Below are 57671 nucleotides of genomic sequence, written 5' to 3'. Positions count from 1 at the left end.
CGCAGCAAATACCCGGTTTGCAAAAATAGAAACCGCTCTTGGCATGCATCATGCGGTATCGAAAAAGAAAAACCTGATATTGCTGACCGGCTCTTTTGCCCTCAGCATTATTCTTTTTTTAAGTTTTACCGTTTTTGCAGATTTGGTGAGCCTGATTATGCCCCAGAAATCTAATGATGCAGATATTGAGATTGCGAGCAGTGACGGCTCGAATTCAATAAGCAGCGTACTGCTGGATGAACTTGCAGGCATGGAGGAAGTAACCAATGTGTTTGGGCGCAGGAGCTGTTTTGATGTCCCGGCGCAGTTTGAGGAAGAGAGCCTTTCGTCTGGCGTGGTGGATGTTATTTCTTATGATGAATTTGATCTGGACTGTCTGACAAAGGATAAGGAGCTTAAAAAAGGCAGTGATATTTCAAAGGTATACGGGAACAGCCGTTATGTTCTGGCAATCTGTGACGCAGATGTTCCGGTAGGGATAGGTGATAAGATACGGGTTGGCAGTGAAGAGGTTGAGATTGCGGGAATGCTGAAAATGAATCCGTTCAGCAGTGACGGGACGTCTGGTGGAAAGGTTACAATCATTACTTCAAAAGAAACATTTACACGGCTGATGGGTATTGCGGAATATGCTCTGCTCATGGTGCAGATGGAAGAGGATGTAGAGAATGGAGATGTGGAAGCAATCCGTAATGCAGCGGACAATGAAATAGACGGTGAATATGCGTTTAGAAACAGGATCGGCCAGAAAACAGGCAACACGTATGCGGCATTTATGATTTTTGCTTATGGATTCCTGGCGATTATCGCATTGGTGACAGTATTGAATATTGTGAACAGTATTTCCATGAGTGTATCTGCCAGAATCAGGCAGTACGGAACAATGCGCGCGGTCGGCATGGACGAATGGCAGGTAACAAAAATGATAGCGGCAGAGGCATTTACTTATGCTTTCTATGGATGTGTGGCCGGATGTATTCTCGGACTGCTCCTTAGTAAAGGGCTGTACGGTATCCTGATTATACCGCATTTTCCATATGCTGTGTGGAGCATTCCAATCGTTCCGCTTTTGGTCATCGTGCTGTTGGTTTTTGCAGCGGCCGTGGCTGCAATCTACTTTCCGGCGAAACGCATTCGGAGTATGGTGGTGACAGAGACGATAAATGAATTGTAATAAATGGGCAAAAAAAACAGGAAGTCTTTTTTGAATTTTCTGTTTTTTGTGCCGTTCTGCATGTAAGGCTATTATTCAGTTTTTAGCTGGCTGCAGTTTTATAAACCAGAATGGTCAATTTCTGACATTATCGGATAAAATGATACAATTAGAATATTTGGAGGCACAACGCTAAGACAGATTCAATCTGTCTAAAAATAGTGTATTATGTTATTGTGACGGAGAGGAATAGCTTCAGGGGACTTTTCAGGATATTGGGGAGTTTTTTCGCTAGTGTATGTCTGATATTATGGAAGAAATTAGCGCTTGAATTGTAACGACAAAAGCGTTACAATATAAAAACAAGGAGGTGTAATTATGGAAAAAACAGCAACATTGAACTTAAGAGTAAATCCAACTGTTAAAGAACGGGCAGAAAAAGTATTGTCTCAGTTAGGTGTTCCCATGTCAACAGCAATTGATATATATTTGAATCAAATTTCTCTTACAGGTGGAATTCCTTTTTCTGTTTCTTTACCAAAAGCACCAGTACCGATTCATGCAGATGCCATGACAACGGAAGAAATCCATCAAAAATTGGAAAAAGGTTACAATGATATAGCAGCAGGTAGAGTGCAAAATGCAGCGGAAGCGTTCGCAAAATTTAGGGAGACTCATTGATATGAAACAATATACGGTTGAGATTACAAATGAAGCATTGGCTGATATGGATCAATTATACAATCACATTGCTTATGTCCTTCAGGCACCGGAAAATGCAATGGATCAGTATAACCGGATTGCAGACGCTATTTTGACATTGGATACTATGGCTGAGAGAATCTGTATTATGGAATCAGAACCGGAACGAAGCAAAGAGATGAGAAGATTGTTGATAGACAATTATTCTGTCTTTTTTATAATCCAGGGAGATAAAGTGATTGTAACAGATGTATTATATAGTGCATCAGATATTGAAAACCGATTAAAAGGTTAAATGATAAAATCAAAAAAGGAAATATGAAACATGAGGCAGGATATGTTCCCGTAAAAAGGAAGGTGTCCTGCCTTTTTGTATTTCTTTTCAGTTTTACAAATATGAATCTACAGCAGAGTAAATTGATTTTTCTCAAAGGTCAGAAGCCCTTCATTCCGCATCCTGCACAGCTCATTGGACATAGCACTGCGGTCTACGGAAAGAAAATCCGCAAGCTGCTGTCGGTTGAAGGGAATGGTAATGGAACTACTGTTCTGCTTTTTTGCCTCTTCGGACAGATAAGAAATCAATTTTTCCCGCGTGGTACGCTTTGATATATGTCCAAGCTTCTGTACGAGTTTCCTGTTCTTATCAGATATTGCAAAAAAAAGATTCTGCAGTACGATTGAATGGAAACGGCAGGCTGATGAACAGACGTTCAGCATTTTCCGTACATCAAAGAATATGACGGTGCTGTTGTCCACAGCAATAATATCATTCAGAATCGGTCCGCTTCCGGGGGAGACATAGGCTTCTCCGAACATTTCACCGACATGGATGACGTTGACAATGCTCCGGTTTCCCCAATAGTCATCCCGCTGGATGTGCAGCTTCCCTTTTACCAAAACCGTAATATGGGTCAGGTGTTCCCCCTGCCTGAAAATATATTCCTCTTTTTTATAAATACGGGATTTTGCCTGGAAACATCCGAGTATTGTATTGACTTCGTCTGCCCTTACACCAGCAAACAGCTGTGTCTCTTTGAGCACAGGCACATATTTTTCCATATAAAATCCTCTTTCTGTTGTAAATACAACCGAATTGTTTTGTTTATTGTATTATGATAGCTACAGAAAAGCAAGGAGGAGTTCATATGATCAGAAAAATTATTAAAATTGATAAAGAGAAATGTAACGGATGCGGTGCCTGTGCGGCAGCCTGCCATGAAGGTGCGATTGAAATGATAGATGGGAAGGCAGAGCTTACCCGTGAGGATTACTGTGACGGTTTGGGGGATTGTCTGCCAACATGCCCGGCTGATGCGATTTCATTTGAGGAACGGGAGGCGCCTGCCTATGATGAGGCGGCCGTATTCGCTGCAAAAAAGGCTGGCTGTCCCGGATCAAACGCAAGGACGATTACAAGAAATGCAGCGGATTCGGATGTTTCTGTTACCGCTATCCCTGTCAGCAGCCAGCTAAAGCAATGGCCTGTACAGATAAAACTCGCACCTGTAAAGGCGCCTTATTTTGAGAATGCCAATCTGCTAATTGCCGCGGACTGTACGGCATATGCCTATGGGAATTTCCATAGCGAGTTTATCAGGAACCATATTACGCTGATTGGGTGCCCCAAGCTTGATGAAGGGGATTACACGGACAAACTGACGGAAATGATTGCAGGAAATGATATCAAGAGTGTGACGGTTGTAAGGATGGAAGTTCCATGCTGCTGCGGAATTGAACATGCGGTAAAAGAGGCTCTTAAAAGGAGTGGCAGATTTATACCATGGAGAGTTGTAACCATTTCTACGGATGGGAAAATTCTTGATAATTAATTGTTTTTCATGAAAGAAATATCTATAAAAGTATCTTACAGGAATTGGTCTGACGAACCTAATCGTTCGCAGACCAATTCCTGACTGGAAAAATCTTAATGAGTGTTAAGATAGTGTATTGAGATAAAGCTGTAAATTCTCCGCTAATTTGCCTATATGCACCCCGTCTACGAAAGAATGATGAACTTGGACAGAAAAGGGAAGCATGATTTTTCCATTCCTTTTTTCATATCTGCCCCAGTCAAATAATGGTGTTGCGTTATTTTTATTTCCGGAATCTGTGTGGGAAATATGGGTATATGCGACCCATGGAAAAGCGGAGAACTGGAACACATCATTCCCTAGCGGCGCTGTAAAGTAATCTTTTTGCGCCTGTTCTGTTTCAGACGCGAGAGTTACATATTCTTCCAGTGTATCTGTCATTTCCACATTCACAACCTTGAACAATTCCGTATCTTTATTCAGATAGGTAAATGCGGTGTGAATCTTATCAAATATCACCGGTTCTCCGTCAACAAAGCGACAGCGAAATTCTTTGATCTGATTTGAGCATTTGGAAACGGCAAATACGAATGAAAATGTAAAGGAGTACCCACGCTTTTTGATTACATCCAGAAAATGTGTGACATCTAAATCAAAAGTGACACAGTATTGCGGTTGGGCATAGTTTCTGAAGATTTGATAATGCAATGTCCTTTCCCAATTAGCTAAATCAATTTTCTTCATCGTATTCTCCATCTTATTTCCTCCTTTATTTCCCAGCATATATTCTGATTCTGCGGAACGTTTCAAAATAAGTTCCGTCCGGCGTTTGTGTTCTTTCTAACATTTCTTCGATTACCCTCTGGCGGAAAGCTGCCTTTAATTCCTGGGGAACCTGTTTAAGAAACGGTACAAGGCAGGGCTGGTCAATCCAACGGATCATATCAGAAGCGCTGGGGAAATATCTGTCTCTATTTAGTTCTCTAATTGTACAGGAAGAAAATCCGACCGCTGAAAGAAAATCTGTATACTGTGCTTTGGACGGCATAAACCACGGCCATTCATAGTCTTTAAAATATTTTGCATACGGATGTTCCGCTATGATACTTTGAATCACGCTGACAAAATTAGCACAATTACCGGCACCTCCAAAATCCCACAGTATTTTTCCGTTTGTTTTTAACGCTTTATGTGCATTCTTCAAAAGCCGTCTATGGTCTTTCACCCAATGTAAGGCTGCATTAGAAAAAATAAGGTCAAATTCCTTCTCGAAATTCATCTTGTTTATGTCCATATGCGCGAAATTCAGATTATTTCTGTGAATCATTCCGGCAGTTTCAATCATGTGAAGAGAAGCGTCTATTCCCAGCACCTTTCCCCGTGGCACAAATAATGCTAATTGTTCTGTCAGAATCCCGTCCCCGCATCCAAGGTCCAGTATCGTTTCATTTCCGTTGAACGAAAACTCTGAAATCAGGTCATTCCCCCATTCTTTTTGGTGTTTTGAAGCAGTTTTGTATTTCTCTCCGTCAAATTCGAATGTATCCATGCAAAATCCCCTACTCTGATATGTTTTATTGAATTATACTTCTTTATATAATATAGTTCAAATATATGATTTTTATAAAATATATAAATTGTAGTTATGGAGTGCACAAAGAAATAATAAAAAAGGAAGACGCTTGCTCATAAGAGGAAACATCTTCTCCTTTCTATAGGATTGTATGATAGCGGGCAATGTTCTTCCAGTTATTCGGGAAACCCATTTGCTCCAGCAATTCGGTTTCAGTAATGTAAATGAACTTTTTATTTAATTTCCCTATTTCCAAAACAAGTTTTCTTTTGAAGTTAGAAAAATCTTCTTTTGTTAATAAGTAGCGGAAAGCAATGACAACAGCAAACAAATCCTGTTTTCCATAGGCATCCTGGTTTCTCTTTTTGGGGATTCTCCGTGGGCACAGGCGTTTTGATGCCGCCATAGTAAAATCTCCTGTAATGTAAAAGAGGGAGATACCCGTCGGCTCTCCCCCGCCTGTGGGCTTCACAAGTTTCCACAGAACGATCACTGAGTTTAATATAGCAGAACGTTGAATTATACATCTCTATATAATATAGTTTAAATATATGGTTTATAAAAGATATATAAATTATAATTATGGAGGAGTTATGAACACATTTGATAATCTCACAAAATACAAGATATTTCTTTCTGTTGCTGAAAAGAAAAGTATATCCAAAGCGGCCGCTTCGCTGTATATTTCCCAGCCGGCAGTAAGCATCACCATAAAGAAACTGGAAGAGAATCTTAACACCACGCTTTTTATCAGAAAATCAAAGGGAGTGGAGCTGACAGAGAAAGGAAGACTGCTGTATGACAGTGCGAAAAAAGCGCTTCAGATGCTTTCGGATACGGAAAAAAGTCTTAAGTCTCCCTTTTATGCAGGACATTTGCGCATAGCCACCAGCAATGTGTTGTGTAAACATTTTCTCAGGTCTTATCTGAAAGAATATTTGAGCTTATATTCTGATACAGATCTGGCAATCACATGTACGTCCTCGGCAGAAGCATTTGTTATGATTGAAAAGTGCAGCATTGATCTGGCGTTGGTAGTGAAGCCGCCAAATCCCGAAAGGTTCATGTATCATTCCCTGGGGATGATTGAGTATATTTTTGTCTGCACGCCGGCTTATAGGGAGAAATGGGACTGCCAGAATGATGAAATATGCGAATATCATGCTCCTTGATAAAGATAATATATCCAGGAAGCATATTAACACTTACTATGCAAAAAATAATATCATTCCCCTGCATATTCTTGAGGTAAATAAAATGGATATGCTGATTGAATTTGCCAAAATGGGGATTGGAATTTCCTGTGTTGTGAAACAGTTTGTAGGGCAGGAGTTAGAAACGGGCTGCCTGATGGAAATCACCTTGTCCAATCCTGTTCCGCCTCGTGAAATCGGTTTTTTATATCAGGATATACAGCCGTTCAATGACAATATTCTGAAATTTATCCATGCAAAACCTGTCGCTAACGGTGTTTCTATATCTTGAAGGAAAAGGAAACATTTACATTTTTCTCTTGACTTTAAAATCCTACATATGTAATATTAATTTTGAGACAATAGCTTAATAAATTTTTTGACTTTAAATCCTACATGCGTAGTATTTCTTTTGAAGCCTATAGATACGCGGGATTTAGAACAGATGAATGGAGGCAGATATGAGGTTTGAAGGAAAAGACAGGTACAAGCAGAAGATGGGAAGAAACTGGTTCGTTCTTCTTCTTATCGTGCTTTTGAGTATATCCGGATGTGCTGATACATCCCAGACGGAATCTGGAGATGATGAACAGGGGAACGGGGCGGCAAAGTCCGGGAAGGAGGCCCAGGAGAAAGCAGACCCAGTGATCGAGATTGGATATGAGCTTTTTAGAGATGCTGAGGAAGCAGGACGTATGGAGGATTTGGAAATGTTCCGCAGTATTGTAAACCAATTTGGTAATCATGGTTATGCGGCCGTTGACGGAAGGAACCAGATTGACATGGCAGAACCGGAGCAGGTCATCAGCTTCTGCGGGAAAGTAGACGCGAAAGAGGAAGGAGAGCTGACCATTCTTAAAATCAATGACCTGGAGGGAGTCTTGGACGGGATTGTGAAATATGACCTGAAGACAAAAGACGGAGAGGTAGAAGCAACCACCAGTTATTACAAGTATAAGGATCAGGACATGGAAAAGGTGTCTACAGCCGGTTTTCATGCGGACCGGTGGGAATACACGGAGGACGGATATCTGATGTTTTCCGGCAGTTATTTTTCCGAACAGTTATATGTGCTCACTATGAGTGAAGCCAGCGAGTATGCTGCGCTTAGGGTGCTGCCTTTAGACGAAACATGCAGGGAGCTGAACCGGCAGTATATCCTTCCTGCCGGTTATGAGAGGAATAACCTGTTTCTGGTGGATTGGAATGAGAATGATTTTGGGACGTTGGATTTCTATGATCTGTATGACCTGTTTTACCCCAGGGTAAACGGCGGGCAGATCCCATATGGTATGGACGATAACTTAGGGGTCGGCGCGGTATACAGGATACCGGAGGATGAATTTGAGAACGTCATTCAAAGATATATCAACATAGACAGCGGTACATTGCAGTCAAAAACGGTTTTTTATCCGGAGGATGGGACGTATGAATATAAGCCGAGAGGCTTTTATGAAGTGGAATATCCGGAGTATCCATATCCGGAAGTAGTTCAGTATACGGAAAACAGTGACGGAACCATAACGCTGACAGTAAATGTGGTATTTCCTTATGCAGGCATTTCCAAAGTATATGCCCACGAGGTGGTGGTCCGCCCTTTGGAAGGCGGAGGGGTGCAGTATGTATCTAACCGGGTTATACCGTCAGAGGAGAATCAGGAGGGAACCTGGCATAAGCCGCGTCTGACTCCGGAACAGTGGGAAGAGATGTATGGAGGCATGGAATGATGGAAAATGTGAAATGGCTGATTCAAAAAAAGGGCGTTTTCATCATAGAATTGCTGGTTATTGTTATCGCCTGTGTCATAGTTTTAAAAGGACCAAAGCAGAATAATTCAGGAGAGGAAAACATAGAGGAAATCAGGGCGCAAAAGGCAGAAGTTCCTGTTAATCATATGGAAGGAATAGATGCTGACGAGATAGACGGGGACGAAATAGATATCGGCAATATTACTGCAAAATCTTCTGATTCCCAGGCGCCAGTTACCCAGGAGAGGAAAGTCTGCCTTTTTACAGAGGAAGAAAAGAAGAAGATTCAGGAGACGGCTTTGACGGCAGCAGAGCAGGTAAAAGGTATCTATCAGAATATAGAGGTCGCTGACGGCCCTGCTTTTTCATCGAATATTGCAGAGTTTACAGGCGAGCAGTGTAAGGAAGTGGTCTCACTTCTTGGACAGGCGGGGTTTGTAAGCATTACGGAGGACTGCAATATGGTAAATCCGGAAAGGCTCCACGCATTTTACGCCGATTATCTGAATCAAAAAGAGTCCATGTTCACAATCTTCCAGGTGAATCCGGACGGCCTGATCGGTGCATTTACTTTCCTGTACAGGATGGATGAACTGCAGACCTATTATGTAGGGATAGGCTGGCAGCAGGGCGGCATACCTGAGATAAGGAATACTTTGGAAAACAGCATAGCAGAAATAAAATTAACGGAAAAAGGATATTTTATTTATTCATATGAAATCCTGATTCCACATTCAAGCCTGCGCCAGTGCTTTAGAACAAGTCCCATATCAGATAAGTGCAGGGAATTAACCAAAAAGTATTTATCCGGCCTAAGCTATGTTAATTATAATATGCTTGTGACGAACTGGGACAGCAGCAATGTGGAGGATATTCTGATGCCTCGTATGTTTGAAGATATTTATCGTATTTACACAGGTGAGATTTTCAGAACGAAGGACAGGACTGTCCCTGCAGAAGTGTATGAACAGGTCATGACCGCATGTTTTCCGGTATCTGTAGAACAGGTACGAAAGGTATGCGGCTATGATGCAGGCAGTGGCAGTTACCCCTATGAAATGATATATGCAAGTCCATACCCGCCTTTTGGAGAAGTGGTTGATTATACGGAAAACGGGGATGGAACGATAACGCTGTTTGTCGATGGTGTATGGCCGGATTATAATTCGGATTATGCGTTTACTAATATGATTGTTGTACAGCCGTTTGAAGACGGGACTTTTCGATATCTTTCTAACGTGATAGAGCAGAAGGAGCTGGAAATTCCGGTAATAGAGTGAAAGGAAGATAATATGCCGTTGCAGAAGAAATGTATTTTGGTTATGGTGTTTGTGCTTGCTGCTATTTTGTGTGCTTGCGCAGAGATTCCGGACAGGAAGGAATCTTCTTTAGAAAAAGAAACACAGAAAAGGAAAGAAGATGCAAAACAATGGGAAAAAGGCTACAATCTTCCGGTCGATGATAAGGAAAGGGAAGAGGCAGAGGAGGATTGTATCAGGATGGCGGAGGCGGTTTCTGATGTGTACACTTTATCAGACGGATTCTCTGATGAGACCATTCAGATGATGCAGGAGAAAGCCGGGGAAACAGGGGAAGCGGTCCATTCAACTCTGTTGTATTCCAATATGGAAAATTATGAGAAAATGGATGGCTTCCTGGAAGAATGCATAAAAGGAAACAGTGGATTTGCGGTAGTTTATGAGATACAGTCTGATGGAGGGATAGGAAGAAGAAAATATACGTTTGACGGGAATGATATGTATGTCCTAAGTGCAAGGGCAGCGTGGCGGGAAGACAACCATCCAAGGGTGGAGTATATTTCTTATACCAAAATAAAGGACTGGAGTTACACAGACAAGGGCTGGTTCTGTTATGAAATGTGCGTTCCCGAACCGCCGGAAGTAACGGAGATCGTGGATGGAAGCTGTCTGCTCCGGATAAAACCAATGACTGAGGAACAAAAAGAGCTGTCTGAAAAATGCGTCCGAGATATCGGGTATAAAGGGAATAATCTGCTGTGTTCTGATTGGGACGCAGAACATATGGAGAAATTGGATTATAATGGACTGTATGAATATCTGTATAATATGAAATACCAGGAGACCTTTTTGCCCGCAGATGATCAGGATGGGATCCCGCAGGATGAGTTTGAGAGTCTGCTCATGGAGTATCTGCCAGTGACAGCAGAACAGATACGGGAATATGCCGCATTTGATAAAGAAAGCCGGAGATACACGTGGGAACGGCTAGGATGTGGAAATTATGATCCGAATTTCTTCGGGACATCGCTTCCGGAGGTGACGGATATCAAAGAAAATGAAGACGGAACGGTTACGCTGACCGTCGATGCAGTGTGTGACATGGTTATATGTGATGACAGGCTCATAACCCATGAACTGACCGTAAGATTTGCAGAAGACGGCAGTTTCCGCTATCTGGGCAATCGGATTCTTGGTGACGGGATCAGGGAAATCCCAGAATACTGGTATCGGGTTGGGGGGCAGATAAAAGGTTTGGATATTTATAGGATATTGACTTTAGATATTTATTCTGCTATGATGAAAGCATGTACTTGCATGAAAGGATATTATTGATGATAAAACTGCAGAGAGGGGGAGGAGAAAATGGATGAGACAAGCCAGAAGATCATCGATGCGGCGATGGCATTAGTCCGAGATAAGGGATATGTCGCAACAACCACAAAAGAAATTGCAAGGGTAGCCGGTGTAAATGAGTGTACCTTGTTCCGCAAATTTGAGAGCAAAAAGGATATTGTTTTACAAGGGACAAACCAAGCGGGCTGGCGGGCGGATGTGACACCGGAGATTTTTGAAAATGTTGAGTGGGATTTGCAGGCAGACCTGAAAATGTTCATGGGGGCATATATTGACAGGATGACGCCGGATTTCGTGAATCTGTCAATCGGTCTGAGGGCGCCGCAGCTCTATGAGGAAACCAAAGAGCTTATCATGAAGGTTCCCCAGGCATTTTTGAGGACATTTACTGATTATCTGAATAAAATGTGCGCGATGGGCAAAATACCGGAGAAAGATTTTGAGGCTCTGGCATTGACCGTATTTTCGGCAACATTCGGCTATACATTTCTGAATGCATCGTTCGGAAAAGAGCTTACAGAGATTGAAAAAGACAGGTACATTAATGAAAGCGTGCAGATGTTTGTAAAAGGAATCGATCCGTAAGATTTGGCGCTGTCAGAGGGCAGTGCCAAAAAAAGAAATATAATGCATGCAAGCACACGCATTGAAGAATGGAGGATGCTATGAAACAGATAACAGGTGCGGATTTATTTGTAAGGGCGCTAAAAGAAGAAGCAGTTGACACATTGTTTGCTTATCCGGGGGGACAGGCGATAGATCTGTTTAATGCACTGTATGGGGAAAAAGAAATAGATGTGATCCTGCCTCGCCATGAGCAGGGGCTGATCCATGCGGCAGACGGTTATGCACGTTCTACGGGTAAAGTTGGTGTCTGTCTTGTAACAAGCGGGCCAGGGGCTACGAATCTTGTCACAGGGATTGCTACGGCAAATTATGACAGCGTTCCGTTAGTATGTTTTACGGGCCAGGTGGCGACAAACCTTATTGGGAATGACGCCTTTCAGGAGGTAGACATTGTAGGTATTACAAGAAGTATCTGTAAATATGCCGTAACGGTACGAAACAGGGAAGATTTGGCGGAAACAATCAAAAAGGCTTTTTATATTGCAAAGACCGGAAAACCGGGGGTAGTGGTTGTTGATCTGCCAAAGGATGTCCAGCGGGCTTATGGCAGTGATTTCTATCCGGAGGAAATTGCGGTCAGAGGCTACAAACCAAATACCTCCGTACATATGGGACAGTTAAATAAGGCGCTGGACATCTTAAACCATGCGGCGAAGCCTGTGTTTCTGATTGGCGGCGGAGTTCATATTGCCCATGCAGAGAAAGAGATGACACAGCTTGCAGAGCTGACAGGTGTGCCTGTCATTACGACAATCATGGGAAAAGGCGCAATTCCGACAACGAACAGTTTCTATGTCGGCAATATAGGAATTCATGGGAGCTATGCCGCCAATGCAGCGATCAGTAATTGTGACGTCCTTTTTTCCATAGGGACACGGTTTAATGACCGCATTACGGGGAAAATAGAAGAATTTGCGGTAAATGCAAAGATTATCCACATTGACGTGGATGCGGCATCTATTTCCCGCAATATTGATGTGGATGTTCCGATTGTAGCTGACGCGAAAAAGGCCATAGACGCTTTGCTCAAAAAGGCAAAGCCCCTTCATATCTCAGAGTGGACGGATAAAATCAGCCGTTGGAAAAAGGAATATCCGATTGATATGGGGAAGGTTGGTCTGACGCCGCAGATGATCATTCAATCCATAAATGAAGGGTTTAAAGATGTTGTTGTCGTTACGGATGTAGGGCAAAATCAATTGTGGACAACACAGTTTCTTGATAGCGGTGAGAATAAACAAATGTTGACATCGGGCGGTCTAGGGACAATGGGGTATGGTTATCCTGCGGCAATCGGGGCAAAACTTGGCAATCCGCATAAGGATGTTATTGTCATATCCGGCGATGGCGGTATGCAGATGAATATCCAGGAAATGGCGACTGCGGTTGTTTATGAACTGCCAATCATTATCTGCATACTGAATAACGGATACTTGGGGAATGTACGGCAATGGCAGGAAATGTTTTATGAAAGGCGGTATTCGAGTACATGTATGCGTTATCGGAGAAGCTGTGAGATTGGCTGCAGCCAGCCTGGTTATGATTGTCCGAAATATACGCCAGATTTCATTGCACTGGCAGAAAGCTATGGTGCAAAAGGAATCCGCGTCACAAAGGCAGAAGATATAAAAACAGCTTTAGACAGTGCAAAGCAGAATACAAAAATGCCTACGGTGATTGAGTTTATCATAGACAGAGAAGCCAATGTCCTGCCGATTGTTCCGCCGGGAAACGCCCTGAATGACATGATTTTAGAAAGAGAGGAAAACAGGGAATGAAAAAGAGATGGATTTGTCTGTTTGTTGAAAATGAAATAGGTGTACTCGCCCGTATTTCGGGTTTGTTTTCCGGAAAATCTTATAATCTGGACAGTCTGACAGCCGGAGTTACTGAGGACAGCACCATATCACGGATGACAATCAGCCTGACAAGTGATGACCGGACTTTTGAGCAGATAAAGAAGCAGCTTAGCAGGAGTGTTGAGGTGATCAAAGTGGTAGATTATACAGATATACCTATCCACATGAAAGAAATTTTATTTGTTAAGGTGAAGCATTGTTCAGATGCGGACATAACGGAACTATTCCGGATTTCAAAAGTATTCGGGGCTGCAATAATTGACTATGACGGCGCTACCGTCCTTTTGGAATGTACCCAGACAGAAAACAGGAATGATGATTTAATCGCATTGCTGAAAAGAAAGTTTGTAAACAGGATTGAGATTGTAAGGGGTGGAAGTGTTGCGGCTGAAGCTGTCAGTGTCTCGGAAAGATAGAGAAACCGTACAGGAGTCAGCCGCTGCTATGAAGTGAAACAATAGTATCAAGGGAAAAGGGGCTCCTGAGAAAGGCAGTCCCTTTGTTCCTGCAGGCAACGAGCCAAGTGGGCATATTTGTTGTATGGACATTTGACTTTCTATCCAGAAGCTCCTTAATGCCATATATTTATCTTAGAAAGAATGTGCTGCGTTATTTCTGCCGCGCTGTTGCCGGAAGCATCGTCATTCGCGGCGATATTTGCTGCAAAGAACCACGTATTGTCAGGGGCTTCCACATATCCTACAAACCATCCGTTTACATCCTTGCCGTCGATACAACCGGTGCCGGTTTTTCCATAGAGGTTTCCGGCTTCGGAAGAGGACAGGAGGATAGAGTCCTTTACTGCATTAACATTTTGGATGCCAAAGCCGAGGTTGTTTTCATAAAGCTTTCGCAAAAGCTCCACCTGTTCGATGGGGGAAATCTTTAAAGAAGATTCCATCCAGTAGGAGGAGAGGCCGCCTTTGGTATTCTCATTGCCGTATCTGATTTCCCGGATATAGCGGTCAATGGCGGAGGTTCCAAGCTGTTTATCTATTTCCTGAAAGTACCAGTTCACGGAGGCGCTCATGGCGGACTGCAAAGTCTGGTCAGTGTTCCATTCCTGGAACGGATAAAGCTCTCGGTTCCATTCCATGGTGGAATTTTCCGGTGTAATGACGCCGGCCTCCAGCCCGATCAGGGCGTCATAGATTTTATAGGTAGAGTCAGGAGAGACCCGCAGAGCGGCGCGGTCCATATCATAGATATTCCACGTATCCTGTGCCATATCGTATAGGACGAAGCTTCCTTCGTATCCTTGAAAGCAGGAAGATAAATCTATGATGTTGGTATTTTTATGGGATGAATCCCATCCATAATAATCATCCTTTGCTGCATTTGCAGACAGCAGGGGAGCCATGCTTATGAGGAGAACTGTTACCATCAGGAATGCCGTCATGCCTGTAAGCCGTTTCTGTGCGGTGGGCGTCTCGTAGGCGGCGATATTGAGGATACGCCGCTTCATCTGTGACATGTTTCCGCTTAATCCGGCGGCAAAGGGAAAAGCAGGGCGGGACAGCTTTTCGGCAAAATGGATCAGCGTCATTCCGTAATCCTCGTAGGAATCTGGTTCAAGCATATTCAGTACGGACGTGTCGCAGGCGATTTCCCTGTCATTTCGCATTTCCTTAAGTGCAATCCAGACCATGGGATTGAACCAGTAGAGGATTCCCGTGAGGGTCATCAGATAGCCTGCAAGCGCGTCTTTGTGCCTGTAATGCTGCAGCTCGTGCAGCAGCATGTAGCGGATCTGGTGAAGCCCGTTCATTCCGGATGGACTTGAACCGCAGGACGCTTGGCAGAATTTGTCGGTATCTATCTTACTGTAATCGGAGATGATGTGGATGGGAAGATAGATATGCGGCCTTAGGAACCCTATGATAACCGGCGACTGCAAAAAATGCGGTACTGTATATGGGAATCTCTTTTCTGATATGGAGTTCTTTCAGGCAATGGCGGTATAGTCTGCGGATTGCCGGATTTTGGAGGGGGGAAGGGCAGATTGTCTGATGTTCTGCAGGCGGAGGGAGGATCTGGCTGTCAGAACAACCATGACAAGGATACCGGCGAGCCAGATTCCCAGTAAAATGGTTCCGGCAATGGATGGCGTCTGATTGCTTATGGAGAGAGTAAAATCATTCAGCCAGCCCGAATCTCCTGCAGGAGTCGTCACATCTCCTTGATTTACAATGTTTCCGGTATCGGGCAGGGCGGGGTTACAAAATGCCAAAAGCCGGGCAAGAAGCATTGGAAAACCTGTCAGGCGAAACGGCAGGAACGGAACGGTAAGCAGGCCGAGCAGCAGAAACCACAGGTGATACTGCATCCGGCCTGACAGGATATTTCTCAATAAATGCCTGGCGGCCAGAAGGATTCCAACCAGGGCACAGATGAATAGGTTACATATAAGAAAACGAATCATAAAATCAGCCATAGGTATTGTCTCCTTTTTGTTTCCTTAACCCGGACAAGCCGGAGCGCAAGATTTCGTTAGGAACAGTTCCTGACGAAAGTTACAAACTCATTTATCCTTTTTTACAGAAAGCAGGGTGCGAAGCTGTTCAAGCTCCGTATCGGACAGACCGTCATTTTCTATGTATGCGGACAGCATGGCAGTAATATCCCCGCCGTAAAAGCGTTTCAGAAACGAACGGCTTTCCTGGCCCACATACTCCCGTTCCAATACAAGCGGGGTGTAGACGAATATCCGGCCCTGTTTCTCATAAGAGAGGGCGCCTTTCGTCACCAGACGTTTGATCAGGGTTTGTATGGTTTTGGGGCTCCAGACGGTGGTTTTCAGTAACTTCTCAGTGATCTCATTGGTATTGATGGGCGCGTACTTCCATACGACCTTCATCACTTCATATTCAGCTTCGGAAATCTGCGGCAGAGCAGCCATGGTAAATCCCTCCAAATCTTACGTGTGTAATAAAGATATTATAGAGGGGATTCAGGGGATTGTCAATTGTAGAAGAACATAGAGCGGATCAATTAGGTTTATTGGATGGAGTGAGCATGTTTCAGCAGATCCGTTTTTATTTGTATGAAACAGATTTTGAAGGAGAATACTATAATTATGATAAGAAAAAGTTTAGATTTTATTCGGAATGGCTTTTATATAAATCATAATGAAGAAAATTTAAACTTGGCAAATAGAAGGCATGGTAGTATCTTTGGTTTAAGAGGTGGATGGAATAGTTTACATATAAATTAAAATGATGATAAAATGAACGAAGGTGGAAATATGAACCTATATTTCGAACTATTAAAAAACCGGTCTTCAACATGGAAGATGTAAATGTGTTTTACAATAATATAGATAGCGCACGTTCGGCGATCAAGCGATTGATGAAAGAGGGAATGGTGGCCAAGATTCGTAATAATATGTATACCTGCGTTAGCGGAGAAACTGGCGCACCGGTTGCGAATCGTTTTCAGATAGCCAGCCACATTACGCCAACATCATATGTGTCTCATCATCCAGCCATGTAGTATTATGGAATTACAGATCAAGTCTATTATGATGTGTATGTATCATCAAGGACTAGCTTCCGGAATTTTACATTTGATGGTTATACGTTTTGTTTCGTAGCGTCAAAAAATTCAGAGGGTATTGAGAAGCCTCCTTATAGCGGAGGTGTTGCAGTGACCAATTTGGAGCGAACCATTGTTGACAGCATTAAGGATATGGACAAGATTTCGGGCATTGAAGAAGTGGTGCAGAATGTGGAAAGTATGCACAGAATACAGGAGAAAAGACTGATCAAGTACCTGGAACTTTATCAAAATCAATTCTTGTATCAGAAGATGGGATATTTATTATGGCAGCACAAGGAACAAATGGGATTGACTGATTCATTTTTTGTAAAATGTAAGAAACAAATAGGCAAAAGCAAGCGTTATCTTACACGTGATCAGGATGGCGGCTGCTATGATGATACTTGGAAACTGGTTGTTCCGGATGATTTGCAAAATATGAAGAATGGGGTAATGATGGATGCCGATGTATAATAAAACAGAGATTGGACGTATTGCACAGTAGCATGGATTTGTGAGAGATACCTTTGAAAAGGTCTTGCACTTGAAGGATGTATTGAATTATCTGAATGAAGAAGAATATCTAAGAGACCATCTGCTTTTAAAAGGTGGAACAGCTATCAATCTGGCGGTGTTCAATCTACCACGTTTGTCTGTGGATATTGATATGGATTACACACCAAATGATACGAAAGAAGAAATTGTGGAAAGAATTAAGGAACATCCGATGGCAATTTGGAAATGCCAACAATAACATATTGAGTTTGAAGTGATGACTGGTAGACTGAATAATATAAAATCTGCAAAAACCGCCCTTTATTCAGCAAAAAGGGAATGATTTGTTATAGCCAGGCATTTATTTTCATATGTTCTACCTGACAGAAGAATTGTAAAGCATATTATCAGGAAGGGAGAACGATAGAGTATATGAAACGTACTTTACAGAAATGCAGCGTATGTTTTTTATCAGCGCTATCCTTGGCAGCCGTTGGGCACGTGGTTGGGGAGATGAAAGCAGCAGTGTATCCGGCCGGCAGCAGGGGAGTAAAAGTGCCGTTTGCCAGGATTGAATCTCAGGAACAACCGGGGGCGGCTGATGGGGAGCCGTATGCGTATACGGAACCGGAGTGTGTCCTGTCAATGGAAGAACAGAAAAAAATACAGAATGAAGCAGTATCGGCGGCAGAAATGTGTGCAGGTTATTATTATGCCGAAGAGTCAGTAAATAGCAGCAAGGACAGCGGTTATGCTTCGGTTATTGAATTGACAGAACAGCAGAGAAGAGATATTGTCAATGTGTTGGGCAACAATGGAATGGTAAGTGTTTCGGATGATATGAATATGCGTAACTATGAAGATGTAGAAAATTTTTATTCCCAATACCGCATAGGGCAGGAGGCACTGGTTACAATTTACGAACCTTTTATAGACGGGACATTTTCTTCCAGAACCTTTGTCTACCGGCAGGGAATACTGCAGACCTACTATATCGGGATTGGATGGCAAGACAATGGTATACCGGTTATACAGGCTGCCAGAACCAACGATATTGCAGAAATCCGGTTGACGGAAAAGGGATATTTGATTTATACAAATGCAGTAATCGTTGCACATGGCAATTTGAAGGAGTACTACAGGGTTAAGCCTCTACCGGAAACCTGCCGGGAGCTTACCCAAAAATATGTTTCTGGACTTAGTTATGTGAGTTATATGGTGATGATAACGGATTGGGACAGCGGAAATGTGGAAGAAATTTTAAGGCCATGCATGTTTGAGGATGTTTATCGGATCCATACAGGGGAGGTATTTGTACCAGACGGTGAGGGGATCCCGGCAGAGCTTTATGAATCTATTATGATGACTTATTTCCCGGTAACAGCAGAGCAATTAAGGGAGTACTGCAATTACGATGCAGCCACGGATACATATAAATATGAAATGAGTATCTCGCAGCCTTTGCCGCCGTTTCCCGAAGTGGTGGACTATAAAGAAAATGTGGATGGAACGCTTACACTGTTTGTGGACGGTGTATGGCCGGATTATGGTTCGGATTATGCCTTTACAAATCAGATTGTGGTAAGACCGTTAGAGAATGGGGCCTTTCGTTATTTATCCAATTCCATCCAAAAACAGGAATTAGATATTCCGGTAGTGGGGAAACGGTGAGAAAATAAGACGGGGCTGTAAGATTGTAGATAATATAAGTTATTCTTGACTTAAAATCTTACAAATGTAATACTATATATAGATTATACGACCAGAAAAGGTAAGGAACGTTATGAAGTATAGTAAACAGAGAAAAATAGAATGCCAAAGGAGTTTATTTGAAAGTATCTTTTTTGTTGCCGCAGGTAGCTTTGTTGTCTTATTACTTTATTTCGGTTGTGATAAGGCAATCTCCCCTGAAAAGGAATTTTCAGGGGAGCCGCAGGCAGAAGAAAGCAGGGAAAATGTGGATGGCAGCTCTTATGGGAAAGAAATAGAAGAGGCGGTGAGCATCCTGGAAAGCGAAGAACAGGAACAGCTTCAGGAAGCCGCAATATCAGCCGCCGAAGGATGTGCAGATTTATATAAGGACATCAAGGTGCTGGATACGACTTTTTATCAACTGGGGCAGAGGACAAAAGAACAAAGGCGGGAGACAGTCAGCCGGATGGGCGGGCTTGGATATGTTTCAGTGTCAAAAGGCATCAATATGGAAAATTATGAAGAGGTAGAAATGTTTTATTCCAGATATTCAGATGGAGAGGAGGCCCAGGTTACAATATGTGATATCTATGGGGACGGCCGGTTTGGATGCCGCACTTTTCTGTACCGTGCAGGGAAGCTGCAGGTTTACTATGTGGAAATTACATGGCAGGAAGGAGGCGTGCCCATACTGTCCCATACATCCGTATGGGATTTGGAAGAAATCAGGCTGACAGAAAAAGGGTACTTTATCTATACCAATAAAATAAAGATATCACATGGAAATTTGCGGGAGCACTACAGGATAAAACCATTAGCTGAGGACTGCAGGGCGCTGACAGAGAAGTATATATCCGGCTTAAGCTATATAGATTATAATCTGCTGACTGTTGACTGGAACGGCAGCAATGTGGAAGATATAATAATGGATACTATGTTTGGGGATATTTATCATATGCATACGGGAGAATATCTGAAAGTGCATGGAGGAAGAGTTGACGCAGAGATATTTGAAGAGATTATGACAATATATTTTCCTATAACTATAGAACAGCTTCACCATTGCTGCGGTTATGATGCGGATAGCGACACTTACGAATGTGATTTGTTTTCAGTCAGGCCATATGCGCCGTTCGGTGAAGTGGTGGACTACACAGAGAATGAAGACGGTACATTAACTCTCTTTGTGGATGGCGTATGGCCGGATTATGATTCGGATTATGATTCGGATTATGCGTTTACAAATCAAGTTGTCATACAGTCATATGAGGACGGTACATTCTGCTATTTGTCAAATGTCGTAGAACAGCAGGAAATGGAGATTCCGGTCATAAAGAAATGAATAATATACACAAAATACCGATACATGACATAATTTGATTACTTATAGAAAATAACTTATTTGGCGCATTTGAAAACATCTTTCCCTTTATCAACGGAAAAGATGTTTTTGAATAATACAGATAATTAGTCATTTAAAGGAAATATATACCCTAAAAATGTAAAAGAACTACTAAAAAGCTCTTCAATAATGTTTTCACTTGTGATATTTTTTTCGATGCTATTAAAATATTTCTTGTCCAAAAAATTAAAACCATATTTAGGAATACGATCACTCGTAATTATCAAATTATTTCCATAGTTCATTATATGTTGATGATAGTAATTCGCCCATTCATTATTTAAATTACTGCTTTCTCCATCAAATTCTATAAATGGTGTAAACTGATTTAATACAGTCAGATTTTCGTATTTATAAGCGCCTATGAAAATTTCTGAAAAATCAGTTTCAAATATTTGGCTATAAATTTTTCTGAAAATTGAGAGTATTGAAATAATACATGCAATATTTACTTTGCTTTTTCCAGCGTTATTAGTAAGTAGAATCCTTAGTTTTACACTTCCATCTCCTATGATTTCCATAAAATTATGAAGATTAGCTTCAACTATATTATTGGGATTTGTTACTTCTCCTACACTAAAAACGATGGAGTGACCTACCCGTGATATACTATGTTTATTATTTGGATCTTCTAAACTATGTGAAAGCTGTTTTAAATCTGCATTAATAAATTGCTCCCATACACTATCGTTATTTGTAGTTCTTAAGCTAAAACCAATATCCAGATAACCAAATAAATTAGGAAAAGAATTTATTGGTGATATTGCCAATTTTTTTTCTATTCGACTAAGTTCATGTTCTCTTTTATAATACATTTGACTTAGCCTAGTTGAATCATTGACTAGGAAGGAACCAGAAGACAGGCGTTCATATATTTTTCCGCTATTTGTTATATATGGTGGAGTAGGCCCTTCTTCAACTTTTATTACGAAAATTGTTCTTTCATCATCTGTTATAAATTTTTTGACATCAAAATTTGGTGCTGGAGACAAGGCATCATGAATCAATGTATGAATTCTTTGTTCAGTCCATTTTGTACATCCGTATATTTTTTTGTCATCCGATACACCTAAAAAAATATAGCCACCGTATGTGTTAGCTAAGGCAGATATTTCTTCTAACATCTTTTTTGTGTTTACTTGATCACTTTTGAACTCGAAATAAAAAGATTCCTCTTCAAAAGTACGGCTTTCCCACGTCCTGCAAACAGCGTTTCCCACAACCCCATAAGACAGCCAGTTACCCACATTCCCACAAATCCGAACTTTTGGATTTTACCACAGTGCCTACGTCGGCGAAATCCCGCGCATCATTTATAACATGAGTAATCTTAATCTTTTAATTTTTTTCAGACATACCATTGACATTAGATATACTGTGTGGTACGATATATAGCAAGGAGGTACAGTATATGAATATTGATGATTGGAAATCCCAAATCAAACGTGGGACACTTGATTTTTGTATTCTGTTAATGATAAGGCAGCGACCATCCTATGGATATGAAATTATCAGCACATTAGAAAAATATCCTATTTTAGCTGCAAAAGAGAATACAATTTATCCGCTACTCAGACGATTAATGAAAGAAGAATATGTTTCGTCCTCATGGCAAGAAAGTGCCGAGGGTTTGCCGCCGAGAAAATATTATTCCATTACAGACAAAGGACTTGAATATATTTCTACTATGTCTAAAGAATGGAATAATTTGTTAAATGCAATCAATGAAATTAAAGGAGAATAAGACTATGGAAAAAAATTTGAATGACTATCTTGATAAGGTTGAAAAGTATCTGAAACCCTTGCCGATATCCGAGCGAGTTGATATTGTTAAGGAAATCAAGAGTGAAATCCTTGAATTACAAAGCGATGGAAAAACCGCAGAACAAATCACTGGACGGCTGGGCAATCCCAAAGAATTGGCAAAAGCGTATCTGGGGGATTTGATTGCAAAAAGCGATTCTTTTAATTGGAATAGAGTCCTTGCGATTTGTGCCTATTATAGTCTCGCAAGTCTTTTCGGTTTGATTGTAATACCGGTTCTTGCAATTTGCAGCCCGGTGTTCATCATTTGTGCAATAGCCACTCCTATTATGGGCTTTGTCAAATTGATTGATGCATTACTGAATTTAGGTATTCCCTATGCTAACTATATCGGCATTTCCGGGATTGAAAATCCGGTAGCCGTCTTTATTATTAGTATTGTCATGGGAGTAATTCTGTATCATATTGGGCGTGGGTGTTGGAAACTTCTGGTCTATTATATCAAAGGTGTCAGCAAAGCCAAACAGCATTTGTCCATCTAAAATAAAAAAAGCCAAGGAGCCAGTTGGTATGAAAACGAAAAGTAAAGTTGAAGGTGATAAATTAGCAGCATTTGCAAGGTTAGAAGCATCCAGAAAATTATTTTCCGAATCAATAGAATGTGATGTGGAAAGGGATGAGGCTATGAATGCAAAATATGGCAGTGTTTTGATGCCAATGACTTGCAGATGTCAGTCAGACGACCGTTGAGGTGGTGCTTGGGGCAATAGTTAAAGACAGCAGGATTAAGTGCATGGGGCGGCAAGGAACACAAGATATATGCGAAACGGATAACAAAATAATGAGTTTATGTATGGCATCTGTCAGCAATGGCGGATGCTTTTCTAATCGATAGCAGAAGATTTTAAAGCTAATCCGGAAAATGCGGCAGCGGCTATTAAGGTGTCATAGGATGAAATATGCAAAAATTGCCCCTCATTTTGCAAAAACGGAAAGGACTGTTGTTTTGGGCAGATGTAAATGATAAAATAAAACATTAAGGTGGCAATCATGCAGGTAGAATTATTATCAGATAAATATAAGGCTCATATACTTACCAACAAGAACGTAGATGAAATATATGATCTGCTTAGCAAGAATATCTTATATTATGAATATTGTCCTCCCTTTGTTACACGGCAGACGATCCAGGAGGATATGAGAATATTGCCGCCTGGCAAGGTAATCGAAGATAAATATTATATCGGGTTCTGTCAGGATGGAAAGTTGATTGCAGTTATGGACTTAAACGATGGTTATCCCGAAAAGCTGATTGTATATATCGGTTTTTTTATGACGGATATTTCGGTACAGGGTCGTGGAATAGGAACGGAGATTATTGATTATTTGTGCAGATATCTTTCTGGTCTGGGATATGAGTCGGTTCGGCTGGCATGGGTCAAGGGGAACCCGCAGTCGGAACACTTTTGGCTGAAAAATGGTTTTACACCATTGATGGAAACGACGAGCAACGTTGCAGAGGAAGTCATCTTAGCTGAAAGAATCCTGTAAAATGGAGATTAAAAAAACAATGAGTCAATTTATAGAAGGGCTGAAACGGCATAGTTTAGAAGATATAAGAGTCTGTGCAAAGGCGGACTTACATAATCATTTTGTGCTTGGAGGAAGCCGCGAGTATATAAAACGATATAAAAATATAGAGATTATGCCGCTTGAGAGGCCGCTTTCATCCATGCAGGAAATGAATGGATGGAGTGATAAGTATATCGGTTCGAGATTTGATTCTTCGGATATGAGAAAGTTTCTGATTGAAGCGACTTTTCAGCAGGCAAAAAACGATGGTGTGACGGTTTTAGAGATTGGAGAGGATGTCTGGGGGCTTGGAGAGTTTTTTAGAAATGACATCCATGAGCTTATCAATGCTTTTTATGAAGCGAAAGCGAAGATCGCTCCTGACATGGAACTACGGCTGCAAATCGGGCTTTCCAGGCATTGTTCCATTGGCTATCTGGAGGACTGTCTTTCGCATTTTTGGGGGAACAGTGCTTTCTATTCGATTGATTTGTATGGAGATGAGATGGCGCAGCCTATTGAAACGTTTATACCCGTTTATCGCCGGGCTAAGAAAGAAGGCCTTCGGTTAAAAGCGCATGTTGGAGAATGGGGAAGTGCACAAGACATCCAAAAAGCAGTGGAATTGTTAGAGTTGGATGAAGTACAGCATGGTATTGCGGCGGCTTATGATAAAGGGATTATGAGGTTTTTAACGGATAATCACATCCGTCTTAATATTACACCTACAAGCAATATATTACTGGGCAGAGTGGAAAAGCTCAAAGAGCATCCGATCTCATTGCTCTATAGGAACGGGGTTGACGTTACGATTAATTCAGATGATGTCCTGATGTTTGATTCGGATGTTTCAAAAGAATACCTGCGCCTACATGAGTCGGGATGTTTGTCAGCGGAAGAGTTGGATGATATACGAGAAAATGGATTGAAAAGTATTGAGGAGATTATTACGTGAGTATAGCAGTCAATGAAAAATTGGTGACTTGGATTGAAGAAAAAGTAAAAAGTGAATATGCAGATGATATCAGTCTGGCATTGCTGTATGGTTCATTTGTAAATGGAACAGCAAACTCCAGATCGGATATAGATTGTTATTTTATTCCCCGGACAGAACGGGGGTATCGGCTGGCAGGAACTTTTATGATTGCGGGTGTAGGATATGACATCTTTCCGATGGACTGGGAACGTGTCCGAAATATTGCAAATTTGGAGGAGGGTCTTCTTCCGCTTGTCGGAGATGTAAAAGTTCTTTATTCTTCTTCGGAAGAGGATTTAGGGAGATTCCGAGGGCTGCAGGTTCAAATGAAAGATAATCTGGCTGATAAGCAGAAATCGCAGACGGCCGCACGAAAGAGGGCCGAATCCGCTTATAAATTATATCAGGATATGTGTAAGCCGAATCCGCTTGTGGAAATTCGGAAACTGGCTGGACATATCATTATGCAATTAGCAGATGCCGCGGCGATTTACAACAATGACTACTTTCACTGCGGCCTGAAAATGCAGTTCCAGGATTTGCTGAAGCTGCAGAAAGAAAAGGACATACCGATCCGGATCTGTGAGGAATATTTACATACGGTACAGGCAAAAACAGCGGAGGAATCTATCCGGCACAGCTATGGGATGCTTTGTACGGTGGGAGAGTATATAGGAGTGAGTTTTTCAGAGGATTTGTCAAAGGATCATGCAGAATCCGGGGAAACAACGGAGGTAAAGGATTCTGCACTTTTGGCTGGATTATATGAAGAAATCAGTTCCACATTTAATAAAATCTATGTCTGCTGTGAAACGAATAATTACATACTTGCATATTTGTCTGCCGTATGTCTGCAAAGGGAATTAGACGATGCGCACAGAGAGTATGGCTCTGAAAAGTATGATATTTTGAGTTTTTATGAGTGGGATGATCTGCAGAAAATGAATCTGGCAGTTAAGGCAGCAGAAGACCATTTGGTTCGGTTTATAGTCGGCAGCGGAGGAGTTATAAAGAGATACAGTACTTTTGAGGAATTCCAAAGGAGCGCCTGGGCATGGTAATTACAGGTATTGTTATTATGAAATGATCTAATGGAGGAGTGTTGACGGTGGATATACAAGGATTCTGGGATGCTGTGCTGAAACAGGATACACGCAAAATCGAAAAATATTTTTGGGATGACGCCTATATTAACTGGCACTGTACCAACGAACATTTCAATGTTAAGGAGTACATAAAGGCGAACTGTGAATATCCCGGTGACTGGGAAGGCGAAATCCAGCGGGTAGAGCAGGCGGGGGATGTGAGCATAGTTGTCGTACATGTGTATAATCAAGATAAAAGCCTTTCTTTTCATGTGGTTTCCTTTCTGCGGATAAGAGACGATAAAATCTGTTCTGTGGATGAATATTGGGGAGACGATGGGGCTGCACCTGACTGGCGTTTGGAGATGCAGATAGGAACAGCGATTTTGGAGTGATTTCCTGCGGGAGTATCAGCTTTGAAAATTGTGTAAAGAGGTGTGGCATGTATAAAGAAGAATTGAAAGAATTGGCGGATCAAATGATAAGGCGGATAGATTTTCTGGATGGGGCCGTTAAGGAGGTTTCAGAAGAGGCATTGTCTAAGGGACGTGTACTTGATGTACGCTGGCGGGGAAATGTACATTTTGTATTGCAGACGTACCATTCAGATTGGGGCTGGTATTTTGCAGAGCGAAACGGGGAGCGTGTTTCCAGCCTTTATCGCGTGGGCAGATTTGACGAACGGTTTTATCAGGCAGTGCAGCATTTTGTAGGGGAGATCAATCAGGGTGATTTTGGCCATAAGCGGACAGCGAGTGAAAAGCTTGCAGAAATTATTGAAAAACGGCAATTGACAAGTTACATGAATACTACGAAGTGGATCGAGTTCCTTCAGGTGATGACAGAAGAGATGCCTCTAAAAATTCCCTATGCTTATCGTACACTTTTTGATGTGGACGGAAGAAATGATGACTTATTTGACACTTGCTATTGCAGTGAATGTTTTAATGGTCATGACTTTAAATCATTAGAATGGGTAAAAGTTAAGCCGAAATTTTGCGAGAGAAAGTACCGGGGAAGGCTGATTGAGGATGAAGAAATCTGGCATGATTTGGAAGGGGAGTTTATCAAAGGGATGAAGAAATATTCGATTCCATATGAAGCGGAGGATGGGATGTATATTGTTTATGGCTACCGGTAGAAATATAAGTTTTAGTCTTTGGATCAGGAGTGTACAATATGCTTAACCCTTGGGAAGAAATTTTATTAGATGATTATGAAAATCATATGCAGTTAGATACTGTTATGCAGCTGCAGGCGATGAATAAAATGATGAAAGGCCAGCTTGGGGCTTATTCAGTTTCCAGTGTGATGATATTAGGCATTGCCGGAGGAAACGGTCTTGAGCATATACGAAAAAATAAATATAGAAGAGTATATGGAATAGATATAAATTCTTCCTATTTAAGAGAGGCCGCCCGCAGATACCCCGATTTAGCAGGGATTTTAAAATGTCTATGTTTTGATTTGACGAGAGACGCAGACAAGCTGCCAGAAGCAGATTTGCTTATTGCAAATCTGCTGATAGAGTATATTGGATACGAATGCTTTCAGGAAGCGATTTTGCATGTAAATCCAAATTATGTTTCTTGTATCATTCAAATTAATATGAACAATAACTGGGTTTCTGATTCACCTTATCTCCATACCTTTGATGGGTTGGAGAAAGTATATGCTCAGATAGAGGAACGGCCATTGGAGATTTTGATGAACAAAACAGGATACAACAAAATCAAGACATTGAAGCATCTGCTTCCTGATGGGAAGAAACTTGTGCAGATGGATTTTGAAAGAGGGAGGGGATTTGATGAAACGGTCCACAGTCGTAGCGGAATTTCCTTGTGACTGCAAGACGGTCTGGGATATTGTTACGGATAATAAAAATTATAGATGGCGTAGCGATTTGTCTAGAATTGAAGTGATTAATGAAACGTGCTTTGATGAATATACAAAGGAAGGATTTGTGACCCGTTTCCGTATCACAGAGAAAGAGCCTTATCGAATATATCGATTTGCTATGGAGAATAAGAACATGTGCGGAAACTGGATCGGCCTGTTCGAGAAACGGGACGGTGGGACACAGATTACTTTTACAGAAGAAGTCCAGGTAAAAAATCCCATTATGAACCTGTTTGTAAAGGGCTACCTAAAAAAGCAACAGGCAAAATATATTGCAGATTTAAAAGAGGCTATTAGGAGTTAAAGGAAATGAAAAGAAATGGGGACATGTAAAATGGAAATACAGTTTAGGCAACCATCTATAATGCAGATATGCGACCATATCTGGCTTATGAATGATAATAATGAAGCAACAGGATACGTCGTGGTTGGAAATAAATATGCTGCAGTGATTGATACGATGATAGGGCTGGTAAATGTAGAAGCGGAGGCTCGAAAGTTGACAAATTTACCGCTTATTTGTGTGAATACACATGGGCATTGTGACCATATCGGCGGAAACTGGAGTTTTGATGAGGCGTATATCAATTTTGCGGATTTGCCTGTAGCAAAAGAAGCTCTGTCTATTCTTGAGATTGAGGCGGCCAAGCAGCAGTTTGATCTTAAGTATCCAGAATTTTTGCCAATTGATGATGGACAGGTATTCGATTTGGGTGGAGTAAAACTGCAGGCATATTACTTGCCAGGGCATACCGCGGGTGAAATTGTTTTATTAGACCGGGCGGACCGAATCCTGTTCACAGGAGACGGTGTAATTGAACAGATTTGGATGCAGCTGCCAGAATCTCTTCCAATAAAGACGCAGATCCAGAGCATGCAGCGGATTCAACATCTTCGGAATGAATTTGACACGATATTAACGGGTCACAGCCGCTGCCCTGAGAAAGCAGAGTTATTCGATCATTTACTTCTGGCGGCTATTGACCTGGAAAATGGAAACACTGCGGAAGATATCGAATATCAATGGTTTGGTGGAACGTGCAAAGCACATCCTTATGGCAGAGAACCAAGAAGAATTGTTTATCAAGGATAATTTATTATTAGTGCATCTGTTTGCAATGTGAAACGGCTAAAAGCAGATGAAAAAACGCTGGAAGAATGGGTTTTTGATAAACAGAAAGCAGAGGTCATTTTTGCTGTCGTGGATGACGAGGAGATTGGTTTTGCACTTTTCTTTCATAACTTCTCTACGTTTCTCGGAAGGGCGGGTATCTATCTTGAAGATCTGTTTGTAAAACCTGAATATCGTGGGAAAGGTTATGGAAAGGCGATTCTGAAAAAGCTGGCGGTTATCGCGGTTGAGCGTGGGTGCGGGCGATTGGAGTGGTGGTGTCTTGATTGGAACAAGCCTGGTATTGATTTCTATCTTTCGCTGGGGGCAGAGCCTATGGATGATTGGACGGTATATCGGATTACTGGCGATACACTGTCTGATCTTGCAAGCTTTTGAACAATGGATTCTATTTTATGGGGTGTTAGAATGGTGCTGTTAATTGTCGATACACAAAAATTGATTACAAACAATGAACTATATCAATTTAATCTATTTGAATCACGTGTCAGACAACTGATAAATAAGGCTCGCAGCCGCGGTGTTGAAGTCATTTTTGTCAGGCATGATGATGGCAAGGAGAATGGATTATTAAAAGGTACGGAGGAGTTTGAAATATATGATGGATTCCAACCTGTCGGGAGTGAAGTTATCTTTGACAAGAACGTAAACAGTGCTTTTAGAGGGACAGGATTATTGGAATATTTAAGACAAAAAGAAGAAAATACTGTTATTATTGCTGGGCTGCAAACAGAATATTGCATTGATGCTACTATAAAAGCGGGTTTTGAGCATGGTTTCAAAATGATAGTTCCGGCAAATACCAACAGCACATTTGATAATCAATATATGTCGGCGGCTCAGACCTATAAATACTATAATGAATTCATGTGGAATAAACGGTATGCAGAATGTATTTCTTTTGAACGAACGATAGAACTAATGGAGGAATGAGAGATGGGTGATACGAAAATCAGCTATGATGAGCAGTTTGGTATCGGGACTTTTAAGAGGGAAATCTGCTCGGAGCTGGGCGAACCGTTTTGGCTGGAGCTGACAGATGGTCTTGTTTTGCCGGATATGGAAACCGAGGCTGGCTGCAAGTGCTGCAATATGCATACATTTATATGCCGGTTGGAAGCGATGGCAGACGAAAAAACTGTACGGAAAATTCTATACAGAGTGCGGCATGGAATACATCCGTCTCAGTCTGCGTGGGCAAGGGAAGAGTTTCTTGAAATCGGTGATTTAGATATGTTTCTTCAAAAGCATTTGGAAACAGAGACAGAACGTTTTATTGAATTAAACCGGGAGCATAAAGATTTCTATGGGCAGGAGATCACGGATGAGGTGTTGGAATTCATTCAGAAAAACCCATTTATGCTTGCTCCGATCCGGCATGGAAATAAACTGCACTGCATGGCATTTCCATATAATATGCGGGAATATCTCGATGCCGCTGATGATACGATGCGGCGTTACCATGCGTGTCATTGCCCGTTTGCGAAGGAATCTATTTTGTCCGATATGCCGATATCTCCGATTTTGTGTTACTGTAGCCTTGGTCATGTGATGAATTTTACGGAGGCATTCCTCGGCCGGGAACTTGAGGGCAGAGTGGTACGTTCTGTGCTGAACAAAGATTTGACCTGTGAGTATGAAATTACGATTCCAGAGGATATTATGACCCAGTACATAGCACCGCGCGGAATGGAGAATGTTATAGACACAAGAAAAAATGAATAATATCAAATCATGGAGGGGTATGGAATGCTGCTGGAACTGATCGTTTTGTCAATAATTGGTATTATATTTTTGATTGTCGGCTGGTCTATTTGGAAAAGGGAGAAGATAAATCTCATACATGACTACCATTATAAGAATGTGGCGGAGGCAGATAAAAAAGAGTATACTGCGCTTATGGGAAAAGGTGCAATCATAATTGGAATAGGAATCATTCTTACAGGAATTATAGATTTTATTACGCAAACTGGATGGGGTTGGACTGCATTTGGGGTTTGTTTTGTGAGTGGATTTGGACTTATGGTTTATGCAGGGATGAAATATAATTAAAATTTATCGTCAGGAGATATCATTGTTTTGGCAAGGTTTAATGCTCAATTATGAATTGTGAAATCAGATGAAAGAATATGAAGATTGGAAATTGCAATATGGAGGTGGCGTTTGGGTGAAAAGAGAACTTGGGATTGCAAGATGTGGACTTGCTTGCTGTTTATGCTCTGAGAATGTCGGCTGCAATGGCTGTAACTCTGGTGAATGTCCTGATAAAGAATGGTGTGAAAATCGTACTTGTTCCATCAAAAAAGACAGTTCTGGAAGGAAAGCCCGTTGGATTTGTTTCATGGAATCCGACAAACCTGCCTGAATCAGCAGAAGTCGGGCACAACTGCATTTTGACGGAATACAAGGGAAACGGCTATGGGAAACGACAAATGCAGGAAGCGGTTCAGCGTATGATTGCGCAGGGAGCAAAAAAGATAGTTGTTTGGACAAATGAGATTTGCGTTCCCGCTCAGCACACTTATGAAAGTGTGGGATTTCAGTTTGTAAAAAAGAGTGAGGAAACATTCTCCGAATATGCGGGGCAAAGAATACATTATGAAATTATAGTATCGTAAAGAATCGATAAATGAAATCAAGAGGGATAAGAAATATGAAGATTGATAAATGCAAAAAAGCCTCTTTTGTTGTGATAGGAAAAGAGGGTTCAACATCAGATGGAGAAGGATTTATCCAAAAGCTTTGGGATGATGCAAATTCTCATTTTGGAGAAGTTCAGCATTTGGCAAAGAAAGACGAAAATGGCAATATCGCTGGCATATGGGGAGCAATGTCTGATTTTTCCCGGTCTTTTCATCCGTGGGAGGACTTTTGCAAGGGGCTTTATCTTGCCGGAGTAGAATGTAATGATGATGCAGAAGCTCCTAACGGATGGACAAAGTGGGTGGTTCCCGGCTATGAATATATTTATGCGGAACGTGAAAATGAGGACACTTTTTCAGAGGTGATAAAATATCTGGGAGATAATGGTCTTCAACTGACAGGGGCAGTTCATGATTTTTCTTGTCCGCAGACTGGAAAGAGGTATATGTTTTTTCCGATTAAAAAGCTGTAAAGAGATAAGAGCTGGGAGATACGGATAATGGATATGAGACAGATTTTAAAGTATCTGGCTGATTTAAGCGAGAATAATAATTGGGAATGGTATCGTGCATATAGAATGGAAAATGACAGATCCCCGCTTAATCCATCTTTTCGTGCACATATTTCATCTAAGGGAAAGCAGCCTGTCCCAGTGGGATATTATCTGATGATCAAATCAGGCGGACAGTCTTTCCTAAGAGGGGGATTGTCTACGAATATGTTTAAGGATGCTACTACTATGATTCGGGATTATATTGCAGAACATGGAGACGAGTTTGGAGAAATTATTCATTTTCCTGAGTTTCAGAAATATTTTGAGGTACAGGGTACATCGCTGAAAAATGTTCCATGTTATGAAACCGTTTAATGATTATCTGAACAAAGCACTTGATGGATTCCGGATGCCCACAAGATAGAATTATAACCTGGATTACTTGGGGTGATATGATCGTGAGGCGAGATTAGATCAGGCAGCCGAACTGACAATTGCATATTGAAATGGTATATCGCCTGCTCCGGTATGATAAGACTGCCTTTCAGTCAGTAAAAATGGACAGTTTTTTGCAATGATGATATACAAATGGGAAATCGAAACAGATATCAGCAAGAGAGGAATGCTGAAAATGGGTAGAAATAAGGGAGAATCAAAGAAGATGGGGCAAAAATTCTCTGAGATGAGCCTTGGAGAATTATGGCGGTTATTTCCGATTATTCTGTCAGAGCCTAAGGCATATTGGAAAGAGTGGTACATAGAAGAAGAGGCGAAACTAAAAGAAGTCCTGCCGGCAGACCAGGTCGTCCGCATCAGCCACATCGGCAGCACGGCGATAGAAGGGATTTGGGCGAAGCCAATCATTGATATTCTGGCAGAAGTTACTAAGGACAGCGATCTGCAGTCTTTTAAAGAATATCTTACTTCTGCAGGGTATTTATGCATGTCAGAAAACAGCCGGCGCTTATCGTTTAATAAAGGATATACGGAAAAGGGCTTTGCGGAGAAGGTTTTTCATCTGCATTTGTGCAGGGAAGGCGATAACGATGAACTGTATTTCCGTGATTATTTGAATCAATACCCTGATACAGCCAAAGAATATGAAAAGTTAAAACTTGGGTTATGGAAGCAATACGAGCATAACCGTAATAGCTATACGGATGCAAAAACAGATTTTGTAAAGAAATACACTTTAATAGCAAAGGATATTGCAGTTTTTAAAACAATGTAACTAGGACTGGAACTTGGAGGAAACAGATGGAATATATCCCTGCAAAGACAATCGTAACGAAAACGAAGGCTCCTGCAAAATGGTTTGGGATTGATTACAATATGAATATTTACAAGGGCTGCTGTCACGGCTGTATTTATTGCGACAGCCGTTCGGAGTGCTATGGAGTAGATGATTTTGACAAGGTGCGCGTTAAGGAGAATGTGCTGCGGATCATCAGGGATGATTTGCGCAGAAAAACAAGAAGCGGGGTGGTAGGAACCGGAGCCATGAGCGACCCATATAATCCCTTTGAACGGGAACTTGAACTTTCAAGGCATGCGTTGGAATTGTGTGATGCGTTTGGGTTTGGCGCGGCGATTGCGACAAAAAGTTCGTTGCTTTCCCGGGATATTGATATTCTGCAGAGTATCGCAGAACATTCTCCAGTGCTTTTGAAGATTACAATCACAACGGCAAGGGATGATTTGGCAGAGAAGATAGAACCGAACGTTTCACGCCCGACGGAGCGCTTTGAAATGATAGAAAAGCTTGCCAGAGCAGGGCTTTATACAGGCATTTTGCTCATGCCGGTTCTGCCTTTTATTGAGGACAACCGGGAAAATATCGGTGAGATTATCCGGAAGGCAGAGGATACAGGGGTTAAATTTATCTATCCTGCATTTGGCATGACTTTGCGGGGCAATCAGAGGGCATGGTATTTTCAGAAACTTAACGAACAGTTTCCAGGAGAGGGTCTGGTGGCAGCCTACCGAAAAAGGTATGGGGAATACTATGAATGCACCAGCCCACAGGCGAGAAAACTGTGGGAATATTTCTCGGAAGAATGTCAGAAAAGACAGATTGTATACCGCATGGAGGATATTATAAGCCAGTATAAAAGACCATATAAGGTTACGCAGATAACGCTTCCGTTTTAGGTAATATCCAAAACCTCCTAAGCAGACTTGGTCTTATGCCGGAGGATATGTCGGTACACTTGCCGTACAGCCGGATGGTGCGATGAACATGATCCACATGCTCTAAAGCTTGATTCTAATGACCATTCAGAAAGTCCTCCAAGCCATTTTCGATGACCCGGAAGAAATATATTCGGATCTAATTCAGATAGTATATTTCAAGCGAGTTAAGGCAAGGGTTCCTTTATGGGCTTCTAGCATTTTGGTAAAATCAACTCTGGTAGCTGATACACGTTCATTCCGAATTTTTACACAATAACTGTGACAACATATTTTGAAACTGCGCATTTTCCTTATTAGTACTAAAGAAAAAGGCTTTATCAATCCCTTCAACATCTATAACCGCTTGTTGCGCAGTAATGTTGAGCTAAACATTATTGTGCATCGCAGCGATGCTTTCAATCAGTTGTCCGGCAGCTTCTGCAATCTCTTTGGAGGGCAGGAATTTATGGGTATTACAAAGCATACCACTATCAAACAAGACATTTATAAAAAGCAAAATTGCCCTTACCCTGACGGTTCATGCTATTGGCTATATGTTGTCTGTCGCTGTGTTTTTGATACGGTTCCAGTTTAATGCCATTTGGTCATTCACACTTTTGGCTGTACCGGCATGTTATTCGGTATTTACTGCGGTACAAGGAACTTATATAAACTGCTGTTTTCCCAGATTTGATTGGGATAATGAGATGGTAGTGGTAAAGCAAAGCATATCTGTTATTCTATCTGGCGTAATTGGAATGATATGTATTGCTGTACCAGTATTACTTCATTGGTTTTTAGGCATCCCGCTTGTGAGAGTATTGTGGGGGATGGCGGCTATCCTTATAGTTTTGTCGGTTATTCTCTATTTTAAAGCATGTGGTAAAAAAATTATTTAATGTTGTAGGAGGATGTTGCTATGAAAAAAAATATCTTGAAGGATGTGATCGTGTTTTTGGTTATGCTGGCAGTAGTGGCGATTGTATGCTGCTTTTGTCCAGACAGTATTCCAATCCATTTCAATGCGTAGGGAGAAGCAAATTTGTTCGTGAATAAATGGTTTCTTCTTCTGGGAACGGTGATACCTTACTCAGTTTATTTTCAGTTTTTGCGCCATGGCGGAAAGGGGGATAAATGAGCGGAAAATATCCATACCAAAAGCTTGCCAAGAAATTGAAATACCGTATATTGATAAATGATAATTATTCTTACATTGAAAGAGAGCGTACTAAGGAAATTGCTGCGTTTCATAATCAGTTATATACAAATCTTTCTTTCTTAGGTTTTTCAAAGCAGGAAATTTTGGCAATGATCCAAAAGTATATTGAAGAGTGAGGGGAATTATTTTCCGCATAAATAAGAGTAGGTGGAAGAGACAGATTTTACCACCTAAAATTTTCAAAAAGGTATTGCTTGTGACGTCGCGTAATGACTTATAATATTTAACTATAGGGTTCGCGAAACGGTTCTTATAATATGTATCAGGAGGCAAAAAGATCATGATAAAACACAAAGCGATACCGCAAGGCTATATGACAGTTGGAGAAGTGGCAAAGAAAATGGGCGTTACCGTCCGTACTCTGCAATATTATGATAAAGAGGGGCTGTTCTCTCCATCAGCAGAAAGTAAAGGCGGGCGAAGACTTTATACGGATAAGGATTTGATTACGCTCCATCAGATTATATCTCTGAAATTTTTAGGGTTTTCTTTAGACGATATAAAAAAACGCCTGACTTCTTTAGATACGCCGGATGATATTGCAAATGCCCTTACGGAACAGGCAGATGATATACGAAAAGAAATAGAACGTTTAACAGCTTCTTTAACCGCGATAGAACAGTTTAAGAAAGAAGTGCTTCAAATGCAGGAGGTAAACTTCAAAAAATATGCGGATATTATTGTCAATCTGCAGATGAAAAACGAATTTTATTATCTTATTAAGCGGTTTGATGATGACACGCTTGACCATATACGTAATCGATTTGACAAAGAAAGCGGCCTGGATTTTATGGATAGATTTAACCGTTTGAGTGATGAGATCTTACGGCTGCAGAAAGATAACGTACCGCCCGAAAGCGAAAAATGTCAGCAAATTACAGAAGCTTATTGGAATTTGATCATGGAGTTTACAGGCGGGGATGTGAGCATGATCCCTAAACTGGTGGAAATCGGAAATATAGATCATGCAGCAAATGAATGGGAAGAAAAGCAAAAGATAGTAAACGATTATTTAGAGTCGGCTTTGCAAGTTTATTTTTCAAGACTTGGGGATAATCCGCTGGGGGAGGTGGAGAAATGAAGAATGCGATACAAGTCCATGGATTAGAGAAAAGCTATGGCAGCCATATTGTTCTTCGAGGACTTGATCTTCAGATTGAGACAGGGGAGATTTTTGCCTTGCTTGGCGTAAATGGTGCAGGAAAAACAACGACTCTTGAATGTATCGAAGGTTTGAGAAAATATGACAGCGGTATGGTTACTGTAAACGGGAAAATGGGTATCCAGTTACAATCCTCGTCGCTGCCGTCCTACATCAAGCCGATGGAAGCCGTAAAACTATTTGCGAAATGGAATAAGGCAAAGATTGATTTCTCTATGCTTGATACTCTCGGCATAAAAGAAATTGAAAGGAAGCAATATATTCAGCTGTCAACAGGGCAAAAAAGGCGGCTGCATCTCGCGCTTGCTCTTTCCGGCAATCCAGATATTATTTTTCTTGACGAGCCGACTGCGGGGCTTGATGTGGAAGGCAGGCTGTCACTGCATGATCAGATCCGAAAACTCAAGTCACAAGGGAAAACTATTGTTTTGGCAAGCCATGATATGGCAGAGGTAGAAGCCTTAAGCGACCGTATTGCGATTCTGAATGATGGAAATATTGTGTTTTGCGGTACAGCTTTGGAACTGACCGAGAAAGTCGGAAAAAAATATATTGTCCATATCAAAACACAGCAGGGTAATAATACGTTTGAAACGGACAATATAGAAGATACTTTGCTTTCGCAGCTCGGAGAGTTAAAGCACAAGGGAATCGGAGTATTAGATATTAAAGTTGACAGAGGCACGCTGGAACAGCATTTTATTGAAATGGCAAGGAGGACAGAAGAATGAGTGGTTTTTTATATGGCGTGGCGTTGCAGTGGAAATTGGATATAAGAAGCAAATCTTTGTTAGTTACCTGCTATATCGTTCCGCTTATTTTCTTTCTTCTCATGGGAGGTATCTTTACCTCTGTTATGCCTGAAATGAGAAGCACCTTGATACAATCCATGATTGTGATGGGCGTATCAATGGGGGCGTTTATCGGATTGCCGCCATCGCTGGTTGAAACTTATGGAAGTAATATCAAAAAGGTTTATCAAGCAAATGGGGTGCCTTTATACTTAGGCCTTATCACAATGTTTCTTTCAGCCTTTATCCATTTGATGATGACCTGTATCATTATACTGCTGCTTGCCCCGATACTGTTTGAAGCGGCTTTACCGGTACATTTTCCAGAGTTTTTTCTTGCTCTTGCCATATATATTATTGTATCGCTGAGTATTGGGAGCATATTAGGGCTGATTGTAAAAAATCAGGCGAAACTGACGATGATAGCGCAGCTTGTGTTTTTACCCTCTATCATGCTTTCTGGGATTATGTTTCCCACTCATATGCTGCCGGATTTTCTTGAAACCATAGGGCACCTTTTCCCTGCTTCCTGGGGATACCGACTGATGTTGGATCATGGATTCCAATTTGAAAATATGTGGTATTTGATCCTTGTATTTTGTGCGGCAGTAATCGTTTGCGGCGTACTTTTAAAGAAACAAAAGTCTAAATAGTTAAAGAATAGGCAATCGGACATCTTATTCGCCAAATAGAACAGGCGGCAGGAAAAATCTCCTTATCTCGCCGCCTGTAATAGCTAATTTGTTATGCCGTAATAATGCTGAATGGCATGAGCAACATATGCAGAACAGCCTGCACCAAACTGGCTATCAGTTGCTTCTGCAAGTTTTGCACTCTGTAAATATTCTTTGGCCAAATCAAGCAAGATATTTCTTGCATTATCAAGTGCAAACATCTTCTTATAATTTTCTGCAAGCATTTCAACAGCGGAATGTGCCATATCCATATCGTTAGACTCTTTTGCAGCCATAAATTGTTTATAGATTTTGGCATTTTCATCTTGTTCCTGTTTTATTTCTTCGATATTCCCGGTTGACTGCATAATGGCCTCTATTGCTTTTTCTTTGCTGCCATACCATTTCAGCAAATCCGCAACAGCCTGTTCGTTTGTAAAACCTGATGATAAATGCTCTTTGTATTTTTCTATGCTCCCCCAATTTTTCACTTGTTCATCAATATGCTCTTTCGACATAGATTCCAAAGTATGGTTTACGATTTTCTGTACATCTTCGTTAGTAAATGCTTCAAAACTCATAGTATTAACTCCTTTCATCACATCTGTTATTAATTCAATGATTCCATTCAACCGATTACGTTTCTGTTCCAGTAAATTTTTTTGAGTTAGTAAAGCCTGTTCCTTGTCATAATTAGGGTTTTCCATGATTTTTTTATATCAATCAATGGAATATCTAATTCTCTAAAGAACATAATTTCCTGCAACTTTTCTAATGCTTTGTTGTCATAGAGCCGATAACCGGCTTCCGTTAATTCCGTTGGTTTTAGTAGACCGATTTCATCATAATATCTCAACGTCCTTATACTTACTCCGGTTATTTCTGACATATCTTTTACGGTTTTCATTATTTCCTCCTTTCGGTTTAATCGTAAACCGTTACGCCACGAGAGAGTCAATACGTAAATTAAAATTTTACCTTTTTTCTTCTGACAATTATAAACAAATATCAAAAGTTTTCGTACTGGAAGCAGCATAAAAATGCCAAGTAACAAAAGAAATAGTAATGGCATTATCTGCCGCACATTTTAGAATGTATGCAAAAACTGTCCCTCAGTTTGCAAAAATGGAACAGTGCCTTGTGAAAGGAGTATATAGCTGATAAAATTAAATAATGCATTCGCTGCCGTTCCATGTACGGAAAAATAAGGAAACCTCTGTATTGTGGGAGTTGAGATTGGTGAAAGAATAGGAAGGTATTTATTGATTATAGATAACGGAGTACATAAACAGGCAGAGTTTAAGAAAAACCTTGTAGATATTTTTTTCTAACCATTGGTTAGAAAAAATTGAAGTATATTTAACTGTGCCTCCATTGTGTAAATTTTCTTTTTTTGCCTATACTGAAATTATAAAGCGCAGGATAATCAAAAGGGGGAATGTGCGGTGGAATTAAAGCTTGGCGCTAATATAGCGGCGCTGCGCAAGGCAAAGGGGATGACCCAGGAACAGTTGGCGGCGGCGCTTGGGATTTCTTCGCCTGCGGTCAGCAAGTGGGAGACCAACAGTTCGTATCCTGATATTACATTGCTCTGTCCATTAGCAAGAGTGTTGGATACCAATGTGGACATGCTGCTGAACTATGAAAAAATACTGTCCAGTGATGAGATTGAACAAAAGCTGAATGAGATTCTGTCTGTTGCCCGTGCCGGAAGATATCAGGAGGCTGGGAATACACTTGCGAACCTGCTTCACCAGTATCCGGCCAGTGTGGAATTAAAGTATGAGGCGGCCGGTATTTTTACAGTATTTGAAGCAGTCTGCCCGGACGCAACGAGGGAAGAGAAGAAGAATTGGAAAATGCAGAAAAAAGAGCTGCTCTACGCGGTATATAAAAGCGGAGTGACCGAGTATTGGCAGCCGGCAGCTACTGCGTTAGCGGCAATGGCAGTTCTGGAAAATGATTTAGAGGAAGCGGAAAGGCTTCTGGGAGAGCTTCCAGAGCTGACAAGTGATCCGACGATTATCCGGATGGAGCTGTACCTGCGCCGGGGAGAACGTAGACGGGCTGTGGAACTGATCCAAAACCGGCTGCTGCAGCTTGCACGCCAGATACAGACCTGTATGACGTGTCTTTTGGATGAAAAACTGGAACCAGATGCAGAAAGGGCTTTAGAAATCGGAGAACTGAGCCGTCAGTTTGAATCCTTGTTCTTTAACCGGACTCAGCTGAGTGATGCCCTAAAGATTGATTTATACCGCCGTATCGGAAAGCCGGAGGAAATGATTGAGAACCTCTGCCGGTATCTTGAAACGTTGGAAGTCCCCATGCAGTCTCTGAACAGAACACTGTTTTCTGCGATAGAAATTAAGACGGAAAGCAGCGAGGAATTGAAAAAACTGCAGCAGATTATCTATATGACAATGCAGAAAGCCTGTAAAAGTGATGATTATAAAAATAGTCCTGCATTTTGTGAGGCGATGAAGAAGCTGAAAGACAGTCTTTCTGAAAGGAAATGATAGAAAGGGGCATATTATGATTCGAAGACTATTAAAAAACGTTCTTGGGGAAAATTTTACGGAAAATAATGCGAAACTGGCGACTGTAAACTTTGGTGTCATATTGCTGATGTTTGTACTATCCGGAATTATGCTGCTGTTCCTTCCGGAACAGATTTCTATTCTGCATATGGGCGAAACTTATTATCCGATACCCAGTGTTCTGGGAGTGTGGCTGTTTCCGATTATTGCATTGATCGTGAACCTGCTGTTTATCCGTCAGAACCGCCTGACTAAAATGAACAGTGGTGTTTTTGTGATTCTTCTGGCAGTTATGATGTTTTCCTATGTGAATATGATGTGAAGACTGTGCTTGGAAAGGCTGCCTTATGAAACATATCTTATGTAAAATTTTACTTCATAATAAGACGCATCTGGTGGTTGCCGCTTCCTTTATGATAATAGGCGCCTATATAGGATATTTAATCTGGTATATATTGGATTCGTATCTTCCGGCTGCGGCAGCAGATAACGGCTATGTGTTTGTATCACTGATATCGGTTTGGCTCTGCGCGTTTTGGGGAATCTATCAGCTTCCTGACCAGTTGTGTATGAACCGTCGGATTAAAATGGTTCTTTGCTATCCGGTGGAGGCACAGACGATTGTAAGTGTTGTGGCTATGAGGATTTTTATTTTGCAGTCAGGAATTTGTGCTGCATTCCTTTATCCGTTTTTTCTTTTTGAAGCACATCGTCGAAGAAAGGCAGTTTTGGCATTGTTGTTTTGCTGCATCCTTACAGGTGTTTTGGATATCGGGGTTATCTTGTTCTCGATTTTTCTTAGCAGATTTTGTGCCTGTGATATAGTGGGATATGCCTTTGTTGTATTTCAATATGGTTCTTTTTTAGTGCTTGCCTGGCTTGCGGGGAATGTAGTTTTTGCCCTTTGGGGATATATTGCCGGAAAAAGTCAGGCCGTCCCGAAGGAACAGGAATTACATGTTGCTCTTTGGGTATGGGCTGCGGCATTGCTGGGGTTGACTGTTTTAATAATGGCTCTGAGGTTTGCCGCGGAGCATTGGTATGTGAGGGGCTATCTGAATGTACAGGACTTCCGCCATAGAGAAGCCGGGAAACGGCCGACAACGTCCCATATTACACACCCGTATTTCCTGCTGGAGTGGAAACGTGTTACCAGAAATAAGGAACTGATCTTCTTTTCCAACATCAAGAATATGATAACAGTGATGATTTTATCCAGGCTTCTGTTCTACAATTTCAGCCAGATTGGCCTGACAGGAACCTATGTGGAAGAACTGTTCCTGCTGATGTCCTGTTGTTCGGTTAATACCATCTCCAGTACAGCCTATTCCAGTGATGACAATAAATCCTGTTATGCATTTCTCCCCATTTCAGGGCAGAGGCTGTTTTTATGGAAAACAATACAGGGATTTTTATGGGGAGAGATTACAGTATTTCTATTTTGGTCCATCCTGATATGTTTGGAGAGGCTGCCGGTTCTGAGCGCTTTCCTGCTCCTGCTTTATGGTACTTCCATGAATTATGTCTGTTCGTGGTTAGGCGTCCTCATTGATTTAAAAATGCCCCGGACTGTAAACAGTACGAACGAACTGCTCCATGGAAACATAAGTAAAGTGCTTGTGTTGATTACAGCAACAATTTTAACTGTCGGGGAAATATTTCTGTCCAGTAGGAAATGGCTTCCTGTGCCGCTCCTTCCATTTGCTTGTCTTGCGGGTGCGGGGGTGGCTGCAGGAGAGATTTGCTTCTGGCGATTTTGCAAAGGAGTTTTTTATGATACAGATTCATGAACTGTCAAAAAGCTATGGCGGCCGGAAGATTTTTGACAGGGTATCCTGCCAGATGGAAAATGGTCGGATTTATGCCCTTGTGGGGATGAACGGGATTGGAAAAACAACGTTGCTTCAAGTAATTACACAGCCGGAATGTATGGATTCGGGGACAGTTATCATAGACCATATCGAAAGCCGCAGTTTTCAGTCCAAATACCATTTCTTTTATGTTCCGGACAGTAAGGAAATGTTTCTGAATCTTACCGGGAGGGAGTATTTACGATTTATAACCCGTCTGTACCGGCAGGAACCCGAAAAAGCGGAAATAATGCAAAAAGGGCTGTTGGAGTCCTTCAGGCTGGAAGAAGCGATAGACACATATATCGCGAATTATTCCCTGGGAATGAAGCAAAAAATCTACATGGCTGCGGCGCTGTTGTCCGGGGCAGAAAATCTGATCCTAGATGAACCGTTCAACGGGCTTGACCCGGAAAGTGTCTTGACATTGAACGAAATATTGGCAGAGCGGCGTGATGATGGAGCTATGATTTTGTTTTCTGTTCATAACCTGGAGCTGGCGCTTGATTTTTGCGATGAGGTAATGCGGATTGATGGGGAGCATAATCTATCTAAAATCCAGTAAAATATATGGTCACAGATGGGTGGCAGGGGAACGTAGATATTAAAAAGAAGAATGAGTTCAGTGTAACGATGGTGTTAAAGGAAAGGAGACAGGTATGAGTATCAACAATGTAAGCAGTATGGGGATGAACCCGTATGACTACGCATGCAGCAGAAGGAAAACGATGAGTACAAGTAATTTTGCAGAGAAGGCGAAGGAAGCCTCGGAAGAAAGGGATACAGTTCAAAAAACTGTTTTATCTGCATGGGCGGGGGATATGGTAATCTCGCAACCGCCGAATTATTTTGGTTTTATATATGACGGCAGCATATCGAATAAATCCAAAGAAGAAATGACCATGGACGAATACAAACAGTGGTTCATGAATGAAATGTCGGGCATGCCTGTCAGCGGATGGTATCGTTCTACCTGCGTGGGAGGGACACTGACAATTACGGAAGAATGTTTTGAAAGAATGAAAAATGACCCGGAGTGGGAGAAAACAGTATTGGGTATGGTAAGGAACATGTATTCCAGTACCGGTCTTATGGGTTCTAAGATGATTGGGAATCAGGTCATCGGGGCACGCCGGAACAGTGCTACGGGGAAGGGATACCTGTAAAAGATGCTTCACCACTTTCCGAAAGTAATGAAGAATCATGGTGGGAGAAACGGCATGAAAGGATGGAGAAACTGATGGAAGAGTGGGAGAAAGAGGCATTGAAAAGAGTACGTTCACAGAAAGCTGCGGTGCAAGGGAATTATCTGACAAGTCTGATGGCAGGCGAGTAGATACAAAGCGGTAAAAATGGCAGAAAAACGGATAATCCCCCTCTGAAAGGGGGTGCAATTATACACTACTTGGGAAGTGGTGCATTGCGCCCGGCAGACAGCAAATGATTTCTGTGGATTTTCAATCTGTTCCAATCATCACAGGGGAAACTACACTTCCTCTGCGCTGGCTTCGCCAGCTATCCCTTTGTGGACTTTTTTATGAGATAGCGTATAATGGAGCCAGCGACAAATAGGAATTCAGGAGGTATCAGCGATGAAATATAATAAAGTTATAATGTTAAAAAATGGTATTGAATGCTGTTTGAGAAATGGAATGGAATGTGATGGGCAAGCTGTATTTGACAACTTTAATTTGACACATGGAGAAACCGATTATTTACTTACCTATCCAGACGAAAATTGCTTTGATGTTATGCAGGAAAGTCAATTCCTAAAAGAGAAATCGGAAAGTAAAAATGAAATCGAAATAGTTGCCATAGTCGATAATGTAGTTGTGGGAACCGCTGGGATTGAAGCAGTGGGGAAAAAATATAAGGTACGACATCGTGCTGAATTTGGTATCAGTGTTGCTAAAGAATTTTGGGGGCTGGGGATTGGACAGGCATTAACTATAGCGTGTATTGAATGTGCAAAGGTTGCGGGATATGCCCAGCTTGAACTGAATGTGGTTGCCGACAATGTAAGAGCATTATCCATATATAAAAAAGCTGGGTTTGTTGAATATGGCAGAAATCCTAAAGGCTTTAATTCTCGATTAGCAGGATTTCAAGAAGTTATTTATATGAGATTGGAATTATGATAAACATATAAATCGGAGTTTAGGAGGTAAAAGACATGATATTGAAGAATAAATATCCCATATGTGAATTTGATACCAGTAAAAATCCAATTATTCATCCAACTAATTTTTGTCATAAAAGTCTTCCGGAAAAATGTGTTATTACCTTTTTTAGGAAGGAGTTGGATCAATTTGTTGTGGAAAACAATCTTCCAGTCATTGGTTATCTTAATTCAGAAGTATTTGATATACCTGTTTATGAATATGTATATGGTGCAGATAGACTTTGTATTACGATGGCATTTTGTGGCGGGCCAGGTGCGGCTGTAACGCTTGAAGAACTACATGCTATGGGATGTAAAAAATTCATAATTTGTGGGGGCGCAGGGGCCTTAACAAAGGATACTAAAGTAGGAGAAATTATTATCCCGATCTCTGCGATTAGAGATGAGGGAACATCCTATCATTACTTAGAGCCATCTCGAGAAATTGAATGCCATAAAGAGACGGTTGAGATTGTTGTTTCGTGTTTGAAACAAATGGGGATTCCATTTACAACAGGAAAAACATGGACAAGCGATGCCATATACAGAGAAACCCTTGATATGATTGAATTAAGACGAAATGAGGGATGTATAACTGTGGAAATGGAAGCGGCAGCTTTTTTTGCGGTGTCTCAATATTATAATATTCCGCTTGCTCAGCTATTATATGCGGGTGATGATGTAAGTGGTGAAGTGTGGGATTCTCGAAATTGGAATATGCAAAAGAATATACGATATAATTTAATTTCCTCTGCAATTGAAGTTGTAAAGAGATTGTAATAGATTTTGTGCGGAGGCTGTATATGGAAGTAACATTATTAAGGGCAAATATTGACAATGCAAAAGAGCTACACGCTATGCAGGTCGAAGCTTTCAAAGAATTATTGGAGAAATATCAGGATTTTGACACCAGTCCTGCAAATGAAAACATGGAAAAAGTAGAAGCACGCTTGAAACAGGACTTTACATTTTACTATTTTATCTGTATCGGACAGCAAAAAGTAGGAGCTATCCGTATTATTGACAAAAAGGAAAACGGAAAAAACAAAAGAATTTCCCCAATATTTATATTGCCGGAATTTCAAGGGAAAGGCATTGCACAGAAAACAATCCGGCTGTGTGAAGAAATGCATGGAAACGAAAATTGGGAACTTGACACAATTTTGCAGGAGTCTAAAAACTGTCATTTGTATGAAAAAATGGGGTATCGCCAAACAGGTAAAACAAAGGTCATTAACGAAAGACTCACATTAACATTTTATGAAAAGAAGGAGGCAGACATAACATGAATGTAATCATACTTGGTTCCGGAGGCTGTGTCAGCACGCCAAGGGCATGTTGTAATTGTCGTGTTTGTATAGAAGCGCGGCAGAAAGGATTTCCTTATGCAAGAACGGGGTGCAGTCTGTTTGTTGAAGATGTGAATCTATTGATTGATACGCCGGAAGATATCTGCGTGTAGTTGAGCAATTGAAAATGGACTGACTTGCCAATTCACTGGGAAAGAAACCCGATCATCCGATAGAACTGGTACCGGTAGATGAACAGGAACACGTGGCAATATTTATTATTTCATCCAACAGTAAAAAGATAATTTATGCCCCATGTGATGTAAAGCCATTTCCAAAGTCAGAGAAATTTCAAGGTGCAGATGTTTTAATCATTGGCAATACAATTGTCGGGGATATATTAAAAGATGGCTTTGTATTAAATGAAAATAACCCACTGCGAAAAGAACTGTTTACTATAGATGAAATTGATACAATACGAAAACAGTATGGAATCAAAAGAGTTATTATTACCCATTTAGAGGAAGACTGGGGAAAGTCATATAATGATTATAGAGAATTAGAGAGGGAATTGAACTTAATACATTTTGCGTATGATGGATTGAAAATACAGTTATGAACAGAGTAAGGGCTGGTTTTCCAGCAATTGGGGTGTGTAAAATAATCTGTGTAAATCATCTGCATCCACCTACATTTGCATATTTCCCTCAAGATAGGTAGTGTAGAATAATTTGTGTCTTTGGAAAAAAATACCTCTTTTTTGGTAAGAATCAAGATATGACAATTCTTATCGAAAAGGAGGATTTTTTATGCCAGCAACAAAAGAACAGATTCGACAGATTATTGCAGATAACAACCTAAACAGCGTAGCTGATGTCTACAGCCTGCTCAGAGACAGCTTCAAGGATATCCTTCAGGAACTCATGGAGGCAGAATTGGATGCGTCTCTCGGTTATGAAAAGAATCAGAAAAGAGAGGCTCCTACATCCAATAAGAGAAATGGACATACCCCTAAAACATTGAAGAGTCAGTATGGTGAGTTCCAGATCGATGTCCCAAGGGACAGGGAAGGGGAATTTGAGCCAAAACTGATCCCAAAATACCAGCGGGATATTTCCGGGATAGAGGAAAAAGTGATATCCCTCTACGCAAGGGGCATGAGCACAAGAGACATCCATGACCAGATACAAGATCTTTACGGGATGGAACTGTCAGCAGAAATGGTCAGCAAGATCACAGACAGGGTCCTGCCGGAAATAAAGGAATGGCAGTCACGTCCGTTGAATCCGATCTATCCTTTTGTGTTCATGGACTGCATCCATTACAAGGTCAGGGAGGATGGGCGCATCTTAAGCCGGGCGGCTTATATCGTGCTGGGCATCACAGCAGATGGTTACAAAGATATCCTGAGCATCACAGTAGGAGCTAATGAAACGAGCAAGTTCTGGCTGGGCATGTTAAATGATCTGAAAAACCGCGGTGTACAGGATGTACTGTTCTTCTGCGTGGACGGGCTTCCCGGTTTTAAGGAAGCGATAGGGGCAGTCTATCCGGATGCCCAGATCCAGAGGTGTGTCATCCATATGCTACGCAATTCTTTCAAATATGTCAATTACAGTGACCTGAAGAAATTTTCCTCAGATTTCAAGGCAGTATATAATGCCCCCAATGAAACATCTGCTCTTTCAGAACTGGAAAAGATCAAAGAAAAGTGGGGAAGGAAATACCCCTATGCGATAAGTAACTGGGAGAATAACTGGGAAGACATCAGTTCCTTCTTTCAGTTTTCAGATGATATCCGGCGTATCATGTATACTACAAATATCATAGAAGGACTGAACCGCCAGTATCGGAAAGTGACAAAGACAAAGAGTGTATTCCCCAGCGACAGCGCGTTGGAAAAGATGCTTTATCTTGCCAGTGGAAATGTGATCAAAAAATGGACACAGCGTTACAGAAACTGGGACCAGGTGCTGAACCAGCTGATCGTCCTGTACGGGGAGAGGCTTACCCGGTACCTGTAAAATGAAAAGCCGGAACGACATATCGCATCAAAACGTTCCGGCCTTATTTCATCGGCATTAGCAGTATTGCCAGAAATTCCCGGTCTTATTCCGGAGGCCGGGTGTGGGCAGAGCCCACGGAAAGAGTTTCTGCTGCTAATGTCTGATTGGTGTGCCAAAAAATCAATAAATATGTATAAAACCTGACTATCTGGTAATACTATTATCATAAAAAGAATTCGACAACATAAAAGTAATGATATTCGACAGCAGATTTCTACATATCTGATTCCTACCAGTAAAGATTATTTCTCCAAAGACACAAGATTATTTACAGTCTCCTCAAAACGGTCAGTTATCCTGATTTTTGTATTACATTTATGTTATAGTATGAAGTATACATATAACATCATTTGCTCTTCCCCGCTATTTTTTCTCACTGCCACCTTACATTAATCAAGGCACTGCCACACATTTTTCATTCTGACTGCTCAAAATGTCTTCGTCAATATGTACCGGCAATTTTTTATTTATCTCTGCAAAATAACATGCAATATTATTTACCAAATCACATAAGTAACCATATTCCGAGGGAAGTATGGAAAATATCATATTATTTTTACTATAGGATAGCAGTAATATTTCATGAATTTCCGGAATTCTGTGCTTCATAATTTCCGAAAGCATGGATTCAATTGGAAATTCATCTTTTGATTCCCATCGGATCTGATAGCGGACAGCCATATAAGGAGCCATTAATGTATCCTTTTCGGTATAAGCAAACTGATAGCCATCCAGGGCCTCTTTTAGAAACAGGGGTTTTCCTGTTAAACCGTTTTCTTTTCTATGATAAGAATATCCTAAAAATTTCATGATATAATATCTTTCCCAGTACATCTTCTTTTTTTCTAAACCAGTCTTGCTTAAATATTGGAACATCTTATAGTAGTTCCGCATGCTGTCCATTACTGCAGGGGCATGATCAGGATTTTCTGTTTTGCATATTTCATGCAGGACAGTATTTATATTACATTTCCATAAAGCCGGGGAACAGGCGAAATCCATTCCAAGCCGGATGCTGAACAGGGTTATGCCATAGACTTGCTGCCGGAAAAAGTATTCATACAATTGATAAGGCTCGTAACAAATGATTTTGCGGAAAGCACTTTTTTCAATATAGGGCAGTATGGTATCTAATATGGTCAGATTGCTGCTGGAATAATAAAAAAATTTGCCTTGAACATAGAGAAGCACCCATGACGAACCCTTATTATCTATCAAGGTTTCCATAGGGAGCAAGGGCGTCATTAGCAGTTTTTCAAGAAACAATCTCATCTGCCATTTGTCTGCTGTATCCAGGTTTACTGCCGGAAAATCTTGAAGCTCTTTATAGGTTATCTGCCATATATGGGGAGGGCGTTCCATAGTTGCAGCGGAAATTGGTTTTATCAGTACAGATGAAATATCTTTCGTATAGCAGGTGTGAACTGCCTTTTCACGCTTATCATCTGTTATTTTTTTCTTACTGGCAGTTTCTTGCAGAGGATTTCTGTTTCCCGCTGTTGTCAGAGATTTCCCTGCTAGCAGGCCCTCCAGGCGCAGAGGGCTTTCTTCCATAATTTCTTCCTGTTTTTCCTGTTGTGTTGAAGGCTCAGGAGCCGGTCGGAAATGCAGCTGAAAGCATTTTTTCAAAATGTTTTCAATCTTTTCCGGCGGCAAAGCATGATAATTACTTAGGAAGAGATTATCAAGGTATTTTTTTGCAATTTTAAAATCATCTGCAGAGAGCTTATTTTTATTATTCTGTTTCAAGGTATGGATGATATTTTCGGAGATGGACAACATATCCGATTGTGATTTTGGCACCTTTTCCATATATTCAAAAGCCAGCCGATTTAAAGGTATTACTGAGACGGATGATTTTTCCGATACGGGAATCATTGCCCGGAAGTGGCGGCAGGTAAGACCGGATTCTAAGAGAGCCTGTAAATTATTCCAGCTTCTCAGGGCATAACCAATTAATATGGATTCCTGCATTTCCCACTGGTTTTTAAAGAGCGGAGAATAGGCACATAATTGACAGGTTGAATTACATTTATATTGGGAGATAATCGTAAAACAAAGTTCCGGATGCTCCGTATTCAAGTCTTCCCCTTTCGTTTCTTCCGGAATCACATGGTTCGCCTTTAAGAAACTGATCAGTTCCCTATCTTCTAATTTCTGATTAGGATATTTTGCTTTAAATGCAGACTTTGCAACGTTGAATATGCGCTGCTGGTCGGGAGTACCATCTCTTTTCCTGATATATTTGTGGCATGCCGGGACATATAATCCTTTTTTCATCTGTATTTCTCTCCTTATTGCATTATTTTGTCGGAAGTCCTTTTGAAATCCAATATCGTATACCCATAGCTTAACAGAGCCCTCCGGAATGCTCAATGAAAGAATAAGGAGAAGATGTCGCAAAACATGGAATGGGCAACAGAATAAAAGAGAAAGGCAGGGGAACAGATAAGTTGTCTTAATATCAGATATGTTTTCCTCGAAGGACAGCTGTAATATGTATTTGGCAGTATATGGCGTTTTGTGGATTTGAAAGAGCATGTTTCTTTCTATATAATAAGGATATATTTTTTTAGCGAGCCAAAGTGCGGAAGGCTTTTTGTACAATTCCTGGAAACAGGTATCAAGAAGCAGTCTGCCTTTGGCTTTTTTGGGGCTTGCAGGAGAAAGGAGGAGAGAAACAAAAAGGCAGATTTCCCGCACTTAAAAATTTATTTAGCCGCAGGGCTGGCCGGGCAGGGATATTCCCTGCCTTTTCATTATTATATCAGGAGGAAAACGATGATTAGAAAACAAAGAATTATGTCAGGAACCCTGGCATTCTTAATCTGCTGCACAACAATACTTCATTCAAGTATGACGGCGTTTGCAGCAGAATCTGCAAAGCCGGAAATCCAGACAGTGGAATCAGCAGAGGATAAGGCACCGGTTCAGGAAGATAACTTTATTTTGTATAATGAGGGTGCATCCAATCTGCCTTTTTTATCTGAAATGAAGGAACGCTTAACAGAAGACGAGTTTGTTATTGCCCAAGATATATCCATAAAAGCGCAGACAGACTTCGATATCGAACATGATTTTACCAAACTGTTTTTTGCAGAAGAAAAGGTAAAAATTATATTTAAAAATGCCGTTGATGAAAAATTAACCAACTTTGCCAATGACGTACCGGGAAAGTATCAGGCTGTCTACGAAGTATATCCTGGCAGGGACGAAAACCTGGCATATCAGATCAGCCGGATGATTACTGTAAAAAGCAGGGAGCCGGAAAGCCCTTCAAAAAACGGGCATACAAAAACAGGAACTGATTCTGGGGACGAGTCGGAAGACGCAGATCCGTCAGTCGCGCCTGATAAGGCGGATATGAATCAAACAGGAGAACCGGGAAAGCCAGATTTAGACGATTCCGCTGATAATTTAGATACATCTGGCGGGGAAAACGAACAGGAACTGGTTGCCGTAGAAGATGTGGAGGACAGCCTGTTTCTGTCTGTTGTGCCCGCAAGAATGGCGGCCCAGAGAAGCTCAAATGTCTCTTTGGTGAAGGGGAAGACTTTGCGTTATCCCTCTAACATTGGAAATTACGAAACGAATTATTTTTATGTAAATGGAAAAATAGCATACTGCCTGGAATCTCCGAAAGCCTCTCCGCCGGATGCAGACTATGTTGCAGAGGTTCTGAACACAAATGCTAATCTGCAGAAAGTCTTATATTATGGATATGGCGGGCCGGGAGATCTGACAGAGCAGTATATGTCGCAGCTGGATGCAGATACCAGGTATATATTTACACATATTGCGGCGAGTTATGCATATATAGGGGATGCGGGTTTTCATGGCTGTACAGCAGGATCTCTGGAGGAAACCGGTGTCCTGGGTTATATCAACTATCTGTTTGGACAGGAAAACCCGCCGGTAGCTGCCATCAGCCTGAATTCTGATTATGAAAAAGCGTATCTTGATGGAGATTCACAAAAGACAAAAACCTTTCAGTTAAATGGGGATCACCGCAATTATGTTACTCTGGATCTTCCATCAAACGTGACATATCATAATGCTTCTGACGGTAAGAGCCAGACCGGAGGAACTATAAAAATATACGGCGAAGGGAGTTTTTATTTCACTGCACCTAAGACCGCAACCGGTGAATGGGACAGCGGAAAGCTGACAGGACAGATTGGCGCACAATGGAAAACGCTGGTGCTTAGTACCGGAAGTACCATTCAGGATATCGGATACGGAGATTTCATAGAAGAAAAGGCAAACTCTGTCCGGTTCAAAGTGAAGTGGATGGATATTGCCAGAATCACACTGATAAAGAAAGACAGAGACACCAATGTCAGCCTTTCAGGCGCGGTATTTGGAGTGTATAAAGATGAGGCCTGCACAAGCCTGATTGTAACCATGCCGCCTACAGATGAAAAGGGAAGTTCCTCTACAGAGTTTACCAAAACTCAGGAAACCGTTTATTTGAAAGAAATAACCGCCCCTGCCGGGTACTGCCTCAGTGCGGAGGTCCATAATGTAAAGCTGGTAGCAGGAGGGAATACGGACGTAAAGGCGGGGAACAAAGAGCAGAAAGGGAAGATTAAGATTCATAAATCCGGAGAAAAACTCACATCAGTCAACGGCAGTGATCCGGTAAACTTCATATATGAAGACGCTTCATTTCCTGGCGCCGATTATTCTATCTATGCTGCTGAAGATATTATAAGCCAGGATAAGAAAACAGTAATCCATAAAAGGGATACTCTGATTGCGAACCTGACTACCGGCGAAGACGGCTGCGCAGTTTCTGAGGAATTGTATCTGGGGAAATACCGCATTGTTGAGACAAAGGCGCCTGCGGATTTGGTAATCGAAAAAAACGAACAGGAGACAACAAAGACTGTTTCCCTCACATATGCCGGTCAGACTGCCTCTCTTGCGTTAGCTGAAAGCGAATATAATAACAAGCGGCCGAAAATAAAAGTAACATCTGTAAAACATTCACAGAATGACGACACAACGCTTGAAGGTGCAAAGTTCGGACTATATAACAAGGAAGCCATCAAGATCAACGGACGAACCGTTCTTGATAAGGATACACTGATTCAGAGCAGTATCAGTAACCGAGATGGGATTGCAGAATTTTCTGCTGATATCCCGATTAACTATACCTATTATATCAGGGAAATACAGGCGCCGGAAAAGTATTATAGGTCGGAAGAAACATATGAGTTTACATATACATACAAAAATGATCAGACATATGAATACGTATTTTCACATGCATTCCAAAATGAAGAAGTCCGCGCAAAAATTCATGTACGGAAGATAGATAAAGAAACACACGAATTTCTAAGTCAGGGAGATGCAGCTTTAATTGGTGCAGAGTATGGCTTATTCGCAGCAGAGGATATTCAGCATCCGAACAAAAAATCCGGAACAGTACATAAAAAGGGGGAGCTCGTTTCAAAAGGGGAAATTAATGAGAATGGAGAACTTGATTTCACTGATTTATATTTAGGCAAGTATTGTATCCGCGAACTTGCCGCATCGGAAGGATATTTGCTTGATCCTACAGAGTATCCGGTAGAAGCAGCTTATGAGGGACAGGATGTAAAAATTGTCCACAGAGAGGTAACCGTAAATGAGACCGTGAAAAAGCAGCCTTTCCAGTTAATCAAAGTCGGCTCCGATGGCGAACAGACAGAAGCAGATCTTCTAAAGGGAGCCGGATTCAAAATATATCTGATTCGCTCATTAAAAGGTGTCAAGGCCGGAGACATAAAACCGGATGGCAATGGAAATTACTCTCCGGAACAGTTCCGAGGCTATGATTTTAGCAAGGAGACAACGGCGCTTGATTATTCAGAAGACAGCAAAGGCATTCCCATGCCGGAGCTTTTTACGGATGAAAAGGGATATGCGGTAAGCAATGAATTAGCCTATGGAAAATATGTAGTGATAGAATCGACCACTCCTGAAAACTACAATACAATCGATCCGTTTATCGTAACCATTAATGAAGATAAACGGGAACCCCAGCAATGGAGAGTATTCATTGACTATGAATTTCAGGCAATTTTGAAAATATATAAAATTGACGGCACCAGTAAGATGCCTGTACTGCATAAAGGCACTGTCTTTAAAATCTATAACCTGGATAATGAAGAGTATGTAAAGCAATATACACATTACCCGGAGCTCGTAGAGCACACGGAATTTGAAGTTTCTGACCAGGGTTATCTGCTGACGCCTGAAAAATTAAAGATGGGGAATTACCGTCTGGAGGAGAGCGCAGCTGCTGACGGCTATGTAAAAGGGGAACCGATTGAATTTACCCTTTCATCTGACCAGGCATACGAGGTGGAAGAGGAAACAGGCGCCGTGGTTATAAGGGTTGATTATGAAAATCAGCGCCAGACAGGTTCTCTACGGCTGCAAAAGAAGGGGGAGCACCTGTCCGGTTATGGGCAAAAGAAGAAAAATATTCTGCGGCGTTTTGGGGAATTTTTAGGTATCCTTAATTCGGGAAAAGATGATTCTGACTTTATTTATGAAATGGGAAATGTGGAAGGAGCAGAATTCAAAATATATGCGGCAGAAGATATTTATTCACCGGATTACCAGTGTGACAGGGAAGGAAACCGGATTACTCTGTATAGGAAGGACGAACTGGTATCTATGATTAAAACGGACAAGGACGGGAAAGCAGAATTGACAGACCTGCCTCTTGGGAAATATAGAATAGAGGAAGTTACAGCCGGACCGGGATTTGCATTGAATAAGGAAATACAGGAATTTTCGTTGGAATATGCTGGTGATGAAGTAGAGGTCGTATACAGCGACAGTGAATATGTCAATGAACGGCAGAGGGTATCTATCCAGATTAAAAAGACAGATATTGAGACAAAAGAGCCTGTGGCAGGAACCATTTTCGGCCTTTATATTGCAGAGGATATTTTAATCGGTGAGGGGATTGTCATTCCCGCAGACACACTGATTGAGACAGCATCCTCTGATGAAAATGGAGTGGCAGCTTTTACGAAAGATCTGCCCATTGCGCGCTATTATGCGAAGGAGCTGAAACCTTCGCCAGGATATGTACAAAGCGAAGAGATGATTGATTTCAATCTGCAGTATACGAATCAGGAACAGACAGTCATAGCCGCAGAGCAGGAGGTCACAAATGATTTCACTAAAGTAGATATCAGCAAAGTGGACATCGGCGGTAAGGAGGTAATCGGTGCAAAGCTTACCATTAAGGATTCTGATGGAAATGAGGTCACATCCTGGATTACTGACGGAAAAGTACATAGAATTGACCGATTAGAACCTGGCGATTATATACTGATTGAAGAACAGGCTCCGGATGGATATGAGCTTGCGGAAGAAATCCCTTTTACTGTTCTGGAAAGCGGTGAGATCCTAAAAGTAGAAATGGTAGATGAATTTGAAAAAACCGGAACCATCACTATAGATAAGGTTGGAGATATGCTCACCGGAATCTCAACATATGATTCTGATTTCGGGAAAATCAACCGTATGGAGTATGAAAAGCGGTCTTTACCAGGCGTGGAATTTACAGTTTATGATATGGATGGAAATGCCGTGGACACCATCACAACAGATGAAGAAGGCAAAGGAGTATCGAAGAATCTGCCGTTAGGTGAGTATATCTTAAAAGAAACGAAAACACCGGCGGGTCTGGCCATGAATCATAAAAAGTATGAGGTTGTATTGACCAAGGATAAGAAAGATCAAGTTGTAGATATCAGCCTGGATATTGAGAATGATGTAATAGACACAGAAATTAACGTCTATAAAGTAGGAGAAATGCTGAATCCAGAAAACGGGACATTCGGATATGGGAAAAAGCCGTTAGAAGGAATCTTCTTTGGTATTTATACAAATGAAGATATTATGGATTACCGCGGCGAAAGAATCCTTCCAAAGGACAGCCTGATCGGAGTAATTAAAACAAATGAAGAAGGTAAGGCGACATTAAAGGCTGCCCTGGTATCCGGCCATTATTACTTCAGAGAGCTTCAGACACTGGAGGGGTATATTCTGGATGAGGAAAAGCATGAATTTGAGCTGACGTTAGAAAATGAGCCGGTAACGGTCTTTGATGTCAATAAAGAGAATCCGGCGGTCAATAAGCTGGAAAAGGCAAAGGTAACGCTTATAAAAATTGACGCAAATAATGAATCTAAGAAGCTTCCAGGGGCGGAATTTGAGTTATTTACATCTGACGGGAAAAATATCGGAACATATATCACCGATGAAAAAGGTGAAGTCAATATAAGTGACCTTGCTTTCGGAGAATATTATTTCAAAGAAAAGAAAGCGCCGGCAGGATATCAGCAGCTTGCAGATAAGATTGAGTTCCGTATGAAAGGACAGGATATTACGATTACCTGCAGAAACCATGTTATTCCAAAGACGGCGGTTCCGAAACTTGGTTTTGACGACAGTACGGCGCTGTTTGCAGCCGCATTTGTTGCAGTCGGAATAACAGGGCTTGGCATTGGCTTTTCTATCTATTATAAGAAACAGAAACGTAAAAAATAAACAACAGTTATCGCTGGTGCAGGGGAAGCTCTGCACCATTTTTAGGAGGACTTATGAAGAAAAAGATTAAACATTTATTTCCAATTGCATGCTTTGTTTCTGGAATTATCCTTATTATATCTGTCGGATATCAGATTTACTGTGAGCCCTATCATGAAGCGGATAAACGGAACCATTTTGAGGATATGCTTATTGACGGCTACATGGACGAAAAGGCAGAAATTCCTGACGAAGCGCCATCAGATGAGGCTCCTTTAGTTGAATACCAGTATAGTGATGTAAACGACTATTCTTTCCGGGGACACATTGACTGTATACTGGTCATTGATAAGATTAACATGAAGAAAGCGGTCATTCGGGGAAATACGCTTGACGACAATGATTTTAACCTGTCAAAATACTACTTTGTAACGGCAGATCTTTCAACAACCCTGAAGGGAAATTATATTATATACGGACATAGTTCCCAGACATACGGCCACAGCTTTAACCGCCTGGATGAAATGAATGTGGATGATACTTTCTATGTTATACAGGGAAATACCCGGTACAGCTATAAAGTAGAAGCTGTAGACAGGGTACTTCGTTTAAAAAGTGATGCATATTTCCCTCATGATGTGGGAAAGAGGGTAACGCTGGTGGCATGTGAAAAAAACCTTGCAGCCGGATATTCAGAAAAACGGATCATTATAGTGCGTGCCGTACAGATGAGGGAAGAAAAAATATAACAGAAGGTTTTATAAAACCGGAGAGTAAGGGCACTTATCTTATCTCCGGTTTTGCCTTTTATTCGTTAGAGAATACGAAAACTTTGACAGAAGGATTCAACTATAGTAGAATAAACATAAAGTATTTTTATTCATGGTTTTCTGCATTTGTAGATTATGTAGTGTAATTCCCAGAGATGGGTACCCCTGTTAAGTATAGTAGGGAAAATTTTAATAGAAGGAGGGACGGTTTTACTTACAGCTCAGAAGGAATCATATAAAAATACTAAAATAAAGTATAAGTCTAGCGATGAACATCTTTCTATAGATGTTCTTTTTTTATGCAGAAAAGGAGGTAAATTTATTATTGAAAGGCGAAGAGAAAATGCAAAAGAAAACAATGATTAGTATAAGCGAACGCGAAAACGTTGTATCCTTAAGAACATATTCAAGAGATCATCAATGTTCTAATAATTTTTTCCTATTAAAGAAAGAAATACAGCAGCT

At 41.2% G+C, this 57671-nt stretch carries 64 protein-coding genes and 2 pseudogenes (1 of these 66 cut by a window edge); 56 read left to right on the top strand and 10 right to left on the bottom strand.

Going from position 1 to position 57671, the window contains the following annotated elements:
- The 3 genes from GN277_RS28685 to GN277_RS28675 all read left to right on the top strand — a co-directional run.
- Positions 1-1174, top strand: the final stretch of a protein-coding gene (locus GN277_RS28685; protein ID WP_159757785.1) for an ABC transporter permease. It extends 1181 nt beyond the left edge of the window; only the last 1174 of its 2355 coding nucleotides appear in the window; its start codon lies off the left edge, out of view; its stop codon occupies positions 1172-1174.
- 357 nt (positions 1175-1531) lie between these two features.
- Complete coding sequence (locus tag GN277_RS28680; RefSeq protein ID WP_016220666.1) at positions 1532-1834, top strand: type II toxin-antitoxin system RelB/DinJ family antitoxin; 303 nt, start codon at positions 1532-1534, stop codon at positions 1832-1834.
- Position 1835: 1 nt separating this feature from the next.
- Positions 1836-2150, top strand: a complete 315-nt coding sequence (locus tag GN277_RS28675) for a type II toxin-antitoxin system RelE/ParE family toxin (RefSeq protein ID WP_016220665.1) — start codon at positions 1836-1838, stop codon at positions 2148-2150.
- Positions 2151-2257: 107 nt separating this feature from the next.
- Here GN277_RS28675 and GN277_RS28670 read toward each other — a convergent pair whose 3' ends face one another.
- A complete protein-coding gene (locus GN277_RS28670) occupies positions 2258-2917 on the bottom strand; it encodes a Crp/Fnr family transcriptional regulator (protein WP_159757783.1) in 660 nt (219 codons plus the stop codon).
- A gap of 86 nt (positions 2918-3003) precedes the next feature.
- Here GN277_RS28670 and GN277_RS28665 point away from each other — a divergent pair, with 86 nt between their 5' ends.
- Positions 3004-3687, top strand: a complete 684-nt coding sequence (locus GN277_RS28665) for an ATP-binding protein (protein WP_159757781.1) — start codon at positions 3004-3006, stop codon at positions 3685-3687.
- A gap of 105 nt (positions 3688-3792) precedes the next feature.
- Here GN277_RS28665 and GN277_RS28660 read toward each other — a convergent pair whose 3' ends face one another.
- The 3 genes from GN277_RS28660 to GN277_RS28650 all read right to left on the bottom strand — a co-directional run bounded on the left by GN277_RS28660 (position 3793) and on the right by GN277_RS28650 (position 5648).
- Complete coding sequence (locus tag GN277_RS28660) at positions 3793-4425, bottom strand: chloramphenicol acetyltransferase (protein ID WP_204162869.1); 633 nt, start codon at positions 4423-4425, stop codon at positions 3793-3795.
- 13 nt (positions 4426-4438) lie between these two features.
- Positions 4439-5218: a class I SAM-dependent methyltransferase gene (locus GN277_RS28655; RefSeq protein ID WP_159757780.1), complete on the bottom strand. Its 780-nt coding sequence runs from the start codon at positions 5216-5218 to the stop codon at positions 4439-4441.
- A 163-nt stretch (positions 5219-5381) separates the two neighbouring features.
- Positions 5382-5648, bottom strand: coding sequence for an Abi family protein (locus GN277_RS28650; RefSeq protein ID WP_159757778.1), 267 nt, complete (start codon positions 5646-5648; stop codon positions 5382-5384).
- Positions 5649-5835: 187 nt separating this feature from the next.
- Between GN277_RS28650 and GN277_RS31070 the strand changes: the two genes are divergently transcribed.
- The 8 genes from GN277_RS31070 to ilvN all read left to right on the top strand — a co-directional run bounded on the left by GN277_RS31070 (position 5836) and on the right by ilvN (position 13700).
- Positions 5836-6414 (top strand): LysR family transcriptional regulator, encoded by a 579-nt coding sequence (locus GN277_RS31070; protein ID WP_159757776.1) that lies wholly within the window; start codon positions 5836-5838, stop codon positions 6412-6414.
- Positions 6383-6727 carry a LysR substrate-binding domain-containing protein gene (locus GN277_RS31065; RefSeq protein WP_159757774.1) on the top strand — a complete coding sequence of 115 codons (345 nt, stop codon included), beginning with the start codon at positions 6383-6385 and terminating at the stop codon, positions 6725-6727. The genes GN277_RS31070 and GN277_RS31065 overlap by 32 nt, the downstream gene beginning before the upstream one ends.
- Positions 6728-6896: 169 nt before the next feature.
- The gene (locus GN277_RS28635) at positions 6897-8162 is read left to right on the top strand and encodes a DUF6070 family protein (protein WP_244325027.1); all 1266 of its coding nucleotides are present in this window, start codon (positions 6897-6899) and stop codon (positions 8160-8162) included.
- Complete coding sequence (locus tag GN277_RS28630; RefSeq protein ID WP_159758036.1) at positions 8162-9463, top strand: DUF6070 family protein; 1302 nt, start codon at positions 8162-8164, stop codon at positions 9461-9463. The genes GN277_RS28635 and GN277_RS28630 overlap by 1 nt, the downstream gene beginning before the upstream one ends.
- A gap of 12 nt (positions 9464-9475) precedes the next feature.
- Positions 9476-10777 carry a DUF6070 family protein gene (locus tag GN277_RS28625; RefSeq protein WP_244325026.1) on the top strand — a complete coding sequence of 434 codons (1302 nt, stop codon included), beginning with the start codon at positions 9476-9478 and terminating at the stop codon, positions 10775-10777.
- Positions 10778-10807: 30 nt separating this feature from the next.
- Positions 10808-11383: a TetR/AcrR family transcriptional regulator gene (locus tag GN277_RS28620; RefSeq protein ID WP_159757772.1), complete on the top strand. Its 576-nt coding sequence runs from the start codon at positions 10808-10810 to the stop codon at positions 11381-11383.
- Between the two features lie 80 nt (positions 11384-11463).
- Complete coding sequence (gene ilvB, locus GN277_RS28615) at positions 11464-13203, top strand: biosynthetic-type acetolactate synthase large subunit (protein WP_159757770.1); 1740 nt, start codon at positions 11464-11466, stop codon at positions 13201-13203.
- Complete coding sequence (gene ilvN, locus GN277_RS28610) at positions 13200-13700, top strand: acetolactate synthase small subunit (RefSeq protein ID WP_159757768.1); 501 nt, start codon at positions 13200-13202, stop codon at positions 13698-13700. Before ilvB ends, ilvN begins: the two co-directional genes overlap by 4 nt.
- 155 nt (positions 13701-13855) lie before the next feature.
- On the opposite strand, the pseudogene GN277_RS28605 reads toward ilvN, so the two are convergent.
- Positions 13856-15718: pseudogene (locus GN277_RS28605) on the bottom strand (BlaR1 family beta-lactam sensor/signal transducer).
- Positions 15719-15805: 87 nt separating this feature from the next.
- Positions 15806-16183 (bottom strand): BlaI/MecI/CopY family transcriptional regulator, encoded by a 378-nt coding sequence (locus GN277_RS28600; RefSeq protein ID WP_016220655.1) that lies wholly within the window; start codon positions 16181-16183, stop codon positions 15806-15808.
- 446 nt (positions 16184-16629) lie between these two features.
- On the opposite strand from GN277_RS28600, the gene GN277_RS30765 reads away from it, so the two are divergent.
- From GN277_RS30765 to GN277_RS28580, 5 genes are all read left to right on the top strand, one after another.
- Positions 16630-16776 carry a hypothetical protein gene (locus GN277_RS30765; RefSeq protein WP_244325025.1) on the top strand — a complete coding sequence of 49 codons (147 nt, stop codon included), beginning with the start codon at positions 16630-16632 and terminating at the stop codon, positions 16774-16776.
- Between the two features lie 153 nt (positions 16777-16929).
- Positions 16930-17295, top strand: coding sequence for a hypothetical protein (locus tag GN277_RS30760; protein ID WP_244325024.1), 366 nt, complete (start codon positions 16930-16932; stop codon positions 17293-17295).
- A gap of 70 nt (positions 17296-17365) precedes the next feature.
- Positions 17366-17575 carry a nucleotidyl transferase AbiEii/AbiGii toxin family protein gene (locus GN277_RS28590; protein ID WP_244325023.1) on the top strand — a complete coding sequence of 70 codons (210 nt, stop codon included), beginning with the start codon at positions 17366-17368 and terminating at the stop codon, positions 17573-17575.
- A 173-nt stretch (positions 17576-17748) separates the two neighbouring features.
- Complete coding sequence (locus tag GN277_RS28585; RefSeq protein ID WP_159757765.1) at positions 17749-18987, top strand: DUF6070 family protein; 1239 nt, start codon at positions 17749-17751, stop codon at positions 18985-18987.
- 112 nt (positions 18988-19099) lie between these two features.
- Positions 19100-20350 carry a DUF6070 family protein gene (locus GN277_RS28580; protein ID WP_159757762.1) on the top strand — a complete coding sequence of 417 codons (1251 nt, stop codon included), beginning with the start codon at positions 19100-19102 and terminating at the stop codon, positions 20348-20350.
- 125 nt (positions 20351-20475) lie between these two features.
- Here the strand turns inward: GN277_RS28580 and GN277_RS28575 are convergent, their stop codons facing one another.
- The gene (locus GN277_RS28575) at positions 20476-21657 is read right to left on the bottom strand and encodes an AlbA family DNA-binding domain-containing protein (protein ID WP_159757759.1); all 1182 of its coding nucleotides are present in this window, start codon (positions 21655-21657) and stop codon (positions 20476-20478) included.
- A gap of 164 nt (positions 21658-21821) precedes the next feature.
- On the opposite strand from GN277_RS28575, the gene GN277_RS28570 reads away from it, so the two are divergent.
- From GN277_RS28570 to GN277_RS28445, 26 genes and pseudogenes are all read left to right on the top strand, one after another.
- On the top strand, positions 21822-22154 hold the full coding sequence (locus GN277_RS28570) for a PadR family transcriptional regulator (protein ID WP_159757756.1): 333 nt from the start codon (positions 21822-21824) through the stop codon (positions 22152-22154).
- 4 nt (positions 22155-22158) lie between these two features.
- Positions 22159-22716 carry a DUF1700 domain-containing protein gene (locus GN277_RS28565; protein WP_159757753.1) on the top strand — a complete coding sequence of 186 codons (558 nt, stop codon included), beginning with the start codon at positions 22159-22161 and terminating at the stop codon, positions 22714-22716.
- 28 nt (positions 22717-22744) lie between these two features.
- Complete coding sequence (locus GN277_RS28560; protein ID WP_159757750.1) at positions 22745-22924, top strand: hypothetical protein; 180 nt, start codon at positions 22745-22747, stop codon at positions 22922-22924.
- A 300-nt stretch (positions 22925-23224) separates the two neighbouring features.
- Complete coding sequence (locus GN277_RS28555) at positions 23225-23725, top strand: GNAT family N-acetyltransferase (RefSeq protein ID WP_159757747.1); 501 nt, start codon at positions 23225-23227, stop codon at positions 23723-23725.
- Between the two features lie 19 nt (positions 23726-23744).
- Positions 23745-24701, top strand: a complete 957-nt coding sequence (locus tag GN277_RS28550; RefSeq protein ID WP_159757744.1) for an amidohydrolase family protein — start codon at positions 23745-23747, stop codon at positions 24699-24701.
- Positions 24698-25783 carry a nucleotidyltransferase domain-containing protein gene (locus GN277_RS28545; protein WP_159757741.1) on the top strand — a complete coding sequence of 362 codons (1086 nt, stop codon included), beginning with the start codon at positions 24698-24700 and terminating at the stop codon, positions 25781-25783. The genes GN277_RS28550 and GN277_RS28545 overlap by 4 nt, the downstream gene beginning before the upstream one ends.
- 47 nt (positions 25784-25830) lie before the next feature.
- Positions 25831-26202, top strand: coding sequence for a nuclear transport factor 2 family protein (locus GN277_RS28540; RefSeq protein WP_159757738.1), 372 nt, complete (start codon positions 25831-25833; stop codon positions 26200-26202).
- Positions 26203-26249: 47 nt separating this feature from the next.
- Positions 26250-26948: a DUF6678 family protein gene (locus tag GN277_RS28535; RefSeq protein ID WP_159757735.1), complete on the top strand. Its 699-nt coding sequence runs from the start codon at positions 26250-26252 to the stop codon at positions 26946-26948.
- A 38-nt stretch (positions 26949-26986) separates the two neighbouring features.
- A complete protein-coding gene (locus GN277_RS28530; protein WP_159757732.1) occupies positions 26987-27652 on the top strand; it encodes a class I SAM-dependent methyltransferase in 666 nt (221 codons plus the stop codon).
- The gene (locus GN277_RS28525; RefSeq protein WP_159757729.1) at positions 27615-28010 is read left to right on the top strand and encodes an SRPBCC family protein; all 396 of its coding nucleotides are present in this window, start codon (positions 27615-27617) and stop codon (positions 28008-28010) included. The genes GN277_RS28530 and GN277_RS28525 overlap by 38 nt, the downstream gene beginning before the upstream one ends.
- A gap of 87 nt (positions 28011-28097) precedes the next feature.
- A complete protein-coding gene (locus GN277_RS28520; RefSeq protein ID WP_159757726.1) occupies positions 28098-28799 on the top strand; it encodes an MBL fold metallo-hydrolase in 702 nt (233 codons plus the stop codon).
- A 27-nt stretch (positions 28800-28826) separates the two neighbouring features.
- Entirely contained in the window at positions 28827-29216 is a 390-nt protein-coding gene (locus GN277_RS28515) for a GNAT family N-acetyltransferase (protein ID WP_244325022.1), read from the top strand.
- Positions 29217-29246: 30 nt separating this feature from the next.
- Positions 29247-29771, top strand: coding sequence for a cysteine hydrolase family protein (locus GN277_RS28510; RefSeq protein WP_159758030.1), 525 nt, complete (start codon positions 29247-29249; stop codon positions 29769-29771).
- A 3-nt stretch (positions 29772-29774) separates the two neighbouring features.
- Positions 29775-30563, top strand: coding sequence for a hypothetical protein (locus tag GN277_RS28505; RefSeq protein WP_159757723.1), 789 nt, complete (start codon positions 29775-29777; stop codon positions 30561-30563).
- 9 nt (positions 30564-30572) lie between these two features.
- Positions 30573-30890, top strand: coding sequence for a DUF3784 domain-containing protein (locus GN277_RS28500; protein WP_244325056.1), 318 nt, complete (start codon positions 30573-30575; stop codon positions 30888-30890).
- Between the two features lie 115 nt (positions 30891-31005).
- Positions 31006-31143 (top strand): annotated as a pseudogene (locus GN277_RS32275) (DUF3795 domain-containing protein); the annotation flags it as partial.
- Positions 31076-31456: a GNAT family N-acetyltransferase gene (locus GN277_RS28495; protein ID WP_244325055.1), complete on the top strand. Its 381-nt coding sequence runs from the start codon at positions 31076-31078 to the stop codon at positions 31454-31456. The pseudogene GN277_RS32275 and the gene GN277_RS28495, both read left to right, overlap by 68 nt.
- A 35-nt stretch (positions 31457-31491) precedes the next feature.
- Positions 31492-31953, top strand: coding sequence for a GyrI-like domain-containing protein (locus GN277_RS28490; RefSeq protein ID WP_159757720.1), 462 nt, complete (start codon positions 31492-31494; stop codon positions 31951-31953).
- 27 nt (positions 31954-31980) lie between these two features.
- Positions 31981-32349 (top strand): DUF2461 family protein, encoded by a 369-nt coding sequence (locus GN277_RS28485; protein ID WP_322101308.1) that lies wholly within the window; start codon positions 31981-31983, stop codon positions 32347-32349.
- Positions 32350-32635: 286 nt separating this feature from the next.
- Positions 32636-33205: a GrpB family protein gene (locus tag GN277_RS28480; protein WP_159758021.1), complete on the top strand. Its 570-nt coding sequence runs from the start codon at positions 32636-32638 to the stop codon at positions 33203-33205.
- A gap of 26 nt (positions 33206-33231) precedes the next feature.
- Entirely contained in the window at positions 33232-34125 is an 894-nt protein-coding gene (locus GN277_RS28475; RefSeq protein WP_159757717.1) for an SPL family radical SAM protein, read from the top strand.
- A 313-nt stretch (positions 34126-34438) separates the two neighbouring features.
- Positions 34439-34741 (top strand): hypothetical protein, encoded by a 303-nt coding sequence (locus tag GN277_RS28470; protein ID WP_159757715.1) that lies wholly within the window; start codon positions 34439-34441, stop codon positions 34739-34741.
- A 539-nt stretch (positions 34742-35280) separates the two neighbouring features.
- Positions 35281-35481, top strand: coding sequence for a hypothetical protein (locus tag GN277_RS28460; protein WP_159757712.1), 201 nt, complete (start codon positions 35281-35283; stop codon positions 35479-35481).
- Between the two features lie 164 nt (positions 35482-35645).
- Positions 35646-36446 carry a MerR family transcriptional regulator gene (locus tag GN277_RS28455; protein WP_159757709.1) on the top strand — a complete coding sequence of 267 codons (801 nt, stop codon included), beginning with the start codon at positions 35646-35648 and terminating at the stop codon, positions 36444-36446.
- Positions 36443-37258 (top strand): ABC transporter ATP-binding protein, encoded by an 816-nt coding sequence (locus tag GN277_RS28450; RefSeq protein ID WP_159757706.1) that lies wholly within the window; start codon positions 36443-36445, stop codon positions 37256-37258. Before GN277_RS28455 ends, GN277_RS28450 begins: the two co-directional genes overlap by 4 nt.
- The gene (locus GN277_RS28445) at positions 37255-37971 is read left to right on the top strand and encodes an ABC transporter permease (protein ID WP_159757703.1); all 717 of its coding nucleotides are present in this window, start codon (positions 37255-37257) and stop codon (positions 37969-37971) included. Before GN277_RS28450 ends, GN277_RS28445 begins: the two co-directional genes overlap by 4 nt.
- An 83-nt stretch (positions 37972-38054) precedes the next feature.
- Here the strand turns inward: GN277_RS28445 and GN277_RS28440 are convergent, their stop codons facing one another.
- Both GN277_RS28440 and GN277_RS30750 read right to left on the bottom strand, forming a co-directional pair.
- Positions 38055-38699: a MerR family transcriptional regulator gene (locus tag GN277_RS28440; RefSeq protein ID WP_244325054.1), complete on the bottom strand. Its 645-nt coding sequence runs from the start codon at positions 38697-38699 to the stop codon at positions 38055-38057.
- Positions 38660-38899, bottom strand: coding sequence for a MerR family transcriptional regulator (locus GN277_RS30750; RefSeq protein WP_244325053.1), 240 nt, complete (start codon positions 38897-38899; stop codon positions 38660-38662). The genes GN277_RS28440 and GN277_RS30750 overlap by 40 nt, the downstream gene beginning before the upstream one ends.
- Before the next feature lie 538 nt (positions 38900-39437).
- Here GN277_RS30750 and GN277_RS28435 point away from each other — a divergent pair.
- From GN277_RS28435 to GN277_RS28390, 11 genes are all read left to right on the top strand, one after another.
- Positions 39438-40511, top strand: coding sequence for a helix-turn-helix domain-containing protein (locus tag GN277_RS28435; protein ID WP_159757700.1), 1074 nt, complete (start codon positions 39438-39440; stop codon positions 40509-40511).
- A 16-nt stretch (positions 40512-40527) separates the two neighbouring features.
- Positions 40528-40854, top strand: a complete 327-nt coding sequence (locus GN277_RS28430; RefSeq protein WP_016220623.1) for a hypothetical protein — start codon at positions 40528-40530, stop codon at positions 40852-40854.
- A 25-nt stretch (positions 40855-40879) separates the two neighbouring features.
- Positions 40880-42322, top strand: a complete 1443-nt coding sequence (locus GN277_RS28425; RefSeq protein ID WP_159757697.1) for a hypothetical protein — start codon at positions 40880-40882, stop codon at positions 42320-42322.
- Positions 42306-42947, top strand: a complete 642-nt coding sequence (locus GN277_RS28420) for an ATP-binding cassette domain-containing protein (protein ID WP_159757694.1) — start codon at positions 42306-42308, stop codon at positions 42945-42947. Before GN277_RS28425 ends, GN277_RS28420 begins: the two co-directional genes overlap by 17 nt.
- 94 nt (positions 42948-43041) lie before the next feature.
- Complete coding sequence (locus GN277_RS28415) at positions 43042-43548, top strand: hypothetical protein (protein ID WP_159757691.1); 507 nt, start codon at positions 43042-43044, stop codon at positions 43546-43548.
- A gap of 426 nt (positions 43549-43974) precedes the next feature.
- A complete protein-coding gene (locus GN277_RS28410; protein ID WP_159757688.1) occupies positions 43975-44520 on the top strand; it encodes a GNAT family N-acetyltransferase in 546 nt (181 codons plus the stop codon).
- Positions 44521-44555: 35 nt separating this feature from the next.
- Complete coding sequence (locus tag GN277_RS28405) at positions 44556-45323, top strand: nucleoside phosphorylase (RefSeq protein ID WP_016220616.1); 768 nt, start codon at positions 44556-44558, stop codon at positions 45321-45323.
- A 23-nt stretch (positions 45324-45346) separates the two neighbouring features.
- On the top strand, positions 45347-45832 hold the full coding sequence (locus GN277_RS28400) for a GNAT family N-acetyltransferase (protein ID WP_016220615.1): 486 nt from the start codon (positions 45347-45349) through the stop codon (positions 45830-45832).
- Positions 45829-46005: an MBL fold metallo-hydrolase gene (locus GN277_RS30745; RefSeq protein WP_244325052.1), complete on the top strand. Its 177-nt coding sequence runs from the start codon at positions 45829-45831 to the stop codon at positions 46003-46005. Before GN277_RS28400 ends, GN277_RS30745 begins: the two co-directional genes overlap by 4 nt.
- Positions 46006-46097: 92 nt before the next feature.
- Complete coding sequence (locus tag GN277_RS30740) at positions 46098-46451, top strand: MBL fold metallo-hydrolase (RefSeq protein ID WP_244325051.1); 354 nt, start codon at positions 46098-46100, stop codon at positions 46449-46451.
- 190 nt (positions 46452-46641) lie between these two features.
- The gene (locus tag GN277_RS28390) at positions 46642-47856 is read left to right on the top strand and encodes an IS256 family transposase (protein WP_159751631.1); all 1215 of its coding nucleotides are present in this window, start codon (positions 46642-46644) and stop codon (positions 47854-47856) included.
- A 435-nt stretch (positions 47857-48291) separates the two neighbouring features.
- Here the strand turns inward: GN277_RS28390 and GN277_RS28385 are convergent, their stop codons facing one another.
- Entirely contained in the window at positions 48292-50178 is a 1887-nt protein-coding gene (locus tag GN277_RS28385; protein WP_159757685.1) for a hypothetical protein, read from the bottom strand.
- 501 nt (positions 50179-50679) lie between these two features.
- Between GN277_RS28385 and GN277_RS28380 the strand changes: the two genes are divergently transcribed.
- Positions 50680-56457 carry a SpaA isopeptide-forming pilin-related protein gene (locus tag GN277_RS28380; RefSeq protein ID WP_159757682.1) on the top strand — a complete coding sequence of 1926 codons (5778 nt, stop codon included), beginning with the start codon at positions 50680-50682 and terminating at the stop codon, positions 56455-56457.
- Between the two features lie 53 nt (positions 56458-56510).
- Positions 56511-57185 carry a sortase gene (locus GN277_RS28375; protein ID WP_159757679.1) on the top strand — a complete coding sequence of 225 codons (675 nt, stop codon included), beginning with the start codon at positions 56511-56513 and terminating at the stop codon, positions 57183-57185.
- Positions 57186-57671: the final 486 nt, after the last annotated feature.

Source organism: Sporofaciens musculi, assembly GCF_009830285.1.
In the GTDB taxonomy this organism is placed as follows: Bacteria; Bacillota; Clostridia; order Lachnospirales; family Lachnospiraceae; genus Sporofaciens; species Sporofaciens musculi.
This window is presented reverse-complemented; position numbering and strand designations above follow the sequence as displayed.

Bases quoted from the DNA above. Each gene is read 5' to 3' on its own strand.
- GN277_RS28495 (WP_244325055.1), top strand. From the start codon at position 31,076: ATGGCTGTAACTCTGGTGAATGTCCTGATAAAGAATGGTGTGAAAATC.
- GN277_RS28485 (WP_322101308.1), top strand. From the start codon at position 31,981: ATGGATATGAGACAGATTTTAAAGTATCTGGCTGATTTAAGCGAGAAT.
- GN277_RS28620 (WP_159757772.1), top strand. From the start codon at position 10,808: ATGGATGAGACAAGCCAGAAGATCATCGATGCGGCGATGGCATTAGTC.
- GN277_RS28480 (WP_159758021.1), top strand. From the start codon at position 32,636: ATGGGGCAAAAATTCTCTGAGATGAGCCTTGGAGAATTATGGCGGTTA.
- GN277_RS28655 (WP_159757780.1), bottom strand. From the start codon at position 5,218: ATGGATACATTCGAATTTGACGGAGAGAAATACAAAACTGCTTCAAAA.
- GN277_RS28390 (WP_159751631.1), top strand. From the start codon at position 46,642: ATGCCAGCAACAAAAGAACAGATTCGACAGATTATTGCAGATAACAAC.
- GN277_RS28585 (WP_159757765.1), top strand. From the start codon at position 17,749: ATGAAACGTACTTTACAGAAATGCAGCGTATGTTTTTTATCAGCGCTA.
- GN277_RS28600 (WP_016220655.1), bottom strand. From the start codon at position 16,183: ATGGCTGCTCTGCCGCAGATTTCCGAAGCTGAATATGAAGTGATGAAG.
- GN277_RS31070 (WP_159757776.1), top strand. From the start codon at position 5,836: ATGAACACATTTGATAATCTCACAAAATACAAGATATTTCTTTCTGTT.
- GN277_RS28510 (WP_159758030.1), top strand. From the start codon at position 29,247: ATGGTGCTGTTAATTGTCGATACACAAAAATTGATTACAAACAATGAA.
- GN277_RS28580 (WP_159757762.1), top strand. From the start codon at position 19,100: ATGAAGTATAGTAAACAGAGAAAAATAGAATGCCAAAGGAGTTTATTT.
- GN277_RS28665 (WP_159757781.1), top strand. From the start codon at position 3,004: ATGATCAGAAAAATTATTAAAATTGATAAAGAGAAATGTAACGGATGC.
- GN277_RS28415 (WP_159757691.1), top strand. From the start codon at position 43,042: ATGAGTATCAACAATGTAAGCAGTATGGGGATGAACCCGTATGACTAC.
- GN277_RS28505 (WP_159757723.1), top strand. From the start codon at position 29,775: ATGGGTGATACGAAAATCAGCTATGATGAGCAGTTTGGTATCGGGACT.
- GN277_RS28420 (WP_159757694.1), top strand. From the start codon at position 42,306: ATGATACAGATTCATGAACTGTCAAAAAGCTATGGCGGCCGGAAGATT.
- GN277_RS28650 (WP_159757778.1), bottom strand. From the start codon at position 5,648: ATGGCGGCATCAAAACGCCTGTGCCCACGGAGAATCCCCAAAAAGAGA.
- GN277_RS28570 (WP_159757756.1), top strand. From the start codon at position 21,822: ATGAATATTGATGATTGGAAATCCCAAATCAAACGTGGGACACTTGAT.
- GN277_RS28635 (WP_244325027.1), top strand. From the start codon at position 6,897: ATGAGGTTTGAAGGAAAAGACAGGTACAAGCAGAAGATGGGAAGAAAC.
- GN277_RS28670 (WP_159757783.1), bottom strand. From the start codon at position 2,917: ATGGAAAAATATGTGCCTGTGCTCAAAGAGACACAGCTGTTTGCTGGT.
- GN277_RS28680 (WP_016220666.1), top strand. From the start codon at position 1,532: ATGGAAAAAACAGCAACATTGAACTTAAGAGTAAATCCAACTGTTAAA.
- GN277_RS28385 (WP_159757685.1), bottom strand. From the start codon at position 50,178: ATGAAAAAAGGATTATATGTCCCGGCATGCCACAAATATATCAGGAAA.
- GN277_RS28550 (WP_159757744.1), top strand. From the start codon at position 23,745: ATGAGTCAATTTATAGAAGGGCTGAAACGGCATAGTTTAGAAGATATA.
- GN277_RS28425 (WP_159757697.1), top strand. From the start codon at position 40,880: ATGAAACATATCTTATGTAAAATTTTACTTCATAATAAGACGCATCTG.
- GN277_RS28440 (WP_244325054.1), bottom strand. From the start codon at position 38,699: ATGGAAAACCCTAATTATGACAAGGAACAGGCTTTACTAACTCAAAAA.
- GN277_RS28525 (WP_159757729.1), top strand. From the start codon at position 27,615: ATGAAACGGTCCACAGTCGTAGCGGAATTTCCTTGTGACTGCAAGACG.
- GN277_RS28405 (WP_016220616.1), top strand. From the start codon at position 44,556: ATGATATTGAAGAATAAATATCCCATATGTGAATTTGATACCAGTAAA.
- GN277_RS30745 (WP_244325052.1), top strand. From the start codon at position 45,829: ATGAATGTAATCATACTTGGTTCCGGAGGCTGTGTCAGCACGCCAAGG.
- GN277_RS28490 (WP_159757720.1), top strand. From the start codon at position 31,492: ATGAAGATTGATAAATGCAAAAAAGCCTCTTTTGTTGTGATAGGAAAA.
- GN277_RS28455 (WP_159757709.1), top strand. From the start codon at position 35,646: ATGATAAAACACAAAGCGATACCGCAAGGCTATATGACAGTTGGAGAA.
- GN277_RS28400 (WP_016220615.1), top strand. From the start codon at position 45,347: ATGGAAGTAACATTATTAAGGGCAAATATTGACAATGCAAAAGAGCTA.
- GN277_RS28565 (WP_159757753.1), top strand. From the start codon at position 22,159: ATGGAAAAAAATTTGAATGACTATCTTGATAAGGTTGAAAAGTATCTG.
- ilvN (WP_159757768.1), top strand. From the start codon at position 13,200: ATGAAAAAGAGATGGATTTGTCTGTTTGTTGAAAATGAAATAGGTGTA.
- GN277_RS28530 (WP_159757732.1), top strand. From the start codon at position 26,987: ATGCTTAACCCTTGGGAAGAAATTTTATTAGATGATTATGAAAATCAT.
- GN277_RS28500 (WP_244325056.1), top strand. From the start codon at position 30,573: ATGGAGGGGTATGGAATGCTGCTGGAACTGATCGTTTTGTCAATAATT.
- GN277_RS28430 (WP_016220623.1), top strand. From the start codon at position 40,528: ATGATTCGAAGACTATTAAAAAACGTTCTTGGGGAAAATTTTACGGAA.
- ilvB (WP_159757770.1), top strand. From the start codon at position 11,464: ATGAAACAGATAACAGGTGCGGATTTATTTGTAAGGGCGCTAAAAGAA.
- GN277_RS28460 (WP_159757712.1), top strand. From the start codon at position 35,281: ATGAGCGGAAAATATCCATACCAAAAGCTTGCCAAGAAATTGAAATAC.
- GN277_RS30750 (WP_244325053.1), bottom strand. From the start codon at position 38,899: ATGAAAACCGTAAAAGATATGTCAGAAATAACCGGAGTAAGTATAAGG.
- GN277_RS28375 (WP_159757679.1), top strand. From the start codon at position 56,511: ATGAAGAAAAAGATTAAACATTTATTTCCAATTGCATGCTTTGTTTCT.
- GN277_RS28660 (WP_204162869.1), bottom strand. From the start codon at position 4,425: ATGGAGAATACGATGAAGAAAATTGATTTAGCTAATTGGGAAAGGACA.
- GN277_RS28445 (WP_159757703.1), top strand. From the start codon at position 37,255: ATGAGTGGTTTTTTATATGGCGTGGCGTTGCAGTGGAAATTGGATATA.
- GN277_RS28535 (WP_159757735.1), top strand. From the start codon at position 26,250: ATGTATAAAGAAGAATTGAAAGAATTGGCGGATCAAATGATAAGGCGG.
- GN277_RS31065 (WP_159757774.1), top strand. From the start codon at position 6,383: ATGATGAAATATGCGAATATCATGCTCCTTGATAAAGATAATATATCC.
- GN277_RS28630 (WP_159758036.1), top strand. From the start codon at position 8,162: ATGGAAAATGTGAAATGGCTGATTCAAAAAAAGGGCGTTTTCATCATA.
- GN277_RS28675 (WP_016220665.1), top strand. From the start codon at position 1,836: ATGAAACAATATACGGTTGAGATTACAAATGAAGCATTGGCTGATATG.
- GN277_RS28555 (WP_159757747.1), top strand. From the start codon at position 23,225: ATGCAGGTAGAATTATTATCAGATAAATATAAGGCTCATATACTTACC.
- GN277_RS28450 (WP_159757706.1), top strand. From the start codon at position 36,443: ATGAAGAATGCGATACAAGTCCATGGATTAGAGAAAAGCTATGGCAGC.
- GN277_RS28475 (WP_159757717.1), top strand. From the start codon at position 33,232: ATGGAATATATCCCTGCAAAGACAATCGTAACGAAAACGAAGGCTCCT.
- GN277_RS28410 (WP_159757688.1), top strand. From the start codon at position 43,975: ATGAAATATAATAAAGTTATAATGTTAAAAAATGGTATTGAATGCTGT.
- GN277_RS28560 (WP_159757750.1), top strand. From the start codon at position 22,745: ATGAAAACGAAAAGTAAAGTTGAAGGTGATAAATTAGCAGCATTTGCA.
- GN277_RS28380 (WP_159757682.1), top strand. From the start codon at position 50,680: ATGATTAGAAAACAAAGAATTATGTCAGGAACCCTGGCATTCTTAATC.
- GN277_RS28520 (WP_159757726.1), top strand. From the start codon at position 28,098: ATGAATGATAATAATGAAGCAACAGGATACGTCGTGGTTGGAAATAAA.
- GN277_RS28625 (WP_244325026.1), top strand. From the start codon at position 9,476: ATGCCGTTGCAGAAGAAATGTATTTTGGTTATGGTGTTTGTGCTTGCT.